Raw genomic sequence first — 44,216 nt, forward strand, 5'->3', positions numbered from 1 at the left:
GAACGCTCCTGCTGCTGTCTCTCAGCGGTCGGAAAATCAGCCGCGAAGCGGATCAGCCGGCGGGCGGTGGCAACTACTTCGCTTACGATGTCGGAGCGCGTCGCGTTATCCACGGATGGCTGCCGATCGACAGGCCGGTGCAACTCGGTGCCGGTCAATTCAGCTAGCGGATCAGCAGCGCCGTGCCGTAGAGCCCAAGCGCGAACACCGTATGCGATACCAAATTGAGCGCCCGGATATTCATCGGGTTGGGGCGCTTTGACGCGGCCCAGCCGGCGCCCATGCCGGGCGCGAGCAGGAACCAGCCGGCGCCGACGGTCACGATGCCGAGGATGAAAGCCGGCAGGAAGGTCGGTGCGGCAAGCCACGCCGTTCCCGCCAGCAGGACAAGGATGATGCCGTAGGCGATGCCGACGGCGTAGTGAAAGGCCCAGCCCAGCGCCACTTCATGCGCGTAGGGCGAGGCCTCTACGATGTCGTCGTGAAACACCTTGTTTCTCAAGTGCCAGACCCAGCGGCCGACCGGTCCCCAGTTCGGCCGCGGCTGGGCAAAGGCCACATTGAGGAAGAAGGCCCAAATATCCATCAGCACCGTCGCGCCAATGCCGATCGCCACGCTGCGCCAGACAATATCGAACATCGCTGAGGTCCCCCAAAAGTGAAGATCTAGAAGCACCTACACGCGCATGATCGTCACGCCAAGGCGAACTCAGAGCTGGCCCAGAATGTGAGCCGCACCCGACTCGTCGACGCCTGGCTTGGTCTCGACATTGAACGCGGTGACCTTGCCGTCGTCGACGATCATCGAAAAGCGCCTCGAGCGCAGCCCCATACCGTCGCTGGCGTAGTCAAGGCCGACCGACTTGGCAAAATCGCCATTGCCATCGGCGAGATAGAGGATCTTGCCCTCGCCGCCGGTGAAGCGCGCCCAGGCGCCCATGACATGCACATCGTTGACCGAGACGACGGCGATGGTGTCGACGCCACGCGCGAGGATAGCGTCATGGTTCTCCAGATAGCCGGGCAGGTGGTTGTTGCTGCAGGTCGGCGTGAAAGCGCCGGGAACGCCAAACAGCACGACCTTCTTTCCGGCGAAGATCTCGGCCGTCGTGATCGGCTTGGCGCCGTCGGCGGTCATCGTCTTGAAGGTCGCGTCGGGCAGCTTGTCGCCAACGGAGATGGTCATGAATGCCTCGTTCGATGTGTGGGGAAGGACGTGTCCTTGCGATAGCGAAGTCAGGCGTCGCTCGCAACCGCCATGGTGCCTGGCGCAATGGATGTTGCCGTCTGCGCCTCCCCGTCGCTGCCGTCACGGGAAAGGCAGCACGCCCTCGACCGCACCTTCGGCACTTGTCAGCGTGTAGTAGAGTCCGCCATCGGTCGGTGTCGTCGACGGCCTGTCGAGGATCGGCACCGTGAACAACAGCTTGCCGTCTTTTTCGCTGCGAACCGGAGCGCCGAACATATAGTCCCGTTCGCCGGCGACGAAGAAGTCGGCGGCTTCGGGGTCGCCTGGAAAGCTCGCCTCGACGATCAGTGTCTCGTGGTCGCCGGGCAGTACGTTGATGCCGAAATCGGGCCGTGGAGCAGCCGGCAGGGTCGCAAACGCTGCCTTCACCTGTGCGGCGTCCTTGGCATTGTCCGGATCGGCCCCGGGATCGACGCTCAGCCTTGTCTGGACCGGAATGCAGATCGTCTCGCAAATGCCGAGGAAAATGTTGGCGTCTATGACCGCCGACTGATCCGGCGCCGACAGCGTGAAGGTAATCGGCAGCGAGACCGGATGGTCGTAGCCGGCCCATTTGCCGTAACCGTCGTCGTGACGTTGCGGCGGCGGAAACGAAAACCGCGCGTCGGAAATGTTGGTGCTGGCCGAGATGTCGATCTGCGGTGGCACGCCGGCGTCGCCAGGATCGCGCCAATAGGTTTTCCAGCCGGGCTTGAGCGCAATGTCGAGCACGCCCTGGATACGCCCGGCTTCGTCGGGCTTGCCGCTGGTCACAAGCCGTACCTTGCCGCCCTCGCTGTTGTACCAGACCGAGGAGGAAGCCAAGGCCGGAAGGCCCGTTCCCAAGACGACAGCGGCGCTGGCGAGCAGGATTTTCAAGCTTTGCATGGCCGTGATTTGATCGTCCGTTCGTGGCAGCGCAATGATCTCATGACCCATTCGGTATCATATTTGCGTGACATCGCAGCTAGGGTTGTTGGAGTTGGAGTTTCAGCCCGACGATGCGCGATCCGCGAGTTCATCTGCTCCGGGCACGGGCGGCCGACCTCAAATCGCGCGAGGCGCATCTTTTCGGCGCCCCGGAAACGCGTTACCCTCACGTCATGGACTTGTTGCGCCACAAGAAGACGGCTGCTGGACGCGGCTTTCTCGACGACCAGTTCCTGATTGCCATGCCCGGCATGAAGGACGACCGTTTCACGCGCTCCGTCATCTACGTTTGCGCCCACAGCGACGAGGGCGCGATGGGCCTCATCATCAACCAGACGCAGCAGATGCTGTTTCCGGACCTTCTGGTTCAGCTTGGTATCATGAACGAGCAGGAGGCGATTCGCCTCCCGGCGCAGGCACGCGACTTCGTCGTCCGCAACGGCGGGCCGGTGGATCGCAGCCGCGGCTTTGTCCTGCATTCCGGCGACTACCGGGTTGAATCGTCGCTCAGCGTCTCCGACGACATCTGCCTGACCGCGACCGTCGACATATTGCGCGCCATTTCGTCGGGCCGCGGGCCTCGCCGCGCGCTGATGGCGCTCGGCTATTCGGGCTGGGGTGCAGGCCAGCTGGAAAGCGAGATCGCCGAGAACGGATGGCTGACCTGCCCGGCCAGCCCCGAGCTTCTGTTCGACGCCGACATCGAGCGCAAATACGACCGCATCCTCGCCGCGATCGGCATCGATCTGGCGCATCTCAGCCTGGCCGCCGGTCACGCCTGACCTCACCTCAGAGCCTGTTTCGAAACAGGCTCTCACGCCTGCGTCAGCGGGTACTGTTCCTTCAGCGTCTTCAGCACTTGGTCGCCTGGCATCGGCGCGCCGAACATGAAGCTCTGGACATATTCGCAGCCCATCTGGCGCAGCTCCAGCGCATCGCTTTCGTCTGAGATGCCTTCGGCGACCACCGACAGGCCGAGCTCATGCGCCATGTTGACCATGGATTTCAGCAGCACCGCGCGCTTCGGCGTCGTATCGTCGACGAAGCTCTTGTCGATCTTGATGGTGTCGAAGGGGAAGCGCGTCAGATAGGCCAGTGACGAATAGCCGGTGCCGAAATCGTCCAGCGACAGGCCGATGCCGAGCTGCTTCAGCTTGTTCAGCACGTGGGTTGTCTGCTCGGGATTGTCCATCACCAGCGATTCGGTGAGTTCGAGGCGGAAGCAACGCGGCTTCAGATTGGCCCGCGCGATGACCGAGCGGACATCGCTGACCAGGTCGCGGCGGATCAGCTGACGGCTGGACAGATTGACCGAAACCGACAGCGGCGTGTCGCCGATCTGTTTTTGCCAGGTCGCCAGGTCCTCGGCCGCCTGCTGCATGGCGAACAGGCCAAGCTGCACGATCAAGCCGCAGTTTTCGGCGACCGGGATGAAATCCCCCGGCGGGATCATGCCGCGGCGCGGATGGTCCCAGCGCAACAGCGCCTCGAAGCCGGCAATGCTGCCGTCCTCCAGCCGTACGATCGGCTGGTAGGCGAGCGTGAATTCGCGCCGTTCGATGGCGCGGCGCAGGTCCGATTCGAACTGCAGCCGGTCGGTGCCGACGGTGCGGAAGGCGGGCCGGAACGGCTCGATCCTGTCGCCGCCGAAGCGCTTGGCCTGGTGCATGGCAAGCTCGGCGTCCTTGACCATGTCCTCGGCCGAGGTCTGCGCCGTGGTCCAGGTGATCAGCCCGATCGAAGCGGTGAGCACGATCTCGCGCTTGGCGAAGGTGATCGGGTTGTTGATCGCATGCTTGATGGCGTCCGCAACGGCGGCGATGCGGGCCGGGTCCTGCTCCGACAAAAGCATCAGCGCGAACTGGTCGCCGGCAAAGCGCGACAGCGAATCCTTTGGCTTCAGCAGCCGGTGCAGCCGGCGCGCGATGGTCAGCAGGATGGTGTCGCCAGCCGAGATGCCCAGCCCGTCGTTGACCTGCTTGAAGCGGTCGATGTCGATGACGAAGACGGTCGGACGCACCTTCTCCTCGGTGCGGGCGATCGAGATGATCGCCTCCAGCCGGTTCATGTACAATTCGCGGTTCGGCAGGCCGGTCAGATTGTCGTGCACGGCGTCGTGCAGCAGCCTTTCCTCGGACTTCTTCTGCTCGGTCACGTCGACCATGGTGCCGACGCAACGGATCACTTCGCCGTCCGATCCGATCACCGGCCGGGCGCGTAGCGAAAACCAGTGATAATGCCCGTCGGCCCCGCGCAGGCGGAAATTCTGCGAGACCCGGCCACGCCGGTGTTCCAGCACCACGTCTAGCGTGGTGCGGAACGTGTCGCGGTCGTCGGCATGCAACACCGGCAGCCAGTTGCGCGCGGCGCCGCCGAGGCTGTTGGGCGCCAGGCCAAGCTGCACGCTGACATCGGGCTTGGTCACCACGCGGTCGCGCAGCACGTCCCAGTCCCACACGATATCGCCCGATCCGGCGACGGCCAGCGCCTGCCGTTCGAGATCGGAGAACAGCCCCTGATGCAGCGCGCCGCCGGCAAAGGCATGCTGCATGACGGTGAAGCCGATCAGCAGGATGATGAGGATCAGGCCACCGCCAAGCGCCGGCTGGGCGATGTCATTGTCGAGCATGCCGGTGATCGCCATCCACGACCCGCATAGCCACAACAGCACCATCACCCAACTGGGCACCAGCATGATGGCGCGGTCGTAGCCGCGTATGCCGAGGAAGATGATCAGGCCGAGCCCGGTCACCGCGGTGGCGGCGAAGGACAGTCGGGCGATGCCGGCGGCGACCGCCGGATCGATGATGGCGACGCCCGCGATCAGCACCAGTCCGAGGATCCAGACCAGCGCGCCGTAGCTGAAATGGCCATGCCATCGGTTGAGGTTGAGATAGGCGAACAGGAACACCACGAAGGTTGCCGCAAGCGCCACCTCCGTGCCGGCCCGCCACATTTGCTCATTGCCTGGCGATATCTCGATGACCTTGTTGAGGAAGCCGAAATCGACGCAGATATAGGCAAGCACCGCCCAGGCCAGCGCCGCGGTCGCCGGGAACATCGAGGTTCCCTTGACGACGAAAAGGATGGTCAGGAACAGCGCCAGCAAGCCGGCGATGCCGATGACGATGCCGCGAAACAGCGTGTAGGAATTGACCGAGTCCTTGTAGGATTCCGGGTCCCACAGATAGACCTGCGGCAGTTTCGGCGAGGCCAGTTCGGCGATGAAGGTGATCACCGTGCCGGGGTTCAGCGTCACCCTGAACACGTCGGCGTCGGGGCTGGTCTGGCGGTCGAGCGCGAAGCCTTCGCTGGGCGTGATGGCGGCGATGCGGGTCGAGCCGAGATCCGGCCAGAAGATGCCCGAATTCACCAGCCGAAAATGCGGCGCTACGATCAGCCGGTCGAGCTGCTGGTCGGTGGTGTTGGCCAGCGCGAACACCGCCCAGTCGCCGGTCGAGCGCGCATCATTGGCCTCGACCTCGATGCGCCTGACGATGCCGTCGGGGCCAGGTGCGGTCGAGACCTGGAAATTTTCGCCCTGGTTCCGGTAGATTTCGACGGCCCCGGACAGGTCGAGCGCCACGTCGTCGCGGGCGATCTTGATCGGCTCGACGGCGAAGGCCGAAGACGCCGCGCAAAGCGTCACGATCATCGCCAGTAGGAGCGCGAACAACGAGCCGATTCGCAGGAAATTCGTCAAAAATCAGCCCTTCGTTCCAGCGCCCGGCGGATCGTCCGCGATCCGGGCGTAGAGGTAGTGGTCCTGCCAGATGCCATTGATCCTTAGATAGGATCGCAGAAGTCCTTCGCGCCGGAATCCGGCTTTTTCAAGCACGCGGATCGACCGGGCGTTGTCGGGAATACAGGCAGCCTCGATCCGGTGCAACCTCAGCGTATCGAAGGCGAATTGCGACACCAGCTTGACCGCTTCGGTCATCAGGCCGCGGCCGCCATAGCGCTCGCCGATCCAGTAGCCGATATGGCCGCTTTGCGCGACGCCGTGGCGGATGTTGCCGAGCGTGATGCCGCCGGCAAGCTTGCCGCTCGCCTTCTCGAAGATGAAGAAGGCTATGGCCGTGCCTTGCGCATAGTCCTCGCGGTAGCGGCTGATGCGCAGCCGCCATGCCGTGCGGTCAAGCTCGTCCGGCGTCCAGCGCGGCTCCCACGGCTCCAGGAAGGCGCGGCTTTCGCCGCGTAGCGCCGACCATTCACGGTAGTCGTTGGTCAGCGGCACGCGCAGCGTGATCCGGTCACCCTTCAGTGCCGGCAGATCGCGGCGAAAGAAAGGGAGCGCGAACATGGCGCTTGGGAGGTCTTAGACGGCGAGCTTGCGGGCCGTCGTCTGCGTGCCCGAAAGCGAATCGAGGATCGCCTCATAAGGCGCAAGCGTACCCACGGGGCCGACGGCGGTGAGCGTCGGCTTGGTCGAAAACAGCCGCGCCGACAGGTCGGTCAGCCGCTCGATGGTCAGCGCCGACAGCCGCTCCATCAGTTCTTCCTTGGCGATCGGCCGGCCGAACAGGAGCAGTTGCCTGGCGATCTGCGAGGCGCGGCTGGCCGGGCTTTCGGCCGACATGATCAGCCCCGCGCGGTACTGCGCCCGGGCCCGGTCGAGCTCTTCCTGCAGGATGTTTTCGCCGGCCTTCTGCAACTCGTCGATGATGACGGGCACCAGCTTGGCGATGTCGCTCTGCCCGGTCGCGGCATGGACGCCGAAGATGCCGGTGTCGGAAAAGCCCCAGTGGAAAGCATAGACCGAGTAGCACAGGCCGCGCTTTTCGCGGACTTCCTGGAACAGCCGGGACGACATGCCGCCGCCGAGGATCATCGACAGCACCTGCGAGGCGTAGAAGTCGCGCACGTGATAGGCGCGGCCCTCGAAGCCGAGCACGATCTGCGCGTCCATCAGGTCGCGGTCCTCGCGGAAGTCGCCGCCGACATATTGCGCATATTGCGGAATGTTGCTCTCGGCCTTGGCGCGGAAGCCGCCCAGATGCTTCTCGACTTCGCGCACGAAATTGTCGTGCTTGATGTCGCCGGCGGCCACGACCACCATGCGCTCGGCGCCGTATTGCCGCTCGATGAAATTGTGCAGCTGCTTGGAGGTGAAGGACTTGACCGTCTCCGGCGTGCCGAGGATGGAGCGGCCGATCGTCTGGTGGCGGAAGGCGGTTTCGGTGAAACGGTCGAAGACGATGTCGTCGGGCGTGTCGTGCGCGGCGCCAATCTCCTGCAGGATCACGTGCTGCTCGCGCTCCAACTCCTCGGGGTCGAATTCGGATTCCTGCAGGATGTCGGCGAGGATATCGACCGCCAGCGGCACGTCGTCGGAGAGCACCCTGGCGTAATAGGAGGTGGTCTCGACGCTGGTGGCGGCATTGATCTCGCCGCCGACATTCTCGATTTCAGAGGCGATTTCGAAGGCAGTGCGCCTTTTCGTGCCCTTGAAGGCCATATGCTCAAGCAAATGGGCCATTCCGTGCTCTTCTTCGCGCTCATTGCGGGCGCCTGACTTGACCCAGGCACCAAGGGCAACGGATTCGAGGCTTGGAAGGGTTTCGGTTGCGACTGTCAGGCCGTTCGACAGACGGCTTACCTCAACACCCATATGGCTAGTACTCCCTAACGCGCCGCCCGCGTGTGGCGTGTAACATAATCTTCCACCATTTTCAGGTCGGATGGAAGTACCGTGTATTTTTCGTCGGCTGACATCAAGGAGCCTAGCCATGCGGGCAGGGCCGGCGACACGCCGCAGGCCGCTTCGACGGCGGCCGGGAACTTGGCCGGATGGGCGGTACCCAGCACCACCATCGGGACGGCGCCTGTGGCCTTGTCGGCGGCAACATGCATGGCCGCGGCGGTGTGTGGGTCGAGCAGATAATTGCTGGCTTCGAGCGTTGAGCGGATGGTGGCGGCGACCTCGTCGACACCGGAGCGGCCGGCATCGAATTCGGCTCTGATTCTGGCGATTTCGCCGGCCTCGATGGTGAAGGCGCCGGACTGCTTGAGCCCGTTCATGTAGCGACGCACTGTCGCGGCATCGCGGCCTGCCGCCTCGAACAGCAGGCGCTCGAAGTTCGACGACACCTGGATGTCCATCGACGGCGAGGTGGTGGCGAAGACGCCCTTGGTGCGGTATTCGCCGCTCGCAAGCGTGCGCGCCAATATGTCGTTGTCGTTGGTGGCGATGATCAACCGCTCGATCGGCAGGCCCATTTTCTTGGCCGCATAGCCGGCGAAGATGTCGCCGAAATTGCCGGTCGGCACGGTGAAGGACACTGGCCTGTCCGGCGCGCCGAGCGACAGCGCTGAGGAGAAATAATAGACGATCTGGGCCATGATGCGGGCCCAGTTGATCGAATTGACACCCGACAGCGACACCCGGTCGCGAAAGCCGTGGTCGTTGAACATGTCCTTCACCAGGCCCTGGCAGTCGTCGAAATTGCCTTCAAGGGCCAGCGCGTGGACATTGGCGGCGGTCGACGTCGTCATCTGCCGCTGCTGCACCGGCGAAACCTTGCCGTGCGGGAAAAGAATGAAGATGTCGGTGCGATTGCGCCCGGCAAAAGCATCTATTGCCGCCCCGCCCGTGTCGCCGGACGTGGCGCCGACGATTGTTGCACGCTGGTCGCGCTCGGCCAGGACATGGTCCATCAGCCGGGCCAGCAGCTGCATCGCCACGTCCTTGAAGGCCAGCGTCGGGCCGTGGAAGAGCTCCAGCACGAAGCTATTGGCGCCGGTCTGCACCAGCGGACAGACGGCCTCGTGGCGGAAGGTCGCATAGGCTTCGCGCACCAGCCGGTCGAACACTGGCGCTGCGATTTCGCCGCCGAGGAACGGCGACAGCACGCGGATGGCGAGGTCGGGATAGGCAAGGCCGCGCATGGCGCGGATATCGGATGCCGAAAATTGTGGCCATTCTCGCGGCACGTAGAGCCCGCCGTCGCGCGCCAGCCCGGCCAGCACCGCGTCGGAAAATCCAAGCACGGGCGCATCCCCGCGGGTACTCACATATTGCATCGTCACATTCCGTTGCTGCCGGGCGTTTCATTCACCGCAAGGTGGTTAATTTTCCGAGCCGGATCAGTCGCATTTTTGCCGCGCGGTTGATATACGTCACCAGCTTTGCGAGAGGGAAGTGCAGTTTCATGGCGTTTTATTCGTTCAACAACCGCTTTGTCGCGGGTCTGGCGCTCACCGGCTTTATGCTTGCCGCCGTCGGCTGCCAATCGAGCGACAATGGCGTTCTCAACCTCGGTTTCGGCAAGAAGGACACTCAGGCGCCACCACCGCCGCAGGATCCGAAGGTGCTCGCCAGCCAGTTGCGGGCCTACTGCCCGAAGGTGACGTTGCGCGACGGCACGGCCTTCTTCAGCACCTATGCCAAGGGCTCCGCCAAGCCCAGGAAGAAGACCGACGCCGCTCAGGATGCCGCGGCTTCCGCCCAGCCGGCGCCGGACGGCACCATCGTCGATCCCGATCGCGATCCCGCCAAGGTCATCTACCAGGCCTCGATCACCGACGTCACCCGTGACTGCAGCAACGCCAACGGCCAGCTGTCGATGAAGATCGCCGTCGCCGGCAAGGTGGTGCCAGGACCGATGTTCGCGCCGGGCACGATCACCATGCCGATCCGCGTCGCGGTGATGCATGGCACCGAAGTGCTCTATTCGCAGATCCATCCCTATCAGGTCCAGGTCACCGACCCCTCGGCCGCAACGCAGTTTGTCTTCACCGACCAGAACGTCGTGGTGCCGGAGCCGACAGCGCAGGACTACCAGGCCTTTGCCGGCTATGACGAGGCCGCCCCGAAAGCCGCGACGGGCAAGCCGAAGGGCAAGAGGAAGAGAGCCGCCCCCGCGACGAACTAGGCGAGAGCAGGGTTCGTTTCGAACTCGCGCCTGCGAGTCATATGGCGGTGGTTTCGAGAACCGGAGCGGAGCGTACATTCAACTACGTGAGCACCGGAAGCGCAGAAAACGCCGTCAGAAACGGACCCTCAGGCGTCCGCCGACCATTCCGACAGCGCCGCAATCACGCTTTTCAGCTCCGCCCAGCGGCGGATGACGGTTTCCGCGCCGGCCTCTGTCAGCGCGTCGGCATGGCCGGGATAGCTGTGCCCGGCTCCGGTGAAGCCGATGACGCGCATGCCGGTCGCCCTGGCACCGGCGACGCCGTGCACGGAATCCTCGATGACGAAGGTGTTTTCCGGCTTTGCGTTGAGCTTTTCGGCGGCAAACAGGAACACGTCGGGGGCCGGCTTGGTTTTCCCGGTCGGTGTTTCCATCGCCGAGAAGATGCGGCCGGCGAAGAACGGCAGAAGATGCACTTTCTCCAGCATGAACTCGATCCGCTCGGAGCGTGAGTTGGAGCAAATGCAGCGCGGCACGGCCACCGCCGCGACCGCCTCGCGTACGCCTTCGATGGCGCGCACATCGCTGCGCAATTTGCGGTCGACCAGCTCTTCGGCGCGGTCGATCAGCGAGACCTGGAACGGGATGGCGGACTTCTCCTCGACCCGCATCATGATGTCTTTGAAGGTCAGCCCGGCATAGGTCTCGGCAAGTTCCTCCGGCGATATCTCATAGCCGGCCGAGGTCAAAAGCTCGGCTTCGATGCGCGCGGCGATGATTCCGGAATCGACGAGCACGCCGTCGCAATCGAATATGACAAGATCTGGCTGGGGCATGGCAATCCGAACAAGGGAAGAATGGTGGGCGGCCCGACGGGGCTCAGGCGGCGCGGCATACACCAACAGGCCGGGCTTCGCAAACTGACCGGACCTGGGCGGCCGAACCGGTTCCGCCCTTCACCGAATATTTACGCTGATCGGTAACCATAACGGAGAGTAAAACAGTAACGCGTGCCTTGGGTGTAACAATGTCAGCCGTGCGTCTTCTCGACGAGCTTTCCCACGCTCCCCAGCAATCCGAATGGCTGGACACGATCCTGAAGGGCGACTGCGTCGCGGCACTCGACCGGCTTCCCGAAAAGTCGATCGACGTCATCTTCGCCGATCCGCCCTACAACCTTCAGCTCGATGGCGACCTGCACCGGCCCGACCAGTCCAAGGTCGACGCGGTCGACGACGATTGGGACCAGTTCGAGAGCTTCGAAGCCTACGACGCCTTCACCCGCGCCTGGCTGCTGGCGGCGCGGCGTGTGCTGAAGCCGAACGGCACCATCTGGGTCATCGGCTCCTATCACAACATCTTCAGGGTCGGCGCTCGGATGCAGGATCTCGGCTTCTGGATTCTCAACGACGTCGTCTGGCGCAAGACCAACCCGATGCCGAACTTCCGCGGTCGTCGCTTCCAGAACGCGCATGAGACGATGATCTGGGCCTCGCGCGACCAGAAGGGCAAGGGCTACACCTTCAACTACGAGGCGCTGAAGGCATCCAACGACGACATTCAGATGCGCTCAGACTGGCTGTTTCCGATCTGCACCGGCGGCGAGCGGCTGAAGAACGAGAACGGCGACAAATTGCATCCGACGCAGAAGCCGGAAGCGCTGCTTGCCCGCATCATGATGGCTTCGACCAAGCCCGGCGACATCGTGCTCGATCCCTTCTTCGGCTCCGGCACCACCGGCGCGGTGGCAAAACGCCTCGGCCGCCATTTCGTCGGCATCGAGCGCGAGCAGGCCTATATCGATGCCGCCAACGAGCGCATCGATGCCGTCCGGCCGCTGGACGGCGAGGATCTCACCGTGCTGACCGGCAAGCGGGCCGAGCCGCGCGTTGCATTTGTCAGCCTGATCGACACCGGTCTTATGCTGCCCGGCGCCACGCTTTATGACGCCAAGAAGCGCTGGGCGGCCAAGGTGCGCGCGGACGGCACCGTGGCCATCGGCAACAGCGCCGGCTCGATCCATAAGATCGGCGCCGAGGTGCAGGGATTGGACGCCTGCAACGGCTGGACCTTCTGGCACTATGAGCGCAGCGGGGGCCTGACCCCGATCGACGAGCTTCGCCGCATCGCCCGCCTCGGCATGGAGCGGGCAGGGGCCTGATTCAGCTCACCTTGATACCAAGACGCTCGAGGTCCGCCTTGAGCGTTTCGGCGTCGGTGAACAGCACCGCTTGCCAGCCGGCATCCTTGGCGCCGTCGACATTCTTCTGGCTGTCGTCGATGAACAGCGTAGCTTCGGGCTCGAGGCCGAACGCAGCGACGTGATGGTCGTAGATGGCGCGGTCCGGCTTGATCTCGCGGATGTCGCCCGACACGGTCACGCCGCGCGGACGGTTGAGAAAGTCGAAACGCTGCCGGGCTTCGGCAAGCGTGTCGGTGGCAAAATTGGTAAGCATGGTCACGTCGTGACCAGTGTCGATCAGTTTTTCCATGATGGCAACGCTGTCGTCATAGGCGTGCGGCACCATGTCGTGCCAGTGGCGGCGGAAATTGCGAATGTTTTCAGCGTGATCGGGGTGCTCGGCGATCAGCAGCGCCTCAGCCTCTTCCCAGGTCCGGCCACGGTCCTGCTCGATGTTCCAGTCGCTGGTGCAGACATTGTCGAAAAACCACTTTCTCTCTTCGGCATCCGGGATCAGGCGGCTGAACGGGATATTCGGATCGTAGTGGATCAGCACTCTGCCGATGTCGAAAACGATGTGGCGGATTTCAGTCATGCAGGCCTCTTTGCGGGATGTGGCGACGGCTTTTTCGTCGCGCCGGGTATCGCAGCCTCGATTGCCTTTTTCATGACAGTCGGTAACGCCTCGCCGGAAATGTCCGATGGCAGCGACCAGAAATGGCCGACGGGGGTGTCGCCGCTCGCCTGCGCATGAAAGACGTCCAGTTCGAGCGCGAAATGGGTGAAGACATGCGCAATCTGTCCGGCACGCCGCCAATTGGCGGGGAAGGGCGCGGCGGCGTCAGTGGTTGCACCGTCCGCCCGCGCCGTCCAGGCCGTGGTCGGCACCTCGGTCATGCCGCCGAGCAGGCCTTTGTCCGCGCGTTTGCGCAACAGGATGGCGCCGTCGCCACGCACGGCCACGAAGGCGGCACCCCGCCGCAAGGGCTTTTCCGCTTTCGGCAGGCGAACCGGGAAGCGTTCGGGGTCGCCTGAAAGGATGGCGCTGCAATCCGCGCGCAGCGGGCACAGCATGCAGCGTGGCCTACGCGGCGTGCAGATCGTGGCGCCGAGATCCATCATCGCCTGGGCGAAATCGCCCGGCCTTTTGTCCGGAACCATGCGCTCGACAAGTACGCGGATCTCGGGCTTGGCTTCGCTGAGCGGCGTGGCGATCGAAAACAGCCGGGAGACGACCCGCTCGACATTGCCGTCGACGACGGCCGCCGGCCGGTCGAAGGCGATCGCCGCGATCGCCGCCGCCGTGTAGGCGCCGATCCCCGGCAGTTCCCTGAGGGCGGCTTCGCTCTCCGGAAAGCTGCCGCCTCGGCGCGCAACGAGATCGGCGCAGGCCTTGAGGTTTCTCGCACGTGAGTAGTAGCCGAGCCCGGCCCACGCTTTCATCACGTCCTCGGTCGGCGCAGCGGCCAGCGCCTCGACATCAGGCCATTTCTCGACGAAAGCGCGAAAATAGGCTTTGACCGCCTCGACCGTGGTTTGCTGCAGCATCACCTCTGAAAGCCAGACGCGATAGGGGTCGGGTCTTGTGCCGGACGCCAACGCGCGCGGAGCGATACGCCACGGCAATTCGCGGTGATGCGCGTCGTACCAGGCGAGCAGGCGGGACGCGGTATCGGATCCGGCTTCGCCGATATCGGTCTTGCGGGTCTGGTCTAGCGGTGCCATTGATCGAGTGCCGGCTTGGCCGATATCTGGTGAAGATCGTGACTGGAGAACGCACATGGCAGGGAAAAAGCCCTTCGGCAATCCCGTTCCGGTGAGCGATCTCGCGACCGAGATCCTCGATCCGGTGCTGCGCAAGCGCGCCGGCATCTCGATCGGGCTGGTCCAGTCGTGGGAGGAAATCGCCGGACCCCGGCTTGCCGGCCGCTCGCGCCCCGAGAAGATCCAGTGGCCGCGCCGCCTGCATGAGGACGATCCATTCGAGCCGGCGGTTCTGGTCGTCGCCTGCGAGGGCATGGCCGCGCTCCATTTGCAGCACGAGGCCGGCGAGGTCATCAACCGCGTCAATGCTTTCCTGGGTTTCACGGCAATAGGCCGCATCAAGATCCTGCAGAAGCCGGTGCTGGCCGAAAAGGCCCGGCCGAAACCGGCTCTCAGGCCGCTGACATCAGCCGAGAAGGCCAAATTGTCCGAGACTGTCGGCAAGATCGAGGACGATGGCTTGCGCGCCTCGCTGGAGCGGCTCGGCGCCACTATTCTTGGCGAAAGGAAACCGCGGGGGTCATAAACGCGTCATCTATCTCGCGCATTCGTGATCATGCATATAGTGTTTGGCGATTGGAATGGGGACGGCGATGCCTTAATTCGCGCCAACTCTCGCCTTTTCTAGCCTTTGCATTGCAAAATCCAACATTGTCAGGTGATTCGCATGAACCGTTCCCCGTTTAGCCAAAGCTTGTCCCGCAGAAACCTCTTGTCTTCGCTGGCTGCCGTTCCGGCTGTGGTTCTGCTCGCCGCCTGCAGCGACTCGGACGAGGAGGCCAAGGCGGCGAATGTGAAGCGTGCCGCTCCCGCCACCCCTGCGACACCAGCCACACCTGCCGCCGTCAAGGTGCCGGAAGCGCAAGGCACGGTCGACATGGCCGAACTGCTGAAGCCCGGCGCGCTGCCCGACAAGCAGCTCGGCAAGGACGACGCCAAGGTCACCATCGTTGAATACGCCTCGATGACCTGCCCGCATTGCGCGCATTTCAACGAGACGACCTTCCCCGAGTTGAAGACGAAATACATCGACACCGGCAAGGCCCGCTACATTCTGCGCGAATTTCCGTTCGATCCGAGCGCCGAGGCCGGTTTCATGTTGGCGCGCTGCGCCAAGGACAACTATTTCCCGATGGTGGACGTGCTGTTCAAGCAGCAGGCCAACTGGGTTGGCGTCAACAACACCAAGGACGCATTGCTGCAAATCTCGAAGCTCGCCGGTTTTACACAGGAGTCTTTCGAGGCCTGCTTGACGGACCAGAAACTTCTGGACGATGTGAGAGCGGTCCAGAAGCGCGGCGCCGATGAATTCAAGGTCGACTCGACGCCGACCTTCTTTATCAATGGAAAGACCTACAAAGGGGCGATGTCGATTGAGGAAATGTCGGCCATCCTCGACCCTCTGCTCTGACGTCCAGGCAGCGCCGAAGCGGCTGCGCTTCGGCGTGCGCACGCCTTTGCCTTGTCGCGGGTTCAACCGCGGAACACTTTTGCCGAACCAGCTTGTTGGGCGGCGCGAATGAAGTTTTCGCGCCTTCGCCTTCTCGGTTTCAAATCCTTCGTCGAACCCGGCGAGTTCGTCATCGAACGCGGCCTGACCGGCATTGTCGGGCCGAACGGCTGCGGCAAGTCGAACCTCGTCGAGGCGCTGCGCTGGGTGATGGGCGAAAGCTCCTACAAGAACATGCGCGCGTCCGGCATGGACGACGTGATCTTTTCCGGCTCGGGAACGCGTCCGGCCCGCAACACCGCCGAAGTCACGCTTTTCCTCGACAACAGCGACCGCAGCGCGCCTTCGGCCTTCAACGATGCCGATGAACTGCAGGTATCGCGCCGCATCGAGCGCGAGGCTGGCTCGCTCTACCGTATCAACGGCAAGGAAGCCCGCGCCAAGGACGTGCAGCTTTTGTTCGCCGACCAGTCGACCGGCGCGCGCTCGCCCTCGATGGTCGGGCAGGGCCGCATCGGCGAACTGATCCAGGCCAAGCCCCAGGCGCGCCGCGCGCTGCTCGAAGAAGCGGCGGGCATTTCCGGTCTGCACACACGCCGCCACGAGGCCGAGCTTCGGCTCAAGGCGGCCGAACAGAACCTGGAACGGCTGGACGACGTTGTCGGCGAACTGGAAAGCCAGATCGAAAGCCTGAAGCGCCAGGCGCGCCAGGCCTCGCGCTTCAAGAACCTGTCGGCCGACATCCGCAAGGCCGAGGCGACGCTGCTGCATCTGCGCTGGACGCTGGCCAAGACCCAGGAAGGCGAGGCGCGTTCTGCGCTGGCGGTTGCCACGACACTGGTCGGCGACCGCGCCGCCGCCCAGATGGCGGCCGCAAGGGAGCAGGGCATCGGCGCCCACAGGCTGCCGGATCTGCGCGACGCGGAAGCTGCCGCCGCCGCCGCCTTCCAGCGCCTGTCGATCGCCAAGACGCAGATCGAGGAGGAGGCGGGCCGTATCCGTGCCCGCCAGGCCGAACTCGAGCGCCGGCTGCAGCAGCTTGACGGCGACATCGCCCGCGAGGAGCGGATGGTGCGCGACAATGCCGACATCCTCGAGCGCCTGCGCGCCGAGGAGGCTACGCTCAATTCCGAGAATGCCGGTGCGGCCGAGCGCGAGGCCACCACTCGCGCCGCCTTCGAACAGGCGGCAGCGACGCTCTCGCAGAGCGAAGCGAAGCTTGCCGCACTGACCGCCGAACGCGCGGAAGCGGCCGCCTCGCGCAACCAGATCGAGCGCACCTTGCGCGAGACCGCAGAGCGCCGCGACCGCTTTGCCCGCCAGCTTGCCGAAGTCGACCGCGAACTGTCAGAGATTGTTTCCAAGGTCGCTGGCCTGCCCGATCCGGGCGAGAAGCGGCTTCTGGTCGAGGACGCCCAGGCGCTGCTGGAAGAGGCCGAGGCCAATGCGATTGCGGCCGAACAGGCGGTCGCCGAGGCGCGCGCGGCCGAAAGTGGCGCCCGCCCGCCGTTGCAGGATGCCAAGGCCGAGCTGGCGCGCATCGAGACCGAGGCGCGCACGCTGGCCAAGATTTTGAATGCCGCCAGTGGCGATCTCTTCCCCTCCGTTCTCGAACAACTCAGCGTCGAGCGCGGCTATGAGACGGCGCTGGGTGCAGCACTTGGCGAGGATCTCGACGTGCCGCTCGACCGCAGCGCCCCTGTGCATTGGGGTGAAAGCGCGATCCAGCCCGGCGATGCCGCGCTGCCGGAAGGTATCAGGAGCCTTGCCAGCGTGGTTCGCGCCCCGGCGCAGCTTGCCCGCCGCATGGCGCAGATCGGCATTGTCGATGCCGCCGACGGTCGGCGATTACAGGTCTTGCTGGCTTCGGGACAGCGGCTGGTCAGCCGCGAGGGCGCGCTGTGGCGCTGGGACGGGCTGACCGCCAGCGCCGACGCGCCGACCGCGGCCGCGCAGCGGCTGGCCCAAAAGAACCGGCTGGCCGAACTCGACGCCGAAGCGGTCCAGGCAACCCTCGTCCTGCGCGAGGCCGAAGCAGCACTTGCCCAGGCCGAGCAGGCGCTTCGCCAGGCAAGCGAGGCCGAGCGCAACGCCCGCCAGGCCGGCCGCGATGCACAGCACGGGCTGGACGCCGCCCGCAACGCGCTGGCCGAGGCCGAAAAGGCCGGCGGCGAACTGGTGAGCCGGCGCGCCGCCCTCGACGAGGCGCGCGCCCGCGTTGTCGACAGCCATGAAGAGACGGCGGCCGCCTTCGTCGAGGCCGAAATGCTGCTGCAAAGCGCCCCCGATCTCGGCGACCTGCAGCTGCAGCTCGAACAATCCTCGGCCAATGTTTCTCGCGACCGCGCGACGCTCGCCGATGCGCGCGCTGTCCATGAGGGACTGAGGCGCGAGGCCGAGGCGCGGACGCGCCGCCTGGAAGCCATTGGTGCTGAACGCCGCAACTGGCTGGAGCGGGCCGAGAACGCGTCGACCCAGATCGCCGCCCTTGGCGAGCGCAAGGCCGAGGCAGAGGCAGAGCGCGAGCGGCTGGCCGACGCGCCCGACGAGATCGACGCCAAGCGGCGCGCGCTGCTGTCGCAGCTCGCCGAGGCCGAAAGCCTTCGCCAGGCGGCGGGCGATCGCTTGCAGGAGGCGGAGAACAAGCAGGCCGAACTGGACAAGGCCGCAACGGCGGCGATCCAGTCGCTGGCCGAGTCGCGCGAGACCCGCGTCCGCGCCGAGGAGCGGCTGACGGCGGCCGACGAGCGGCGGCTGGAGGTCGAGGCGCGCATCCAGGAAACGCTGAACACGCCGCCGCATCTGGTCATCCGCCACACCGGACTGGAAGTTGACAGCCCAATGCCCGAAATGGCCGAGATCGAGCGCCAGCTCGACCGGCTGAAGATCGAGCGCGAACGGCTTGGCGCCGTCAATCTGCGCGCCGAGGAAGAGCAGAAGGAACTGTCAGACCGGCTGGAGACCATCGTCTCCGAGCGCGAGGACATCATCGAGGCCATCCGCAAGCTGCGGCAAGCGATCCAGAGCCTGAACCGGGAGGGACGCGAACGGCTGCTTGCCGCCTTCGAGGTGGTCAACGGCCATTTCCAGCGGCTGTTCTCGCATCTGTTCGGCGGCGGCACGGCTGAATTGCAGCTGATCGAATCTGAGGATCCGCTCGAGGCCGGCCTCGAAATCCTCGCCCGCCCGCCCGGCAAGAAGCCGCAGACCATGACGCTGCTGTCAGGCGGCGAGCAGGCCTTGACGGCGATGTCGCTGATCTTCGCCGTGTTCCTGACCAATCCGGCGCCGATCTGCGTGCTCGACGAAGTCGACGCGCCGCTCGACGACCACAATGTCGAGCGCTTCTGCAACCTCATGGACGAGATGGCCAAGACCACCGAAACGCGCTTCGTCATCATCACCCACAACCCGATCACCATGGCGCGCATGGACCGGCTGTTCGGCGTCACCATGGCCGAGCAGGGCGTCAGCCAGCTGGTGTCGGTCGACCTGCAGGCCGCCGAGGCGATGCGCGAGGCGAGCTGATCCGCGTCCCTACTTTTCCGGAGCGGTGGCGGGAGCCGTATAGCGGCGGCGCACGGCATCGAGCACAAGCTTGCGGCTTTCCTCCGCCGACAGGGTCTTGTCCTTCTCTGCCGAGGCCGTTTCGCGGGCGAGATCCTTGTCCCTGATCTGGTGGCGGAACCACTCGGAATAGTCGCCCGCGCGCAGATGATGCTCCCAGGTCTTGTCATCTATGCCTTCTGCCATCTGGGCAAAGATGATCAGATTGTGTGCCCTGAGGTTCATGGCATTGTCGGGACCTCTGAAATAGAAGCTGCCGGCTTCGTCGAGTTGGCCTTCAGCATATTTGCGGCTGTGCCGCTTCAGCGATTGGCTGGGCTCGTTCGCCTTGACCGTAATGGGCTTCTTGTTCGTATGCGGCCACCACAGCAGGACGCGCTCGCCTTTCGGCGAGGCGAAGTCTTTGGGCGGCTCCAATCCGGTCTCTTTGCAAAATGTCTTGATGACGCTTTTTGCCTGCGGGCCGAGCGCAATCACCGCCGTCACAAGGCGCAGGGCGTCCGTCGAGATCGCCTCCGGATGCACCGTGATCAGGATCGTGCCCGGCAATTCAAGGGATAGCACCGCTCGCGTGTCGTCACGCCGCTTGGGCAGAAGGTGGTGCGCCTCGTCGATGATCAGCCAGTGGGGTCTAGCCGTGCGGTAACGAAAACCGCCAAGGCCGGGGAGCAACTCTGCAAAGAAGTCGGGCCGCTCATGGACCCGTAGCGCCAGCCCCTTGACCACGACATTGGTATCGGGCTTCTCGATCAGGTCCAGCAACTGTTCCTTGCTCGGCGCGGTCGAACTGTCGCCGAGCGGCACCGCGCCCTGCAGTCCGTCATAGTCGCCCTCAGGGTCGAAGATGCAGAACTGCAGCCCGTTTTCGACCAGGCGTTCCGTCAGCGCCGTGGCCAAGGTGGATTTGCCGATGCCCGAGCTTCCGGCGAGCAGAACCGTGTCCGTTGGCGACAGATAGACCTTCCGGCCCCCTGAGATCCCCAGCAGTACGCCGCGGGAGCGCTTCCGGACGAGCTGATAATCGAGCTTGATCATCTTGCCGATCAGTTCCTCGACGCCCTTGCCGCGCGCGCCGCGGGTCACCAGATCGGCGGTATCCTTCACCGCCGGCAAGGCATTGTCGACGGCCACGCTGCAGCCAGAGGCCCGCAGGAAAGCGTGATCGTTCTCGGCGTCGCCGACGGCAACCACATTGTGCGGCGACAGCCGCAGATCCCCAAGCGCGGCGGCCAGTCCGGTCGCCTTGTTGACGCCGGTAGGCAGCACCATCACGGCACCTTTGTTGAAGATGATTTCCAGCTCCAGCCCCAGCTTCTTGATGACGTCGAGCACAGTTGCCTGATGGGGTTCCCAGGTTGCAACGATCGAGCGTCCGACCGAGAGCGGCTTCACGCCGCGTTTCTTGAGCCTGGTGACGAGGTCGGGCGAGGGCGACGGCGAAATCGCGCGCTCCTCTTCGCTGGCCGGCGTGTAGATCAGCGCGCCGTTTTCCGCGACCACCTTGTCGAAGATGCCGACCTCCGGAAAAACCTGCTTGAGGTCGGGCAATTCGCGCCCCGTGACCAAAATGAGCTTGCGGCCGGTCTTCTTCAGTTGGTCCAGCGCCGAGAGCGTCCGCTTGGAAACGATCCCGTCATGCGCCAGCGTGCCGTCATAGTCAGTGGCCAATGCCATGAAATACATCGAAATGACCTCTCCACGGGCTGCGATCGATGTAACTCGATCTTGTCGGCACGACTGGCCGGGAGAATGAACAACGCATGTCGATGGAAAAGGTTTATCTGCCTCGGTGAGCGGTCAGAAGGAACACTGATCTCACGTGCAACCGAAGTTTGGCTGGGGCGCCAGGATTCGAACCTGGGAATGTCGGTACCAAAAACCGATGCCTTACCACTTGGCGACGCCCCAATAAGCCATCAGACTCGCTTGTGCGGCGCGTTATTAGCAGAGCGGCCAAAAAGCACAATGGCAATGAAGGGCGGTGTCGCCCGCCTGATTTCGCAGCCCACAGCCGCGACCGGGAATGGTGCTACTCGCCCCAGATTGCCATTTCATTTCCGGCCGGATCGGTGAAATGGAACCGTCTGCCGCCCGGGAACGGGAAGATCGGCTTGACGATGGTGCCGCCTGCAGTTTCGATCGCATCCAGCGTTTCTTCCAGGTTTTCGGAGTAAAGCACGGGCAGCGGCTTGGCTGGCGCTTCGCCGGCATCGGCCTGAAAACCGCCGTCGAGTCCTTCGGAAAAGGCCGAATAGGTCGGTCCGTAGTCGGTGAACGACCAGGAAAGGGCGGCGCTGTAGAAGGCCTTCACACTGTCCAGCGTGCCTCCGGTCGCCGGCATTTCCAGATAGTCGAGTTTTCCGGTCAGTTTCATGACGCCACTCCATACATAGTTCTCGTTATGTTCTATTCTGCCAGTACCGGTATCGCAAGTCTTTTTGACGCAGCCTTTGCTTAATCGGTTGTAGGGGTTTTTCTTAATCGATTGTAGAGGCCGGTCGCTTTGCCGACGCCTTGCCTTTCGCAGTGCAGCATCATATCGCTCGGTCCGGACGCTGCGGAGACCGGGCCTAGTCGGTGCTTCGCCAATCTTTCCATCTCCAAGACCTGGAGGGCGAGCATGACCAAATGGGTTTACACCTTCGGCGATGGTGCCGCGGAAGGCCGTGCCGGCGATCGCAACCTTCTGGGCGGCAAGGGCGCCAACCTGGCGGAGATGTGCAGCCTCGGCCTGCCCGTGCCGCCTGGCTTCACCATCACCACAGAGGTCTGCAACGCCTATTACGCCAACGGTCGTACCTATCCGGCTGAGCTGGAACCAAATGTCACGGTGGCGCTCGACCACATCGGCCGGCTGACCGAGCGCCGTTTCGGCGACCCGTCGAAACTGCTGCTTGTGTCGGTGCGTTCAGGCGCCCGCGCCTCCATGCCCGGCATGATGGACACCGTGCTCAATCTCGGCCTCAACGACGAGACGGTCGAGGCGCTGGCCGCCGATTCCGGCGATGCGCGCTTCGCCTATGACAGCTACCGCCGCTTCATCCAGATGTATTCCGACGTCGTCATGGGCCTCGACCATGATGTGTTCGAGGAGATCCTCGAAGACCAGAAGGCGAGCCTCGGCCACGAGCTCGATACCGAACTGACGGCGCTGGAATGGCAGGGCGTCATCGCGCTCTACAAGGCCAAGGTGGAGGAGGAGCTCGGCAAGCCGTTTCCGCAGGACCCGCACGAGCAGCTCTGGGGCGCAATCGGCGCGGTGTTTTCGAGCTGGATGAACAACCGCGCCATCACCTACCGGCGCCTGCACGACATTCCCGAAAGCTGGGGCACGGCGGTCAACGTCCAGGCCATGGTGTTCGGCAATATGGGCGATACCTCGGCCACCGGCGTCGCCTTCACCCGCAACCCTTCGACCGGCGAAAAGCAGCTCTACGGCGAATTCCTGGTCAATGCGCAGGGCGAGGACGTCGTCGCCGGCATCCGCACGCCGCAGAACATCACCGAAGCTGCCCGCATTGCTGCCGGCTCCGACAAGCCGTCGCTGCAAAAGCTGATGCCGGACGCCTTCCAGTCCTTCGTCACCATCTCCGACAGCCTGGAAAAGCACTACCGCGACATGCAGGATCTCGAATTCACCATCGAGCGCGGCAAATTGTGGATGTTGCAGACCCGGTCTGGCAAGCGCACCGCCAAGGCAGCGCTGAAGATCGCCGTCGAGATGGCCAAGGATGGCTTGATCACCAAGGAGGAGGCGGTCGCCCGCATCGATCCCGCCTCGCTCGACCAGCTCCTGCATCCGACCATCGATCCGAAGGCCGCGCGTGACGTGATCGGCATTGGCCTGCCTGCTTCGCCGGGCGCCGCCACCGGCGAGATCGTCTTTTCCTCAGGCGATGCCGAGGACGCCAAGGCGCAAGGCCGCAAGGCAATCCTGGTGCGCATCGAGACCAGCCCCGAGGACATCCACGGCATGCACGCCGCGGAAGGCATCCTGACCACGCGCGGTGGCATGACCAGCCATGCCGCCGTGGTGGCGCGCGGCATGGGCAAGCCTTGCGTATCGGGCGCCGGCTCGCTGCGCGTCGACTACAAGGCCGGCACGCTGATGGCGATGGGACAGACCCTCCGCAAGGGCGACATCATCACCATCGACGGCGGCAACGGCCAGGTGCTGAAGGGCGCGGTGCCAATGCTGCAGCCCGAATTGTCCGGCGATTTCGCCGCCATCATGGAATGGGCCGACGCCGCGCGCCGCATGAAGGTTCGCACGAACGCCGAAACCCCGCTCGATGCGCGCATGGCGCGCTCCTTCGGCGCCGAAGGCATCGGTCTCTGCCGCACCGAGCATATGTTCTTCGACGGCGACCGCATCGTCGCCATGCGCGAGATGATCCTGGCCGACACCGAGAAGGACCGGCGTGCGGCACTTGCCAAGCTGCTGCCGATGCAGCGCTCGGATTTCCTCGAACTGTTCGAGATCATGGCCGGCCTGCCGGTGACCATCCGCCTGCTCGATCCGCCGCTGCACGAATTCCTGCCCAAGACGGAAGGCGAAGTGGCTGAGGTCGCCGCCGCTATGAACGTGTCGCCGGAAAAGCTCAGGCAGCGCACCGAAGCCCTGCACGAGTTCAATCCGATGCTCGGCCATCGCGGTTGCCGCTTGGCCGTCTCCTACCCCGAGATCGCCGAAATGCAGGCGCGCGCCATCTTCGAGGCCGCCGTAGAGGCGGGCCAGAAGGCTGGCGCGCTGGTGGTTCCCGAAATCATGGTGCCGCTGGTTAGCCTGGTGAAGGAACTGGACTACGTCAAGGCGAGGATCGATGCCGTCGCCAAGAGTGTCATGGAAGAGACCGGCATCAAGATCGACTATCTCACCGGCACGATGATCGAACTGCCGCGCGCCGCGATCCGCGCCCATGTCATCGCCGAGGCGGCCGAATTCTTCTCCTTCGGCACAAACGACCTGACCCAGACCACCTTCGGCATCTCGCGTGACGACGCCGCCTCGTTCCTGGAGACCTATCGCCAGAAAGGCATCATCGAGCAGGATCCGTTCGTGTCGCTCGACATAGACGGCGTCGGCGAACTTGTGCGCATGGCGGCCGAAAAGGGCAGGGCGACCAGGCCCGAGATCAAGCTCGGCATTTGCGGCGAGCATGGCGGCGATCCCGCCTCGATCCGCTTTTGCGAAGAGGTTGGCCTCGACTATGTCTCGTGCTCGCCCTACCGCGTGCCAATCGCCAGGCTGGCCGCCGCGCAGGCAGCGGTGCTGGTTGCAAAGGCGTCGACGCCGCGCGCCTGATGGCCGCGATTGCCATGGACGACCGATCGATGACTGTCGATTGGCTCCGGCTGCGCGGTTGCCAGCTTACGATTTTGTGAGCAAAGTCACGCGAAGTTGCGCGTGACGGTCCCCAATCTCGACATCGTTTTCGCCCAGTCTCGCAAGCCCAATCCCCCGGTGCCCGAAACAGATGTTGCAGTTTTCCCACGCTCCCTTCCGTTCGATCCTGATCCTGCAGATGAAATTCATCGGCGATCTCGTCCTCGCCTCCACGCTGGCGAAAAACCTGCAGCTCGAATATCCGGGCGTCAGGATCGTGTTCTGCTGCGAGGCGCGCTTCGCGAGTTTCCTCACCGCCCACGGCATCGCAGCCGATGTCGTCACCTTCAGCCGCGCGCGCATGCGCGGTTCACCGCTGCAGCGCGGGCGCGAGTTCTATTCGGTGGTGCGCAGGCTGCGCCAGCACCGCTTCGACATGACGATCGACCTGAGCGATTCGAAAACCTCGCGGCTCGTCGTCAGGCTCGTCAACGCCAGGACCAGGGTGGGCTACCACCCGACTGACAGACCCTTGCGCTGGTACGAGCGTAATCCGGCCAATGTTCGGGTCCCGCGATTCGGCTATGGTGAAAGACACTATCTCTACCGCTACCTTTCGCCGCTTGAGGCGCTTGGGATCGATCTGCGCGTGAGAACGCCTTCCATCAAGCCGCTGCCGCTGGAAACGGCTCGCGCCCAGGATTTGCTGGAAAAGCACGGGCTCAGGCGAAACGCGTTTGTCGCGGTGCATGCCGGAGCAAGCTTCCGAGGCCGGCGATGGCAGCCGGAACGCTTTGCCGCCGTGGTCAACGAAATCTCGCGCGAAACCGGGCTGGCCTTCGTGCTTGTCGGCGGTCAGGACGAACGCAAGTTGGCTGAACAGATTGTAGCCGGGACCGCCTCGGCCCTCGCCAACTTTGTCGGCGCCCTGTCGCTCGAAACGCTGCTGGCGTTGCTGAAGGAGGCGCGGCTGTTCCTCGGCAACGAGAGCGGCCCGATGCATATGGCCGCTGCGGCGGGAACTCCTGTTGTCGGCCTTTTCGGCCTGACCAGGCCAACCCGCTGGGCAGCGGTCGGCGTGCCGAGCATATCCCTCCAGCCTTCCATGCCGTGCGAATGCGTGGCGCCCGATCTGTGCCGTTGGCCGGACCCAAGCAAGTCCTGCTGCGTCTGGCGCCTGGAGGTCGAGCCTGTCATCGAGGCCGTGCGCGAAATCCTGGCGCAGACCGAAACTGCCATGCAACCGCCGCCCGTGGATCGCGCCACTCGCTGAAAAGTCACACGCCAGGCAAATTGTCGCGTCGGGCGCTTTTCGCGTGCGCGCCGTCCCGATTTCGCCTTGATGCGGGTCTTCTTGGCCCGGCTCCCGCGGTGACCCGCTTCGACATACCGGTCCGGAAATCAATCATGCGCCTACTCGGAAAATATCTTTGCGCGATTGCGATCTCGGTCTGCGCCGTGTCGGCAGGTTACGCCGCACCGCTTGTCGAGCCGACGCTGCACCTCACGCCGCACGCTGGCAGCGGCCGCGTGGCGCTGACGCTCGACGCCTGCGGCGGCCAGACCGACACCAGGATCCTCTCGGCGCTGGTCGACAACAGAATCCCGGCGACGATTTTCGTCACCGGCATCTGGCTGAAGCGCAATGAAGCGGCGGTCGAGATCATGCGGGCGCATCCCGATTTGTTCGAGCTGGAAAATCATGGCGGCCGGCATATTCCGGCTGTCGACACGCCGCAAAAGATCTATGGCATCCGCAGCGCCGGCAGCCCCGACGCCGTGCTGGCCGAAGTCGAATCGGGCGCCGCGGCACTCATCCGCACCGGTGAGCCAGCGCCGAAATGGTTTCGCGGCGCGACCGCCGAATACAGCCCGACCGCCATCGCCATGATCCGCAAGCTCGGCTTCAAGATCGCCGGCTTCTCTGTAAACGGCGACGGCGGCTCGTTGCTGGGTGCCAAGGAAACCGCCCGGCGTATTGCGGCGGCCAAGGACGGCGACGTCATCATCGCCCACATCAACCAGCCCACCCATGCCGCCGGCGAAGGCGTCGTGCAGGGCCTGATGGCGCTCAAGCAAAAGGGCCTGACCTTCGTGCGCCTCGATGAGACCGACGGCGTCGGCAACGACGGCACCACCGACTGATCGGATCGGCCTGACCCTGAGTCCGCATCCTGGTTGAGTTCGCTCCGAACGCTCAGTCGGGGGTGGCTTCGATCGTGACTTTGCTGGGATAAAAGGCGCCGTGATTGCGGATTTCCGCCATCTCGTCGAAGGGTCGCTCATAGGCCCACATCGCATCCTTGCCTGTCGCGCCGGCCGGCAAGGCGCTCCAATAGCTGGCGTCGCCCTTGTAGGGGCAATGCGTCGATAGTTCGGTCTTGCCTAGCTGGCTGAAATCGATGTCATCGAACGGAATGTAGAGAACAGCGGGATACGGCGGTTCCGACAGGAGCTTCGCATTCGTCGAGCTGGCAATGATCGTATCGCCGGCGCGCACGACGACGGTACCGTGAAAGGGCTCGACGGTGATGACCTTGCCGGGGTTGCGCTGAAAGCCCGGTGCAGGGTTGGCAATCTGGTCCAAGACGGGGTCTCCTTGTCTGGGGTGAGAACGTCCTGCACTAGGTGTGTCGGATGACCGCGCTTCGCAAGGTCACCATTCAAGGACGACACGCAGCACCCCGACCAAGCCATGCCTTGGTCCCCGTCATACAGGTTTGTTCCGAGAAATTTCAGGCTGCGGTCTTGAACACATCCATCAGCCCGGCATAGGCGGCAGCGATGCCGGCCACCGGATTGGTGCTTCTCGACGCCGTCTCGACCTTCAGCGCGCCGCCGACCGTCGGCAGCGTCAGCAACAGGAACTGGCGGTTGCCGCCGTCGCCGACGCATGCCGCAGCGACATGCTGGCCTTCGCCTTCGTTCTGAACGCACATCTTGAACAGCAGCGTACCGCCGACCGCCTCGAGGGCGCCGCCGACGACTTCGACGAATTCATCTTCGGAGACGGTTTTGGCGTCCGGCACCAAATCGGCCAGACTTTCGGCAAGTGTGTTTTCAAGTGCCTTATCGTCGAGCTGCGCGTCCATGCGAACCTCTTCCATCCGCCAATCGCACCCCTGCCCATTAACAGAGCTTAACGCCGACGATGGCCGGATTGTGGCGGTTTTCCTTGTCATTTCGGCCAATGCACCGGGATGGCTGGACAATCCGTCGGTTCGTCCCACAATGGGGCAAAAGCGTAGACGTGAAAAGCGCAGGGGAGGAACAGACATGCTCGGACTGATGCAGGAATGGCCGCTGCTTTGCCATAAGCTGATCGACAATGCCGAACGTCAGCATGGCGGGCGCGAGATCGTGTCGCGCTCGATCGAGGGGCCGATCGTGCGCACCACCTACGCCGATGTTCACCGCCGCGCCCTGAAGGTGGCGCAACGGCTTGAGCGTGACGGTTTCGCGCTTGGCGATCGCATCGCGACGCTGGCCTGGAACACGGCGCGCCACATCGAGGCCTGGTACGGCATAATGGGGATCGGCGCGATCTATCACACGCTCAATCCGCGCCTGTTTCCCGAGCAGATCGCCTGGATCATAAACAATGCCGAGGACAAGGCGATCTTCGTCGACCTGACATTCGTGCCGCTGCTCGAGAAGATCGCCGGGTCGGTCAAATCGCTGAAGCGGGTGATCGTGCTGACCGACAGCGCGCATATGCCTGAGACGGCGCTGCCCAACGCCGTTGCCTACGAGGAATGGCTGGCCGAGACGGACGGCGACTTCGCCTGGAGGACCTTCGACGAAAACACCGCCGCCGGCATGTGCTACACCTCGGGCACGACGGGCGATCCCAAGGGCGTGCTCTACAGTCATCGCTCGAACTTGCTGCACGCTATGATCGCCGCCATGCCCGACGCGATGGGCATATCGGCCCGCGACACCATCTTGCCGGTGGTGCCGATGTTCCATGCCAATGCCTGGGGCCTTGGCCAAAGCGCGCCGATGATCGGCGCCAAGCTGGTGATGCCCGGCTGCAAGATGGACGGCGCGTCGATCTACGAACTGCTCGATACCGAGAAGGTGACCTTCAGCGCCGCCGTGCCGACCGTGTGGATGATGCTGCTGCAATATCTGGAGGAGACCGGCAAGAAACTTCCCCATCTGGGCAAGGTCGTCATCGGCGGCTCGTCCTGCCCGCGCGCAATCACCAAAAAATTCCAGGACAACTACGATGTCCAGGTCATCCATGCCTGGGGCATGACCGAGATGTCGCCGCTCGGCACGCTGTGCACCATGAAGCCCGACTATGAAGGGCTGAAAGGCGAGGCGCGGCTCGATATCCAGGGCAAGCAGGGCTACCCGCCCTTCGGCGTCGAGATGAAGGTGACGGACGACGACGACAAGCCGCTGCCCTGGGACGGCAAGACTTTTGGGCGGCTGAAGGTGCGCGGGCCGGCCATCGCCCGCGCCTATTATGGCGGCGTCGGCGCCGAGCAGTTCGACGCCGAAGGCTGGTTCGACACCGGCGATGTCGCCCATATCGATCCGGGCGGCTACATGCAGATCACCGATCGCGCCAAGGACGTCATCAAATCGGGCGGCGAATGGATCTCGACCATCGATCTCGAGAACCTTGCGGTTGGCCATCCCGATGTCGCCGAGGCGGCGGCCATCGGCGTTGCCCATTCCAAATGGGGCGAGCGGCCCTTGCTCGTCGTCGTGCGGAAGCCCGGCAAGGAGCCGAGCAAGACCGACATCCTCGATTTCATGAATGGCAAGGTGGCCAAATGGTGGATGCCCGACGACGTCGCCTTCGTTGGCGAAATTCCGCACACCGCCACCGGCAAGATCCAGAAGATCACCTTGCGCGAGCAGTTCAAGGACTATCGCCTGCCGACGGATTGATGGGCATGCTGCGTCTTTCGGCTTCAAGCCTGAGCCAAAACGCTCTGGCGCTTGATCCCGAAAAGTTGCAGACTTTTCGGAAAAGATCATGCGGTAAAACAAAGACTTAGAGCAGGGTGACAATTCCAATTCATCCTGCTCTAAGTCTCGGTTCGGGTTTGGGGTGGTGCGGCTTAGAATGGTTAGTATTCCTGAACGACAGACGTCGCGAGCGGCAGGATGGTCGCGCGGGACAGCGGCTTTTTCGCTGGTCCTGCTGCTCACCGTGCTTGCCGGCCACCGATTCGATCTCGTCGAAACACCAGTATTCCTCTGGGTATTGGCGATCGTCGCGCTGCTCGCCGCCTTTGCCCTTTTGTTCGCCGGATTTGCCTTCTCCAGGCTGTGGAATTTCGGCGACCGCGGTGGACGCGATCTCTCCGTCGGCGCCCTGCTGGCGCTTCTGGTGCTCGCCCCCTACGGCGCCGCCGCCTACTGGGCGACGATTTCGCCGCCGCTGAGCGACATCTCGACCGATTTCGACGATCCGCCGGCGATCGACACGTCTGACCGCACCAAGGATATGAACGTGCTAGCGATGCCGACGCCAGGCGAGCAAAGCCTGCAAGGCGATGCCTATCCTTTAGTCACCAGTCGCAGCTACAATTTGCCCTTCGAAACCGTCGTCGATGCAGTCGAGACCGTGCTCGACCGGCGCGACTGGCAACTTCAGGCGCCATATCCTGAAACCGATGGGCAAAGCGAAGTGACGATCAATGCGCTCGCCAAAAGCTTCGTGCTTGGCCTTCCAGCGGATGTCGCGATCCGTGTGGCCGACGATGGCGACACCGTCGTCGTCGACATGCGGTCCGCCTCGCGCTACGGCCAATACGACCTAGGCGACAATGCCGCCCGCATCGTGGAATTCCTGGGCGAGCTCGATCAGGAAGTGGCCGGCCAGGTGGGCGCGGCGCCGGCCGAATGAGGCTTAGCCGGCCGGCCTGAAAACGCCGTCGATGGCTGGATCGCCCTCGGTGGCGACAAGGCCGCGGGCCACCAGGTCCTCCAGATGCGCAAGCACCGACAGGCCAGCGGCGCCATGCAGGCGCGGGTCGGTCTCGCGATAGATTGCCGCAACCATCTCCTTGATCGTCCTGTCGCCGCCCCGGATGCGTTCCAGGATCGCCCGTTCGCGCATCTTGCGGTGGGTCTTCAGGCCGCGCATGAAACTGAGTGGCGCCGTCACCGGACCGCCGTGACCCGGCAAAAGCAGACGGTCGCCGCGCTCGATCAGCCGGTCGAGCGAGGCCATATAGTCGGCCATGGCGCCGTCCGGCGGGGCCACGATCGAAGTTGCCCAGGCCATCACGTGATCGGCCGAAAACAAAACGCCGCTTCCTTCCAGCGCAAAGGCCGCGTGATTGGCGGCATGGCCCGGCGTCAGCACCGTTCTGATCGCCCAGCCGTCGCCGTGGACCAGCGTATCGTCTTGGAGCGCGACGTCCGGGGCGAAAGCCATGTCTGCGCTGGCGTCGAGCGGGTTGACCTCGCCGATGCGCAGCGGCCGCGCCGGGCGATGCGGCCCCTCCGCCAGCACGATCGCGTCGGTGCGCGCTTTCAGCCGGGCCGCGAGCGGTGAATGGTCGCGATGTGTGTGGCTGACGAAGATGTGGCTGACCGGTCGCTGCCCGATGGCTTCGAGCAATGTCTCGAGATGCGCATCCTCGTCCGGTCCGGGATCGATGACCGCCAGCGTGTCCCGCCCGACGAGGTAGCTGTTGGTTCCGTGAAAGGTGAACGGGCTCGGGTTTCGGGCGGTGATGCGTTGGACGTCTGGCGCGACGGTTACGGCCTGGCCGTAGGCAGGATCGAAGCTGGTGTCGAATTTGAGGGCCATCAGGGGCGGGGAGCTCTGTTCCGAGGCGGCAAAACCGATTGCCGCATAACACGGAAGCCAATATAGGAAAATGCGAGGCCGCACGTTAGTGGCTGTCCGGAACGGGGAAGATCATGGCAATTGCAACGACGATGCGTCCGCTTGTTTCTCTGGCTTTGCCTGAAGAGGGGGCGGCACGTCTGGCGACCCAGCTTTTGCTGGCAATTGCCGGCACGCTGCTCCTGACCCTGTCGGCCAAGACGAAGGTTGTGCTCGGGCCCGTAGATATCTCGCTGCAGACGCTCGCCGTCCTCCTGATCGCCGCGGCCTTCGGCCTGCGTCTCGGCGTCGCAACGCTGCTCCTCTACATGGCCGAGGGCGCCATGGGCTTCCCGGTCTTCCAGGGAACGCCGGAAAAGGGCATCGGCATCGCCTATATGCTGGGCTCCACAGGCGGCTATCTCGCCGGCTTCGTGGTCATGGCGGCGATCGTCGGTTGGGCCGCCGACCGCGGCTGGGACCGCCATCCGGTCAAGCTCTTCAATGCGATGCTGGTCGCTGAAATCGTCATGATGGCGATGGGCTTTGCCTGGCTGGCCATGCTGATCGGCCCGGAAAAGTCGTGGCAGTTCGGTGTCGTGCCCTTCATCGTCGGCGACCTGATCAAGGTGGCGCTGGCCGCCAGCCTGGTGCCTGCCGCCTGGTCGCTGCTGCCGAAGCGGCCCTGACATCTACAGCCTCGACGCCTACCGAAATGATAGCTAGCCGGCGGAGGTCCCGCCGGCTTTTTTCCACCGAATTTTACGTGAATTAAAGAGTGTTAAACCGGGGTACGGCTTTTTACGGAGAGTATGGCTATCGTATTGAAATTAAAAGGACAATATGGCTTATGCGTGCTTTTTTGAAGTAACCACCGACAAGTTATTAGTCAGGTGTCGGACTAGGGCCAAAAGCGATTGCTGTGAGCTGAAAAAAGTCTCTCGATCGACAGCGTCGGGTCGCCTATGCAAGATCAAGATCATCACTGAATCAGACTATATGGCGAGGTCATCATGAGCCGCGAGAGAGATATCGCGCCAAGTTTTCCGACTACGACATCGACGCCCCCCTTCCGGATGGAACGATGGGTGTCAAAGGACTTAGGAAAGAGCGAGATCGGGGTCGCCTTACCACAGATATCATCGCCAACAAGGAATATACGACATAGGCCGCGATCGAGGAAATGAGAAGACTATGTCGCGCCCAAGCAAAGGAACCCGCCTTGCCTGGCGGGACAAAAGCCGCAAACCCGACGGGTCGCTCCGGAGCGCGGCGGGATGGCTTGTCGAAGACAACGGAAAGTGAACAGCAACTGGCTTTTGCAAAGATGTTCGCGTTGAAGCTGAAGAATTCCTCGCCGCCCACATTGCGGAAACGGTAGTCAAGCTCCGTGGTGCATCCCCAGTCCTCACCTGAAAGTACCTGTCGCGACCATACGGAGATTCGCGAATCTTTGCGGCGGTGGCGGGCATGTCGAAACCTCCAGGATGATGTCCCCTCTGGAACACAGGAAACCCTAATCAGAAGATAGGAGCATCCTTGCCCCAGGGCAGCATCAACAGGGCTGTTGGCGGCGTGCTCGGCGAGATCGCCCCGCAGCATCCGCAGCCGTCCACATTGGGGCCGAGTGCTGCGGAAGCCAACGTGATCAACAAGACCCGCCAAGACATCAACGCACAGGTGCGCCCGCTCTACGAGGCCGCCGAAAGACAAACGGTTCCCGACTCGCAGTTCGCGCAGATCGCCGCCGACCCGCGGTACGCGGCCGGTGTCGAACGGCTTCGGGCAAACCCGGAACTTGCGCCAGACCATACGACTTCGCCCGTCGGTTCGGCTGGCCGTGTCGTGCCACAACCGCTACCACCAAACACAGTCAAGGTGATCGACGCGGTGACGAAGGATTTGAACGCCCGCGGCGAATCGCTCGCGACGAAGAGCCATCCGCTCTACGCCCCGAGCTCGCCGGCACGAGCAAGGTCGCCGCAGCTGACGCCCGTAGCGTCGCCAGCACGGCCTCGCCAGAGTACGCCCAAGCTCTCGCCGAGCAAGAAGCGCTTCGTACGCATTGTGCTCAGTCCGATCGAGCAAGGCCCGGTTGGCCGCGTGGCCGCCGCTGGCGACACCACGGCCGCCGGCAACGCCATCCTGCCGGCGAACCTGCTTGCCGGCCCGCTGGCGAGGCCGGAGAAGCGACGCGACGGCTAGTGGCCGAAGATCCGGCGACCACGAGCGCCCTGGTGCGTCAGAACCTCGCCGACCGCCACACCAAGGCAAGAACGGAGACGCAGGGCGCCAATCAGGAGCGCGCCGGCATCAAGTTTCACCAGGTCGTTGCCGGCAACGACACGCGCTCGGCTGCGCTCGACGCCGTGCTGCGCGAACTGCCGAACAAGCAGGCGTCGGTGTCGATGCCGGAATTGCTCGACGCCACAGGTCGCCGGGAGCACGTTGGCAGCGGCACGACGTTCAATCACGCGATCAAGGAGGCGCTGAGCTCCGCGTCGCCGTCGGTGGCTTTGTTTGACATGGCCCGGTCGCTTGGCGCGGCGAGTTCCGAGAACAGCGGCAGGGCCTTGCAGGACTCGTCATTCTCGATCAATGGCATTACCCGCCCCCAATCCCTGAGCCCTTCAGAGCAAAGGACAGCAGCTTGGGCCGCCCTGTGCAAAAAATGGGCAGTTTCTCCTGCGGGTGGTTGAGTGTCTTGCGTTGCAGCGCTACAATAAGAATCGAACTATGCGGGGGCTTTTATTTGATGAAAAGCGCGGTATTGCCGGAAATATTCGACGAAGCGAAGATAGGGCGTACGCCGGTTTACCAGCCTTACTTGGTGGGAAATGTATCAAGGTATGTCAACGATTGCTTGGATTCTGGCTGGATTTCATCGCGCGGCGAATTCGTTCCAAAGTTCGAAACCGGTTTCGCGGAATTCGTTGGGGCGAATGAGGCCACAAGCGTTGCAAATGGTACTGTCGCGCTTCACCTGGCGCTGGAGGCGTTGGGAATAGGGTCGGGCGACGAGGTGATAGTCCCTACTTTGACTTACGTGGCCACCGTGAACACAATCCTGCAGACCGGAGCAAAGCCAGTCTTTGTGGATTCACTTGCAGATACTCTGCAGATGGATCCTCTGGCGACCGAGCAGGCTGTCAACCCCCGGACTAAGGCCATTATGGCTGTCCATCTATATGGACACCCTTGTGATATGGCTTCGATCGTCGCTATTTGTCGAAGGCATGATCTCCTGTTGATCGAGGACTGCGCGGAAGCTTTCGGATCACAATGGAACGGTCAGCATGTCGGGAATTTCGGTGACGCGGCGACCTATAGCTTTTTCGGGAATAAAACGATCACAACTGGTGAGGGCGGCATGGTGGTGACGCGCGATCCGGAGATTATGAGGCGATGCCGCAGACTCAAGAACCAAGGGGTTTCATCCACTCGCGAATATTGGCACGACATCCTAGCCTACAATTATCGCATGACGAATATTCAGGCGGCGATCGGATTGGCGCAACTCGAAGTGGCATCCGAGATACTTGCTCTGAAGGCCCAAGTGGCAGAAGCCTATCGTGTCGGATTGGCTGGTCTACCTTTGCGCACACATGACCCTGTGGGCAGCGTTACCCACTCTCACTGGATGTGCTCAGTGATTGTCGATCGTTGCCAAGACCGTGATCCGCTAAGGGCGCACCTCGCGGATCAAGAAATAGAGACCCGCCCATTCTTTCCGCCGACCCACACATTGCCCCATTGTCGAGGAGAGGGGGAGTTCCCGGTTGCCGCTGGTTTGAGTGCCCGTGGTATCAACCTGCCAAGTTATCCCGGTTTGGGCCAAGGGCAAATCAATAGGATTTGCGCTGCGATCCGCTCGTTTTGGAGATAGTTTCCTTCGAGAATCTATGCGGGGCGCGGGCCGAGGGATGGAATGTGAATTACCTATCAGGTATCTGGGCCGCCCGCTATTTTTGGTGGCATCTTTCGATGTCGGATCTGCGTTCGCGGTGGCGTCGCTCCTTCTTCGGTCTGTTCTGGTCCATACTGCAGCCTCTTGGGCTGACGTTGTTATTGTCCCTGGTTTTCAGTCGAATTTTCGGCATGCGAATTACGGAGTACGCCCCCTACATCCTGTCAGGGATGATTATGTGGGAGTATGTGGCTGGCTCGGTGATTGGGGGCTCACTGGCTTTCGTGCAGGCTGATGCCTACATCAAGCAGACCCGACACCCTCTCGCCATCTATACACTACGCAACGCCTTAACCGGACTCATCATTCTGGTCACGGCGAGCCTCGCTTTGATTTTGTGGGTGCTCCTAGTCATGCCCCAGAATTTTGGCTGGTGTTGGTTTGCAGCACTTACGGCCTTTCCGATTCTTGGTCTTGTCGCTTGGCCCGGAGCGACGATCACGGCTTACATCGCAGTACGCTTCCGCGATTTGCCCCACGCGCTAGGCCTCATCATGCAAGCGATGTGGTTTGTGTCGCCAATCTACTTTGAAGCGGCAACGTTTCGGAATGGGGATCTGCATGTGCTCGTCGACTACAACCCGATCTATCACCTGCTCCAAATAGCTCGTGCCCCGCTCTTGCACGGGGAGTGGCCGACATTGGCGAACTACGCCTGGTCGCTTGGGACGATTGTCATACTCGGAGTGATCGCCGTTCTAGTTGGACGGGCTTCCGAGAAGCGAGTGATCTTCTACCTATGACAAACGCAATTCGTCTCCGAAACGTCAATCTGCATTATGCATCGGTGGCCTTCAGGGAGAGGTCCCTTAAGTCCTTGTTCGCCACTTGGTTTAGCCAATCTCGGACCAAACGAGATCTCACGGACATCCATGCACTCAAAGATATCACTGTCCATGTGAAGCAGGGAGAGCGGATCGGGTTGCTTGGCCACAACGGGGCCGGCAAAAGCTCTTTCCTCAAGATGGTCGCCGGACTCTATCCAATTTCATCTGGCAGCAGAGATGTCCGCGGCACAATCAGGTCAATGCTCGATCTGAGCCTGGGATTCGAACCGGATGCTACGGGCCGTGAAAATATCCTTTATCGCGGTTTGTTGCTTGGGCTCTCGCCCAGGGCTATGCGGTCCATGGAAGCTGAGATAGTCGAGTTCGCCGATCTAGGGGAGTTCATTGACTACCCGCTCAAGACATATTCCGTGGGAATGCAGGTTCGCTTGGCGTTCGCGATCTCGACGTCGGTCGGAGGCGATATTCTGCTTCTGGACGAAGTGGTGGGAGCTGGTGATGCTCGGTTCATGGGGAAAGCCCGAGCGCGCATCATGAATCTCGTCGAGCAGTCAGAAATTATGATTCTCGCGAGTCACGATCTGACGACGCTTCGGCAATTATGCCAGCGGGGGCTTGTCTTAGCCGACGGCCATATCGTCCTGGATGCGCCAATCGAGCGAGCAATAGAATTCTATGAAGAAAAATTTTCCAAATGAAGTTTTTTCTGAGTTCGCTGAAGCGACCCGCAGTAGAAGATTTGCGGAATTTAAATAATCCGATCGCCTTCGTGCATATACCTAAGACGGCAGGGACGGCCTTTGTTGAGTATCTCATAGAGAATATTGCCGATCAGTCGAAGGTGGCGCCACCATTTATGGGCGACATGACTGTTACAAAGGACGATCGAAGCCAGTATCAACTATATTGGGGTCATTATGACTATTTTCTGCTCAAGGCAACTGGCAGACGGTTCACTTTCATCACATTCCTACGCCACCCGCTGGCAAGGGCGATTTCCCAATGGAAGTCATGGTCGAATCCCAGCAATCTAACGGAAGCTTGGCTGAATGTTATGGAGCCCTATCAGATCGAAGCGCTCCGTTTCTCGCAAACGGCGACGCTCGAAGAGTTTATCATGTCGCCGAATCTCTACATTGAAGGGCATATCAGAGACGTGCAGACCAGATATCTGGCGGACGCTCCGGACAAGCCTGGCATGCTGGACAGTGCAAAACGCAATCTCGAAACTGTCTTCCGTTTTTTTGGTATCGTCGAACGTTTTGAGGACTCCATCAGCCTATTCCGGGCTACTTTCAAAAACGCCCTGCCCTACGCTGTCGCTCCGACGCGCGAAAACAGGTCGGGGGAAAAGTCTACGAATCTTTCACCGGCAGCGCAGGCCCGCCTTCGCAGCTTAAACTCGAACGACTTTGAACTCTATGACTTCGGCTGCAGGTTATTCGAAGAGCGGTATCGCAAGGTGCTCCGGAATTGATCGAGTCCCCCGACATTTCACCTAGCTTGGCTCCTGTTTCCGGCGCGCACTCAGATACTGTGAGAATGCCTAGGGTCATGTGGCTATTGAACCATAGCGCGGCTCGTCGCTTCGAGATTCCAATGCTCAAGGCATGCGGCTTCAACGAAATCTTTCTCCCGAAAATCTATCCCGTTGATCCGAGCTTCCGTAGTGCGTCGCTCGACTTTTCTGAAGATCGAAACTTGACCATACCTCCCAGTGATCTGGCTGTTCTTAACGCTGCAGATTGGTATGGCGATCCGGGGCGCGAGGCCTGGGCGGTAGCCAACCGCCATTTTTCATTGCTCTTTTTCATTGTTCACACCGCAGAGGCGTTGGGGAGCATTTCCGCTCACTTTCAGGGGGCGGCCATATGGCGGGCCTATGGGCTTGAGCGAACGAATAGTTATTCGACAATTCGCAAGCATTTCACCCATGGACTGAAAACCGTTGAAAGGATGGGTGATCGTTTTTGGTTCGGGGAAGCCTACAAAGATTTGCATGCAGTAGAGGATGATTTCCTTCGCAGGCGAACTGTCTACCTCCCTCTGGGTCTGTCCTCGGCCGATCTACAGGAGGGATGGACGGGTAGTGATCGCCGGGTCTTCTTTGTTTGTCCCGACATCGGGTTCAACCCCTACTACCGAGCAATCTTCGACGAATTTAAGCGCGATTTTGCCGGTTTGCCTTATGCGATCGGCGGAAGCCAGCCGATAGCTGTCGGGGACCCGAATGTGCTGGGCTTTGTCCCGAAAGAATTGCACGAACGGCACATGCGGGAGATGCGCGTGATGTACTACCATTCCCGCGAGCCTCGTCATATCCACTATCACCCGTTCGAGGCGGTACGTGCCGGCATGCCGTTGGTCTTCATGGCAGATGGTATGCTCGATGAGCTTGGAGGAATCAGCCTGCCCGGCAGAGCTCGAACAGTAGCCGAGGCAAAGTCCAAGATTCACAGGCTGTTGCAGGGTGACACCCGCCTTGCCGACGATATTCGGAAGAGCCAGAAGGTGCTGCTCGACGCTATGAGGCCGGATAGGCTCGAGAGCGCATGGCGGAAAAATCTGACACATGTTGTTGAACGCTTGCAGGCCAACAAATCGGGGCAAATTGGTCTACCCTCGCGGAAAAAGCGGATAGCGATTATCCTCCCTATCGTCTACCGCGGAGGGACGTTGCGTGCTGCAAAGTTGCTCGCAGAGGCGATCTCCGAGGGCGCGGAGCAAGCCGGAGAAGGTGCAGAAGTCGTATTGCTGCATCTTGATCTACCTTCTGCATACTCACCAAAGGATTGGTCTGATTTGCCATCCTCCGTGACCACCAGAACGTTCAATTGGAATGTCTTGGACAAGGCAGAGGCGAAAACAGCAATGATGTTTGACGGTCACGCTGATTGGGAACCTGTCTACGAAAAATATTTGGCAGTAGACGATGGAATAAAGCAGCTTGGTGATTGTGATCTGTGGATCGTGATCTCCGATAGATTGTCGTTGCCGCTCTTGCCAATGCGGCCGGCGATCCTGGCCGTCTTCGATTATCTGCAGCGTCACTATAAGGTCTCGCATGTTGAGGAGCAGATTCTGCTGGCCAACCGATTGGCCAGTCACGTCCTGGTAACGACGGAGTTCACCCGACAGGACGCTCTTCAATATGCGGGCATCGATCCTCGCCGTGTTACCAAGGTGCCTATGCTAGTACCTGAAAAGGGCACGGCCACGCGAAACGGCCAAGGGGCTGAACCTACCCATTTCCTGTGGACCACCAACTTGGCGGCGCACAAGAACCATCGCAGAGCACTGGCTGCACTGCAGATTTACTATGAGGTTTACGAGGGCACGCTGAGTTGTCACGTGACGGGGTTTGGCTCAAGCGAGATCACCAAAAGCCAGCTACCACACCTTGATGGGCTCAATCGTGTCGTTGCAGCCAGCCGCGCTCTTCGGCAACGGGTTAAATTTCTGGGTGAACTGTCGGACGAAGCTTATCGGAGGGAGCTCTCTGCATCGGCGTTTCTCTGGCATCCCACTGAACTAGACAACGGCACGTTTAGCATCATAGAGGCAGCCCACTACGGCGTTCCATCTCTCTCAAGCGATTATCCCGCGATGCGCGAAATGGACCGCCAATTCCAACTCGGCCTGAGTTTCATGGACCAGGAAGATCCTGAAGATATGGCAGCCCAATTGCATGCGATGGAAGTCAATTTGGCGGAGCGCCAGCGTTCGTTGGCGACCGAGAAACAACTCGCCGATCAGAGCGTCCGACGCCTGGCTCCGCACTATTGGCACGTTATACGCGAATTCCTATGAAGCAGTACGGAATTTTCATAGCATACGCGCCCTCCATTGATCTTCGAACAGAGGGACTAGGACGCTATTTGTCCTCGTTTCTAAAGGCGGCTACGGACCGAGGTGATGCTCATTTCGCAATCCTTTGCCCGAGCTGGTCTCGAGAGGCCTTGATAACGCTATGCATGGAAGCCGAGATTCCGCGCCATGCCTACAGCCTTGTCGGCCCTGACCAGACACCACTGTTGTATCGCATTTATCAACTGCTGCAGCGGCGAAGAGAGACTAAGCGGCCTCGCAAACGTTTTCAGGCGGTTCGAGACAGGCTTTATCCCATAGCGGTTGCGCACGCTGGATGGCTGAGAGGCCGTATTGCAAGCACGCGGAGTCTCACGGCCCTGATTGCCTTTGCTGCATACTGCGTGTCCTTGGCAATTCCCATCACCGCTATGGTTCTTGGGATGCGCCTGGTGACGCGGATCCGTACCGCCATCAGCTCTTGGTTCAGACAGGCTCGAAGCAGACTGTGGCGAAGCGTGGCTGCACTCGGCCTGGTGTCGCCCTCCAGCCTGCGTTTCAGGCTGTACGAAGGAATGCTGGAACGGGAAACCGCTTTGATGATCCAAAGTGGGAATAGACAGAGTGACATCAGCGCTTGGTACACACCAGCCGCTTTCTGGCCCAAAGTTACGGAGTTGAAGGCACCGGTCCTAACCTGTGTACCTGACGTTGTTCTCGCAGAATTTCCTGTAGGCTTTGCGAGGCTCGGCGGCGTTCCGATGCAGCATGCGTACCAGACCGTAGCAACAACTATTCGTCGAAATGAGAATTTCGTCACGTACAGCGAGCACATCAAGCGTGGGATTCTTGTTGAGAAGTTTGGAATTGATCCCGGTGCAATTCGGATGATACCCCACGCCCCGAATGACTTGAGCCGCTCTATTACGATCACCGGTTTTCCCGACAACGACGCAACTGGGCGCGCGTATGCCGAGATGCTGCTGCTAGGCGCCATCAGAAAGGCTAGCCACGCAGGGTATGCGAGTACCTTCAGCAATTCGAAAGTGCAGTTCCTTTTCTACGCTAGTCAATTTCGACCATCCAAGAACGTAATAACGCTGCTACGTGCTTATGAATGGCTCCTCCGCAAGAAAGGGATCGGGCATAAGCTCATCCTAACTGGGTTCAGCCAGTATGAGAGCGTTAGGATTTTTCTGGACCAGCACAACTTACGATCGGACGTGCTATGCGTTCACGGGTTGACCGAGCCAGAGCTTGCGGCTTGCTACAAGCTCGCGGATCTCGCAGTGAATCCAAGCCTTTCAGAAGGCGGGATGCCCTTCACATTTACCGAAGCGTTGTCCGTGGGCACGCCGGCAATTATGGCCGACATCGAAGTGACCCGAGAAATAATAAAAGATCGGACACTGAGGGAAGCATCGCTCTTCGACCCCTATGACTGGAGAGCCTTGGGCGAAAAGATACAATGGGGCATTCAGAACCGGACGAGCCTCTACCAGCAACAGCGAAAATTCTACGACGATGTGCTCGCAAAGCGATCTTGGGCTGATGTCGTCGAAGAGCACCTCCGTATTCTCGACGAGCTGGCCGGGCGGCAGAAGGTGGCGGCGAAGTGACGCTCCTGTTGGAAGGTATCTATGTGCTGGGTTTTGGGGGCCATGCGCGTAGTGTCGCTGACATAGCCTTGAGCGGTGGTGTCAAAAATCTGATTTTTGTTGATGCCAATGCCCAGCCGAATGAAGCTTTCGCTGGATTCCGCGTTGTCACCGTTTTGCCAGCAAAGTTGGCGCCTGGTTGGAGGATCTTCCCCGCGATCGGCGACAATCTGGGTCGCAGAGCTGTGTGGGAGGAGCGACGCCTGCCCGTCGCGACGCTGATCTCGCCAACCGCTACTATCGGAGCCCTTGCTGAGATGGGCGAAGGGACGCTCGTATGCCATCACGCCCACGTAGGGCCAGGGGCGCTGGTCGGCCGCGGCGTAATCATAAATACCGGCGCAATTGTTGAGCATGAGTGCAAAGTCGGTGACTTCTCTCACGTATCCGTCAACGCAACGATTGCTGGACGTGGACGTATCGGTTCGAACGTGTTCGTTGGGGCAGGCGCCACGGTCATCGACAAATTGTCAATCTGCGATGACGTAATCATCGGAGCTGGAGCAACGGTAGTCGACCACATCACTTCGCCAGGGACGTACGTAGGAACGCCAGCACGCCCTATGAAAAACCGGTGCAGCTAGGCGCATTCGGGCGGACTGTCCCCAAGGAATCACCGATGTCGAATCGCAATCTTAGGCTGGATAGCCTCCGCGGAATTGCAGCGCTCTGCGTCGTATTCCATCATTGCATCCATATAGCCAACCCCCATCTCGTGCCTCAAGTGCTGAACGTACCCTTGTCGTCGGTATCTGGCGCCGACATTGCCGGCAGAGCCTTGCTTTCTGTTTTCGCAGGCGGGATGGCGGTGAACCTCTTTTTCATCCTAAGTGGTGCCGTTCTGATGGCCTCGCTTGAGAGGGAAGAGACTTTCAATCTCAGGACCGCTGTAAGGTTCACGGCACGTCGGATACTACGAATCTATCCTGCCCTGGTCGTAATGATCGCTGGCTTCGGATTCCTGAGTTGGGTGTATCCGCCGAGCCATTCCTCAGTACCGTTCACCGTGCGGCAGATGATTGAAAACGGCCTGCTCCTAACGAACCATGTCAATGGCGCTACATGGACCCTGCAAGCCGAGATGCTTATGGTTCCCTTCATCTTGTTGATCGCGTTCGGTCGCTGCTTATTGGGCAATATCGCTCCTGTGTTGTTTCTGTTTTGGGCTACCAGTCGCTTGTTCCTCGGCGCTCCTTTTGCACCAGGGCTAATGAACGTAGCCCTTCCATCGTTTGCTCTGGGAATGCTAGTTCCGGCGATGGCCGGCTCTGAGGCCGGTAAACTCCCTGGATGGATCGTGTTTGCTGCGCTGATCGCAATGATTGGCATCCGTTTTTCGCTCCCCGTTGCAGATATTAGAGCTCTAATAGCCGAGTTGGCCCTTTCGTTCTGCGCGGTCACGGTTCTGTTCCAAAGCCAGGTGAAGCACCACGCTTTTCACAATCCGATGCTCACAAGGTTGGGCCGTATCAGCTATGGGCTTTACCTGATTCATCCCGTCGTATTGTCGGCGCTTTTGCCTCTCGTCGTCGCAACGTTGGGCTGGGACTGGATAGCGAGAAATTACGCCGTCTTCGGGGTGCTGTTTGGAGTAATAGTGACGGCAATAACAATCCCACTATCCGAGCTGTCCGAGCGCTGCGTAGAGCGCCCCTTCATAAACCTTGGCCGACGAGTATTCAGCCCAACGAACAGGACACGACTCGATCTAAGCAAAACGAAGCCCGTCCAGTCACATGACTTGCATGCTTTCGATCACCGTTTGCTGCCCCCCGGCTCCGCGGAGGAACTACCGGCGCCTTCAGTCCAATCATGATGGACCCACAGGGCCGACTGGACCCGTAGGCGCGACAGGACCGACTGGCATCACCGGCGCAACAGGCCCGACAGGCATCACCGGTGCGGTCGGTGCAATGGGTGTCGTCGGGCCTACCGGGTTGAACGGGGCGACCGGCCCGACCGGGCCTGCGGGAATAACCGGTCCGACTGGCCTCGGCGCGACAGGTGCAACCGGTCCTGTCGGGGCCACAGGGCTGACAGGCATCACCGGCGCAACGGAGCCGACGGGCGCCGCAGCCGCGTCCACAAATTCGTTCGCGATGACGCCGGCAGCAGATGGCGTGACAGACGACGTGGCGGCCCTGGTGGCGCTGGAGAGCACGGCGCAAGAAGTCATCCGGCTCAAGAACGCGTCGTATTACATCGGGTCGAATTGCACCCCGACCAAGACGATCCGGTTTCGTCGGCACGAAATTCCTAGTTGCTGACAGCAAGACGGCAGCCCGAAATCCATTCGCCGAAAAAACAGCATTTACGCGGATGTGCACGCGCCTGCTATCAGACGCCCCGCAGGTGGAAGGTGCCCGCTGCGCGCGACCAAATAGGACGGGCCGAACGAAAGCTCAATGCCGAGATGGCGCTGAATCACCGGCAGAAGCAAGGCCGCCTTTCAGCGTCGGCGGCTGTCGAGCTGACAATAGAGCTCGGCATAAGACTTCCCCATTCTGTCGGCGGTGAAAAGACGAACGTACCGATCACGCGCAGCTCGGCCCCAGTTCGCCGTTTCGACCGGCGAATCGACGAACCGGTTGATGGCTTCGGCAAGGCGTGTCGGGTCCGAAGGCGGAACGACCAGCCCAGTCTTGCCAGCCTTGTTGACGTAGCTTGTTCCGGTGCCGAGTTCGCACGAAATCATCGGCTTGCCGCACATCGCTGCTTCCACCAGCGAAAGCCCGTAGGCCTCCGACCGTTGGTTCGAAGGGAAAACGTAATTACCCACCCTTTCGATGCGGCACGGTGCGTCGTCACTCGTCGTCGATGTCCGGGTACTGCGGGGGAGCCTTGCCGATCTTGCTGACGATCCTCTGGTAATTGGCATCGGGCTGCGCCTGCCC

At 61.8% G+C, this 44,216-nt stretch carries 39 protein-coding genes and 1 tRNA gene (1 of these 40 only partly in view); 23 read left to right on the forward strand and 17 right to left on the reverse strand.

The window, feature by feature from the left end; all coding sequences use genetic code 11:
• On the forward strand, nt 1–167 hold the end of the coding sequence (locus tag D3227_RS11795; RefSeq protein ID WP_120014266.1) for a histidine phosphatase family protein. The gene continues 436 nt to the left of window position 1, outside the view; only the last 167 of its 603 coding nucleotides appear in the window; its start codon lies beyond the left edge, outside the window; its stop codon occupies nt 165–167.
• Here the strand turns inward: D3227_RS11795 and D3227_RS11800 are convergent.
• From D3227_RS11800 to D3227_RS11810, 3 genes are all read right to left on the reverse strand, one after another.
• Complete coding sequence (locus D3227_RS11800; protein WP_120014267.1) at nt 164–640, reverse strand: DUF2938 domain-containing protein; 477 nt, start codon at nt 638–640, stop codon at nt 164–166. The two genes, D3227_RS11795 and D3227_RS11800, sit on opposite strands and share 4 nt — an antisense overlap.
• Nucleotides 641–709: 69 nt before the next feature.
• Nucleotides 710–1,186 carry a peroxiredoxin gene (locus D3227_RS11805; RefSeq protein WP_120014268.1) on the reverse strand — a complete coding sequence of 159 codons (477 nt, stop codon included), beginning with the start codon at nt 1,184–1,186 and terminating at the stop codon, nt 710–712.
• A gap of 123 nt (nt 1,187–1,309) precedes the next feature.
• The gene (locus D3227_RS11810) at nt 1,310–2,116 is read right to left on the reverse strand and encodes a protein-disulfide reductase DsbD domain-containing protein (protein WP_120014333.1); all 807 of its coding nucleotides are present in this window, start codon (nt 2,114–2,116) and stop codon (nt 1,310–1,312) included.
• A 215-nt stretch (nt 2,117–2,331) separates the two neighbouring features.
• On the opposite strand from D3227_RS11810, the gene D3227_RS11815 reads away from it, so the two are divergent.
• Nucleotides 2,332–2,940, forward strand: coding sequence for a YqgE/AlgH family protein (locus D3227_RS11815; protein ID WP_120014334.1), 609 nt, complete (start codon nt 2,332–2,334; stop codon nt 2,938–2,940).
• A 32-nt stretch (nt 2,941–2,972) separates the two neighbouring features.
• Here the strand turns inward: D3227_RS11815 and D3227_RS11820 are convergent, their stop codons facing one another.
• The 4 genes from D3227_RS11820 to thrC are packed head-to-tail and all read right to left on the reverse strand — an operon-like array spanning nt 2,973 to nt 9,181.
• Entirely contained in the window at nt 2,973–5,861 is a 2,889-nt protein-coding gene (locus D3227_RS11820) for an EAL domain-containing protein (RefSeq protein WP_120014269.1), read from the reverse strand.
• A 3-nt stretch (nt 5,862–5,864) separates the two neighbouring features.
• Nucleotides 5,865–6,461, reverse strand: coding sequence for a GNAT family N-acetyltransferase (locus tag D3227_RS11825; protein ID WP_120014270.1), 597 nt, complete (start codon nt 6,459–6,461; stop codon nt 5,865–5,867).
• 15 nt (nt 6,462–6,476) lie between these two features.
• The gene (locus D3227_RS11830; protein WP_120014271.1) at nt 6,477–7,769 is read right to left on the reverse strand and encodes a M16 family metallopeptidase; all 1,293 of its coding nucleotides are present in this window, start codon (nt 7,767–7,769) and stop codon (nt 6,477–6,479) included.
• A gap of 14 nt (nt 7,770–7,783) precedes the next feature.
• A complete protein-coding gene (gene thrC / locus D3227_RS11835) occupies nt 7,784–9,181 on the reverse strand; it encodes a threonine synthase (RefSeq protein ID WP_120014272.1) in 1,398 nt (465 codons plus the stop codon).
• Between the two features lie 128 nt (nt 9,182–9,309).
• On the opposite strand from thrC, the gene D3227_RS11840 reads away from it, so the two are divergent.
• Nucleotides 9,310–10,032, forward strand: a complete 723-nt coding sequence (locus tag D3227_RS11840) for a hypothetical protein (protein WP_120014273.1) — start codon at nt 9,310–9,312, stop codon at nt 10,030–10,032.
• Nucleotides 10,033–10,160: 128 nt separating this feature from the next.
• Here D3227_RS11840 and D3227_RS11845 read toward each other — a convergent pair whose 3' ends face one another.
• Nucleotides 10,161–10,850, reverse strand: a complete 690-nt coding sequence (locus D3227_RS11845) for an HAD family hydrolase (protein WP_120014274.1) — start codon at nt 10,848–10,850, stop codon at nt 10,161–10,163.
• 191 nt (nt 10,851–11,041) lie between these two features.
• Here D3227_RS11845 and D3227_RS11850 point away from each other — a divergent pair, with 191 nt between their 5' ends.
• On the forward strand, nt 11,042–12,175 hold the full coding sequence (locus D3227_RS11850) for a site-specific DNA-methyltransferase (protein WP_120014275.1): 1,134 nt from the start codon (nt 11,042–11,044) through the stop codon (nt 12,173–12,175).
• A 1-nt stretch (nt 12,176) separates the two neighbouring features.
• Here D3227_RS11850 and D3227_RS11855 read toward each other — a convergent pair whose 3' ends face one another.
• Both D3227_RS11855 and mutY read right to left on the reverse strand, forming a co-directional pair.
• Nucleotides 12,177–12,791 carry an HAD family hydrolase gene (locus D3227_RS11855; protein ID WP_120014276.1) on the reverse strand — a complete coding sequence of 205 codons (615 nt, stop codon included), beginning with the start codon at nt 12,789–12,791 and terminating at the stop codon, nt 12,177–12,179.
• Nucleotides 12,788–13,921 (reverse strand): A/G-specific adenine glycosylase, encoded by a 1,134-nt coding sequence (gene mutY, locus D3227_RS11860; RefSeq protein WP_120014277.1) that lies wholly within the window; start codon nt 13,919–13,921, stop codon nt 12,788–12,790. The genes D3227_RS11855 and mutY overlap by 4 nt, the downstream gene beginning before the upstream one ends.
• A gap of 55 nt (nt 13,922–13,976) precedes the next feature.
• Between mutY and D3227_RS11865 the strand changes: the two genes are divergently transcribed.
• The 3 genes from D3227_RS11865 (at nt 13,977) to smc (ending at nt 18,938) form a co-directional block, all read left to right on the forward strand.
• The gene (locus D3227_RS11865; RefSeq protein WP_120014278.1) at nt 13,977–14,486 is read left to right on the forward strand and encodes a DUF721 domain-containing protein; all 510 of its coding nucleotides are present in this window, start codon (nt 13,977–13,979) and stop codon (nt 14,484–14,486) included.
• Nucleotides 14,487–14,627: 141 nt separating this feature from the next.
• Nucleotides 14,628–15,371 (forward strand): DsbA family protein, encoded by a 744-nt coding sequence (locus tag D3227_RS11870; RefSeq protein WP_120014279.1) that lies wholly within the window; start codon nt 14,628–14,630, stop codon nt 15,369–15,371.
• A 108-nt stretch (nt 15,372–15,479) separates the two neighbouring features.
• The gene (gene smc, locus D3227_RS11875; protein ID WP_120014280.1) at nt 15,480–18,938 is read left to right on the forward strand and encodes a chromosome segregation protein SMC; all 3,459 of its coding nucleotides are present in this window, start codon (nt 15,480–15,482) and stop codon (nt 18,936–18,938) included.
• 9 nt (nt 18,939–18,947) lie between these two features.
• Here smc and D3227_RS11880 read toward each other — a convergent pair whose 3' ends face one another.
• The 3 genes from D3227_RS11880 to D3227_RS11890 all read right to left on the reverse strand — a co-directional run bounded on the left by D3227_RS11880 (nt 18,948) and on the right by D3227_RS11890 (nt 21,351).
• Complete coding sequence (locus tag D3227_RS11880) at nt 18,948–20,660, reverse strand: HAD family hydrolase (protein WP_120014281.1); 1,713 nt, start codon at nt 20,658–20,660, stop codon at nt 18,948–18,950.
• A 150-nt stretch (nt 20,661–20,810) separates the two neighbouring features.
• Nucleotides 20,811–20,885: transfer RNA gene (locus tag D3227_RS11885), tRNA-Gln, on the reverse strand.
• Nucleotides 20,886–21,006: 121 nt separating this feature from the next.
• Nucleotides 21,007–21,351, reverse strand: coding sequence for a VOC family protein (locus D3227_RS11890; RefSeq protein WP_120014282.1), 345 nt, complete (start codon nt 21,349–21,351; stop codon nt 21,007–21,009).
• 246 nt (nt 21,352–21,597) lie between these two features.
• Here D3227_RS11890 and ppdK point away from each other — a divergent pair, with 246 nt between their 5' ends.
• The 3 genes from ppdK (at nt 21,598) to D3227_RS11905 (ending at nt 26,448) form a co-directional block, all read left to right on the forward strand.
• Entirely contained in the window at nt 21,598–24,282 is a 2,685-nt protein-coding gene (gene ppdK, locus D3227_RS11895) for a pyruvate, phosphate dikinase (RefSeq protein ID WP_120014283.1), read from the forward strand.
• A gap of 172 nt (nt 24,283–24,454) precedes the next feature.
• Complete coding sequence (locus D3227_RS11900; RefSeq protein WP_120014284.1) at nt 24,455–25,576, forward strand: glycosyltransferase family 9 protein; 1,122 nt, start codon at nt 24,455–24,457, stop codon at nt 25,574–25,576.
• A 134-nt stretch (nt 25,577–25,710) separates the two neighbouring features.
• A complete protein-coding gene (locus D3227_RS11905; RefSeq protein ID WP_120014285.1) occupies nt 25,711–26,448 on the forward strand; it encodes a polysaccharide deacetylase family protein in 738 nt (245 codons plus the stop codon).
• Between the two features lie 52 nt (nt 26,449–26,500).
• On the opposite strand, the gene D3227_RS11910 is transcribed toward D3227_RS11905, so the two are convergent.
• Complete coding sequence (locus tag D3227_RS11910) at nt 26,501–26,890, reverse strand: DUF427 domain-containing protein (protein WP_120014286.1); 390 nt, start codon at nt 26,888–26,890, stop codon at nt 26,501–26,503.
• 148 nt (nt 26,891–27,038) lie between these two features.
• Entirely contained in the window at nt 27,039–27,395 is a 357-nt protein-coding gene (locus D3227_RS11915; protein WP_120014335.1) for a hypothetical protein, read from the reverse strand.
• A 184-nt stretch (nt 27,396–27,579) separates the two neighbouring features.
• Here D3227_RS11915 and D3227_RS11920 point away from each other — a divergent pair, with 184 nt between their 5' ends.
• Both D3227_RS11920 and D3227_RS11925 read left to right on the forward strand, forming a co-directional pair.
• Complete coding sequence (locus tag D3227_RS11920) at nt 27,580–29,208, forward strand: fatty-acid--CoA ligase (RefSeq protein WP_120014287.1); 1,629 nt, start codon at nt 27,580–27,582, stop codon at nt 29,206–29,208.
• A 178-nt stretch (nt 29,209–29,386) separates the two neighbouring features.
• A complete protein-coding gene (locus D3227_RS11925; RefSeq protein WP_120014288.1) occupies nt 29,387–30,172 on the forward strand; it encodes a DUF1499 domain-containing protein in 786 nt (261 codons plus the stop codon).
• Nucleotides 30,173–30,175: 3 nt separating this feature from the next.
• On the opposite strand, the gene D3227_RS11930 is transcribed toward D3227_RS11925, so the two are convergent.
• Nucleotides 30,176–31,084 (reverse strand): MBL fold metallo-hydrolase, encoded by a 909-nt coding sequence (locus D3227_RS11930; RefSeq protein WP_120014289.1) that lies wholly within the window; start codon nt 31,082–31,084, stop codon nt 30,176–30,178.
• 113 nt (nt 31,085–31,197) lie between these two features.
• Between D3227_RS11930 and D3227_RS11935 the strand changes: the two genes are divergently transcribed.
• The 11 genes from D3227_RS11935 (at nt 31,198) to D3227_RS11985 (ending at nt 43,138) form a co-directional block, all read left to right on the forward strand.
• Nucleotides 31,198–31,791 (forward strand): biotin transporter BioY, encoded by a 594-nt coding sequence (locus tag D3227_RS11935; protein ID WP_120014290.1) that lies wholly within the window; start codon nt 31,198–31,200, stop codon nt 31,789–31,791.
• 850 nt (nt 31,792–32,641) lie between these two features.
• Entirely contained in the window at nt 32,642–33,307 is a 666-nt protein-coding gene (locus tag D3227_RS11940) for a hypothetical protein (protein ID WP_147377594.1), read from the forward strand.
• The gene (locus tag D3227_RS11945) at nt 33,307–33,801 is read left to right on the forward strand and encodes a hypothetical protein (protein ID WP_120014292.1); all 495 of its coding nucleotides are present in this window, start codon (nt 33,307–33,309) and stop codon (nt 33,799–33,801) included. The genes D3227_RS11940 and D3227_RS11945 overlap by 1 nt, the downstream gene beginning before the upstream one ends.
• Nucleotides 33,802–33,857: 56 nt before the next feature.
• Entirely contained in the window at nt 33,858–34,988 is a 1,131-nt protein-coding gene (locus D3227_RS11950; RefSeq protein WP_120014293.1) for a DegT/DnrJ/EryC1/StrS family aminotransferase, read from the forward strand.
• Nucleotides 34,989–35,086: 98 nt separating this feature from the next.
• Nucleotides 35,087–35,812: an ABC transporter permease gene (locus D3227_RS11955; RefSeq protein WP_120014336.1), complete on the forward strand. Its 726-nt coding sequence runs from the start codon at nt 35,087–35,089 to the stop codon at nt 35,810–35,812.
• Nucleotides 35,809–36,555 (forward strand): ABC transporter ATP-binding protein, encoded by a 747-nt coding sequence (locus D3227_RS11960; RefSeq protein ID WP_120014294.1) that lies wholly within the window; start codon nt 35,809–35,811, stop codon nt 36,553–36,555. The genes D3227_RS11955 and D3227_RS11960 overlap by 4 nt, the downstream gene beginning before the upstream one ends.
• Nucleotides 36,552–37,334: a sulfotransferase family 2 domain-containing protein gene (locus D3227_RS11965; protein WP_120014295.1), complete on the forward strand. Its 783-nt coding sequence runs from the start codon at nt 36,552–36,554 to the stop codon at nt 37,332–37,334. The genes D3227_RS11960 and D3227_RS11965 overlap by 4 nt, the downstream gene beginning before the upstream one ends.
• A gap of 77 nt (nt 37,335–37,411) precedes the next feature.
• Nucleotides 37,412–39,667, forward strand: coding sequence for a glycosyltransferase (locus tag D3227_RS11970; protein ID WP_245451731.1), 2,256 nt, complete (start codon nt 37,412–37,414; stop codon nt 39,665–39,667).
• 164 nt (nt 39,668–39,831) lie between these two features.
• Nucleotides 39,832–41,283 carry a glycosyltransferase gene (locus D3227_RS11975; RefSeq protein ID WP_167480672.1) on the forward strand — a complete coding sequence of 484 codons (1,452 nt, stop codon included), beginning with the start codon at nt 39,832–39,834 and terminating at the stop codon, nt 41,281–41,283.
• A complete protein-coding gene (locus D3227_RS11980; RefSeq protein ID WP_208646362.1) occupies nt 41,280–41,906 on the forward strand; it encodes an acetyltransferase in 627 nt (208 codons plus the stop codon). Before D3227_RS11975 ends, D3227_RS11980 begins: the two co-directional genes overlap by 4 nt.
• A gap of 35 nt (nt 41,907–41,941) precedes the next feature.
• The gene (locus D3227_RS11985) at nt 41,942–43,138 is read left to right on the forward strand and encodes an acyltransferase family protein (RefSeq protein ID WP_120014298.1); all 1,197 of its coding nucleotides are present in this window, start codon (nt 41,942–41,944) and stop codon (nt 43,136–43,138) included.
• Nucleotides 43,139–43,771: 633 nt separating this feature from the next.
• Here D3227_RS11985 and D3227_RS11995 read toward each other — a convergent pair.
• Entirely contained in the window at nt 43,772–44,200 is a 429-nt protein-coding gene (locus D3227_RS11995) for a glycosyltransferase (protein ID WP_245451734.1), read from the reverse strand.
• Nucleotides 44,201–44,216 lie beyond the last annotated feature (16 nt).

It is taken from the genome of Mesorhizobium waimense, from assembly GCF_003601975.1.
GTDB classification, from domain to species: Bacteria; Pseudomonadota; Alphaproteobacteria; order Rhizobiales; family Rhizobiaceae; genus Mesorhizobium; species Mesorhizobium waimense.

Bases quoted from the DNA above. Each gene is read 5' to 3' on its own strand.
- D3227_RS11975 (WP_167480672.1), top strand. From the start codon at position 39,832: ATGGAAGCCGAGATTCCGCGCCATGCCTACAGCCTTGTCGGCCCTGAC.
- D3227_RS11925 (WP_120014288.1), top strand. From the start codon at position 29,387: ATGGTTAGTATTCCTGAACGACAGACGTCGCGAGCGGCAGGATGGTCG.
- D3227_RS11880 (WP_120014281.1), bottom strand. From the start codon at position 20,660: ATGTATTTCATGGCATTGGCCACTGACTATGACGGCACGCTGGCGCAT.
- D3227_RS11850 (WP_120014275.1), top strand. From the start codon at position 11,042: ATGTCAGCCGTGCGTCTTCTCGACGAGCTTTCCCACGCTCCCCAGCAA.
- D3227_RS11845 (WP_120014274.1), bottom strand. From the start codon at position 10,850: ATGCCCCAGCCAGATCTTGTCATATTCGATTGCGACGGCGTGCTCGTC.
- D3227_RS11840 (WP_120014273.1), top strand. From the start codon at position 9,310: ATGGCGTTTTATTCGTTCAACAACCGCTTTGTCGCGGGTCTGGCGCTC.
- ppdK (WP_120014283.1), top strand. From the start codon at position 21,598: ATGACCAAATGGGTTTACACCTTCGGCGATGGTGCCGCGGAAGGCCGT.
- D3227_RS11865 (WP_120014278.1), top strand. From the start codon at position 13,977: ATGGCAGGGAAAAAGCCCTTCGGCAATCCCGTTCCGGTGAGCGATCTC.
- D3227_RS11825 (WP_120014270.1), bottom strand. From the start codon at position 6,461: ATGTTCGCGCTCCCTTTCTTTCGCCGCGATCTGCCGGCACTGAAGGGT.
- D3227_RS11965 (WP_120014295.1), top strand. From the start codon at position 36,552: ATGAAGTTTTTTCTGAGTTCGCTGAAGCGACCCGCAGTAGAAGATTTG.
- D3227_RS11955 (WP_120014336.1), top strand. From the start codon at position 35,087: ATGTCGGATCTGCGTTCGCGGTGGCGTCGCTCCTTCTTCGGTCTGTTC.
- D3227_RS11815 (WP_120014334.1), top strand. From the start codon at position 2,332: ATGGACTTGTTGCGCCACAAGAAGACGGCTGCTGGACGCGGCTTTCTC.
- D3227_RS11810 (WP_120014333.1), bottom strand. From the start codon at position 2,116: ATGCAAAGCTTGAAAATCCTGCTCGCCAGCGCCGCTGTCGTCTTGGGA.
- D3227_RS11995 (WP_245451734.1), bottom strand. From the start codon at position 44,200: ATGCCAATTACCAGAGGATCGTCAGCAAGATCGGCAAGGCTCCCCCGC.
- D3227_RS11920 (WP_120014287.1), top strand. From the start codon at position 27,580: ATGCTCGGACTGATGCAGGAATGGCCGCTGCTTTGCCATAAGCTGATC.
- mutY (WP_120014277.1), bottom strand. From the start codon at position 13,921: ATGGCACCGCTAGACCAGACCCGCAAGACCGATATCGGCGAAGCCGGA.
- thrC (WP_120014272.1), bottom strand. From the start codon at position 9,181: ATGCAATATGTGAGTACCCGCGGGGATGCGCCCGTGCTTGGATTTTCC.
- D3227_RS11950 (WP_120014293.1), top strand. From the start codon at position 33,858: ATGAAAAGCGCGGTATTGCCGGAAATATTCGACGAAGCGAAGATAGGG.
- D3227_RS11800 (WP_120014267.1), bottom strand. From the start codon at position 640: ATGTTCGATATTGTCTGGCGCAGCGTGGCGATCGGCATTGGCGCGACG.
- D3227_RS11960 (WP_120014294.1), top strand. From the start codon at position 35,809: ATGACAAACGCAATTCGTCTCCGAAACGTCAATCTGCATTATGCATCG.
- D3227_RS11905 (WP_120014285.1), top strand. From the start codon at position 25,711: ATGCGCCTACTCGGAAAATATCTTTGCGCGATTGCGATCTCGGTCTGC.
- D3227_RS11935 (WP_120014290.1), top strand. From the start codon at position 31,198: ATGGCAATTGCAACGACGATGCGTCCGCTTGTTTCTCTGGCTTTGCCT.
- D3227_RS11985 (WP_120014298.1), top strand. From the start codon at position 41,942: ATGTCGAATCGCAATCTTAGGCTGGATAGCCTCCGCGGAATTGCAGCG.
- D3227_RS11870 (WP_120014279.1), top strand. From the start codon at position 14,628: ATGAACCGTTCCCCGTTTAGCCAAAGCTTGTCCCGCAGAAACCTCTTG.
- D3227_RS11890 (WP_120014282.1), bottom strand. From the start codon at position 21,351: ATGAAACTGACCGGAAAACTCGACTATCTGGAAATGCCGGCGACCGGA.
- smc (WP_120014280.1), top strand. From the start codon at position 15,480: ATGAAGTTTTCGCGCCTTCGCCTTCTCGGTTTCAAATCCTTCGTCGAA.
- D3227_RS11930 (WP_120014289.1), bottom strand. From the start codon at position 31,084: ATGGCCCTCAAATTCGACACCAGCTTCGATCCTGCCTACGGCCAGGCC.
- D3227_RS11830 (WP_120014271.1), bottom strand. From the start codon at position 7,769: ATGGGTGTTGAGGTAAGCCGTCTGTCGAACGGCCTGACAGTCGCAACC.
- D3227_RS11805 (WP_120014268.1), bottom strand. From the start codon at position 1,186: ATGACCATCTCCGTTGGCGACAAGCTGCCCGACGCGACCTTCAAGACG.
- D3227_RS11900 (WP_120014284.1), top strand. From the start codon at position 24,455: ATGTTGCAGTTTTCCCACGCTCCCTTCCGTTCGATCCTGATCCTGCAG.
- D3227_RS11855 (WP_120014276.1), bottom strand. From the start codon at position 12,791: ATGACTGAAATCCGCCACATCGTTTTCGACATCGGCAGAGTGCTGATC.
- D3227_RS11970 (WP_245451731.1), top strand. From the start codon at position 37,412: ATGTGGCTATTGAACCATAGCGCGGCTCGTCGCTTCGAGATTCCAATG.
- D3227_RS11915 (WP_120014335.1), bottom strand. From the start codon at position 27,395: ATGGACGCGCAGCTCGACGATAAGGCACTTGAAAACACACTTGCCGAA.